The organism is Paraherbaspirillum soli, from assembly GCF_042654985.1.
Taxonomy (GTDB): Bacteria; Pseudomonadota; Gammaproteobacteria; order Burkholderiales; family Burkholderiaceae_D; genus Paraherbaspirillum; species Paraherbaspirillum soli.
Map to the genome: position 1 here is coordinate 115,343 of NZ_JBHSMT010000023.1, position 56,937 is coordinate 172,279.

Here is a 56,937-nt window from a genome sequence, read left to right on the forward strand (position 1 = left end):
CCACATACTGTGCCTTGCGAACCGAGTTGATCGGTAACCCATTCAAATACGGTGCGGTTGTAATAATCCATACCGCGCACCAGGCGCGGATTGATGGTGAAAGGAATATTGTTGTGATTCAGGATTTTTTGTACGCCTTCGAAATGCGCACGCGATTCTTCGCCCAAATAAGAGAGCAATTGCGGAGCCCCGTTGACCATCTCCTGCATCGTCGGATTCTTGGTATCGAGAATGCGTAGCGGATTGGAGTGCAAGCGGCGCTGGGCATCGGCATCCAGCAAATCCTTGTGCTGCTCAAAGTAGGCAATCAATGCTGCCCGATGCTGCATGCGCTCATCCGCATCACCAATCGAGTTCAATTCCAATCTAATGCCCTGCAGGCCAAGATCGTCCCAAAGCCGTTGGCACAACATGATTAATTCCGCATCGATGTCCGGGCCGGTAAAACCGATGGCTTCCGCACCAACCTGGTGAAATTGACGATAACGTCCGCGCTGCGGCCGCTCATGCCGAAACATTGGACCGCTATACCAGAGTCGCTTGGGGCCGTCGTAAGTCAAATTGTGCTCGATCGCCGCACGCACCACGCCGGCAGTGCTTTCCGGCCGCAGCGTCAGGTTGTCGCCATTCATCGAATCGATGAACGAGTACATTTCCTTTTCAACGATATCGGTCACCGCGCCCAGCCCGCGTGCAAACAACGCGGTAGGCTCGACGATCGGCGTACGAATTTTCTGAAAACCGTAGCTCTTCAGTACCGATTCCACCGTATTTTCGAACAACTCCCACAGTGCCGCATCGGCAGGCAGGATATCGTTCATGCCTTTGACACCAACGATTTTTTCGGCTTTCTTGTTTTCTGACATTCTTCTTCGATGCTCGCTCGAGTAATAATTAATCTTTACGGATTTGGCGTGATGCCAAGGCCAGCTGACGCAGTTTCAACGCAAAGTTACAATGCCTGTCGACCGTAATGGCTCTTCACGTATTCCAGCACCACGGCTTGAAATTCTTCTGCAATACGTTCGCCGCGCAGCGTCAGTTTCTTTTCACCGTCAATGAATACTGGTGCGGCGGGCGATTCGCCAGTACCGGGCAGACTGATACCGATGTTGGCATGTTTGGACTCACCGGGACCATTCACAATACATCCCATCACCGCCACGTTCATCCCTTCGACACCGGGATATTCCTTCTTCCAGACCGGCATCTGGTCGCGCAGATAAGTTTGGATCTTATCGGCCAGATCCTGAAACACGGTCGAAGTGGTACGACCGCAGCCAGGGCAGGCAATCACCATTGGCGCAAATTTTCGCAAACCCATGGTTTGCAAAATTTCTTGCCCGACTACCACTTCCTTGGTGCGATCACCGCCTGGCTCCGGCGTCAGCGAAATACGGATGGTATCGCCAATCCCCTCTTGCAACAGCACTGACAATGCCGCCGTCGACGCCACAATCCCTTTGCTGCCCATGCCTGCTTCGGTCAGTCCCAGATGCAGCGGATAGTCGCAGCGACGAGCCAGTTCACGGTACACGGCGATCAAATCCTGGACGCCCGAAACCTTGCACGACAGGATGATGCGGTCAGCAGCCAGCCCTAACTCCTCCGCTTTGCGTGCATTCTCGACAGCGGAGGTAACCAATGCCTCGTACATCACCGCCTGCGCCGGCCAAGGCTGGCTGCGCTGTGCGTTTTCGTCCATGATTCGCGCCAGCAATGCCTGATCCAGGCTGCCCCAATTGACGCCGATCCGAACCGGCTTGTCGTACTTGCAGGCGACTTCGATCATTTGCGCAAACTGGGTATCCCGCTTGGCACCCTGGCCGACATTGCCTGGATTGATACGATATTTCGACAATGCCTTAGCACAATCGGGATAGTCGTTCAGCAACGTATGGCCGTTGTAATGGAAATCCCCAACCAGCGGCACGTCGATTCCCATCTTATCGAGCTGCTCGCGAATCGCAGGTACGGCTGCAGCCGCCTCAGGATTATTCACGGTAATGCGCACCAACTCGGAACCGGCGCGCGCCAGATCCTTGATTTGAATCGCCGTACCAATCGCGTCAGCGGTATCGGTGTTGGTCATCGACTGCACTACAACAGGGGCACCGCCGCCAATCATGATCCGGCGCTCACCATAGCTGATAACGGCGCCGCGACTGGCGTGCCGGACGCTGGAGCCAGAGGCAATCGGAAGATTCATTGGCGGCATGCGGCCATCCTTTCAAAAGATTCCATGCTTATTTCAGATTTAGTCTGGCCACATTAGTCTTGGAGCCGACTTTCAAATCAACTGGTTCGCCGCGCAAGCTGACATCGACACCGGCCAGATTACCGATAGTCAGCGTTACAGGCTGCGTCATATCGAACGATTCCGAACTACCAGCCTTCACCAGACGGGAAATCAGCACGCTGTTATCAGCACGCTTGATTTCAACCCATGAATCTTGCCTAAATTTCAAACTGAGCTGGTTGTCAACCGCAGGCGCAGGGCTAGTTGGTTGCGGCGGTGCTATAGCACTCGCTTCAACCGGCTCCGGGGCCGCAATTGAACTTGCCGCAGTGGAGGGCTCCAAGCTGTCAACCGGATTGCCCGCCGAAGATTCCGCTGTCGCCGAGGCGGACGGCAATTCAAGCTGCGATACCTTGTCCGCAGTTGCGCTGGCTTGCACCACGACTTTTTCGGCCGATGGCGCGAATGCATTTTGCAGCGCGGGCAATACGTTCATCTTCACCGCTACCCCAATTAGCGCTAACAGCAGAGCTCCGGCAACAAGCCATTTATAAGCAAATTTGCTACGCGTCGCCAATGAAAAACGAGACTCGGGGAAAGGCGTGGACAATCTGTTTTGCGTCGCCAATGTATCAGCTTGCGGAGCTGCCGGAGGCGAAATCATCGCCAGCAAGGAGGCGGATTCCAATCCCAGCAATTTGGCGTAAGAACGAATAAAACCGCGTGTCATGACCATGGTTGGCAACGCGGCATAATTATCTGTTTCGATCGCCTCAATTTGGCGCGGAGCCAGCTTTAAATGGCTGGCAACATCCGTAATCGACCAACCGAGCTGCTTTCGCTTGTCAGACAATAGCGCGCCAGGGGATGTATTGGCGTTGCCCTCATTACCGATACGATCAACTGCCACCTGGTCGGTGGCCGCTGCAGGTATCTGTTCCGACTCAGTCATTAAACGCTCCACGTTGATAGGAAGCGTACTCTGTAGATCCGGCAAAGCGACGGCGCAACTGCGTCACCAAACTTGCCTCTGCTGCACTATCACCCAACTTTCGCTCCACTTTGATTGCTATCCATAGCACCTCTGCGCTTTGCACTTCGTTCTTGGTCACGAGTCCGATATAGAAACGCGCCCGCTCGTAGTCGTTGCGCTCATAAGCCAGTTTCGCCAAATTTGCGTTGGTCAAAGGATTGCTGGGATCAAATTGAAACGCTTGTAGAAAATATCGTTCCGCCGCCGTGGAATCTTTCAATTTCATACTACATACACCGGCATTCGCCAGTGCTTTGGCAGGCGACTGGTAACTACGACTTTTCAGCGCAGTATCGAAATAGGTGAGCGACTCTTTTTCGCGGCTGTTCTGGCATAGAAACCAGCCGTAGTTGTTCAAAAAATCCGGGTTATTGGGGGAGAGTCGAAGTGCATGCTGAAAATTATCTTCAGCTAGCCGGACTTCTCCCATGTCCATATAGATCAATGCACGGACGCTATAGGCATCGGCAAAATCCGGATACGCAATCAGAGCTTGCTTGATTTCGTCGAGTCCGACTTCCAGCTGTCGCTGTTCGTAATATCCAATCGCCAGCTGCAAACGAATAGCAGCACGACGTTGCGCCTCGGTCTGGTCTGAGCTGGTAGGCAGCTCGCGCCGGGCACCGACGTCATTATCGATACCAATTGGTTGATTTGGCAGATTTGCGCAGCCAGTCAAAAGTGACAGCACCGCTGCGGTAATCATGACTCCGCTGTCCCATCGGCCCAGCGTCCAAGCTCTTCGAGTCATCATTGAGACACCTCAATAATGCGGCCGAAATTCTTTCCAAACTTTTGTTGATATTCAGTCATTTTTTGCATACGCTCCTGAACTCGCGTCCGATCTTGTACTTCACCTGCCAGTTGGCCGCAAGCGGCATCAATATCATCGCCTCGCGTTTTGCGAATTGTGGTCACAATACCGGCGTCCATCAAGATTTGTGCAAACGCCTTGATGCGCGGATTATTGGATCGTTTCAACCCTGATTCCGGGAATGGATTAAATGGAATCAAGTTAAATTTACAAGGTACTGCGGTACCGCCGCCATGCCCCTGCACAAGAGCAATCAGTTCGCGCGCATGGGCGTCTGTATCATTGACGTCATCCAGCATGCAATACTCAAACGTAATGAAATCACGCGGCGCAAATTCAAGATAGCGCTTGCAAGCAGCCATCAATTCTCGCAGCGGATATTTTTTATTCAACGGCACCAGGCTGTCGCGCAACGCATCATTCGAAGCATGCAGCGAGACCGCCATCGCCACTGCGCAGTCTTGAGACAATTTGTCTATCATCGGCACCACGCCGCTGGTAGACAGGGTAACGCGCCGGCGCGACAAACCGTAGGCATTATCGTCCAGCATCAACTTCAAAGCCGTCACGGTCGGCTCGTAATTCAATAAGGGCTCGCCCATCCCCATCATCACCACGTTCGTGATCTGACGTTCGCCTTTATGGCCGGGCTCAATACCCTTTGATTTACGCAACTCGAACTCAGCCATCCACAGCTGACCGATGATTTCACCCACCGTCAAATTGCGGCTGAAACCTTGCTTGCCGGTTGAGCAAAAGCGGCAATTAACCGCACATCCGGCCTGCGTTGAAATACACAAGGTTCCCCGATTTTCCTCGGGAATAAAGACCGTTTCTACCGCATTGCCCTGGCCGACATCCAGCAACCACTTGCGGGTGCCGTCAGTCGAGATGTGATCGCTGATCACGGCAGGAGCGGCGATCATGGCCCGGGTCGCCAACTTGTCGCGTAATGACTTGGCTAAATCAGTCATTGCATCAAAATCGTGTGCGCCGAATTGATGGATCCAGCGCAGCAATTGCTTCGCGCGAAACGGCTTCTCACCCAACTCCCCGCAGTAAGCGACAAGTTGTGCGGGATCCAGGTCCAGCAGATTGGTGAGAGCAGTCATCGACATTCCTATATGCACCTATCGCTTGGAGCTCACGAGCTACCAAGCGACAAACTAGTTTAATTATGCAATTAAGCCTTCAACGCAGGGAAGAAGTAAGCGATTTCAACTTTCGCTGCTTCCACTGCATCGGAACCATGAACTGCGTTAGCGTCGATAGAATCGGCGAAGTCAGCGCGAATAGTGCCTTTTTCAGCCTTTTTCGGATCGGTGGCGCCCATCAGGTCGCGGTGCTTCAACACTGCGTTTTCGCCTTCCAGCGCTTGCACGATGACCGGACCGGAGATCATGAAATCAACCAGATCCTTGAAGAAAGGACGCTCGCGGTGCACAGCGTAAAAGCCTTCAGCCTGCTCACGGGACAGTTGCATCATCTGTGCAGCGATGATTTTCAGGCCAGCGCCTTCAAAGCGGGTATAAATTTGACCGATTACGTTTTTTGCGACTGCGTCCGGTTTGATAATCGACAGGGTGCGTTCAATTGCCATCTGAAAAACTCCAATAAAAAGAAAGGGTTAAGATAATTAATAATTCAATCAACCTTTGATTTTAGCACGAAACGCCCGCACAGAATGACACATACCCATGCAGCAGGCTCAATAGAGCTACTTTAGAACCACTTTGATTTTTCATGGTCTGAAGAAAGCATTCCAAGCACAGCATGTTATGCTGGCAACAGTTTTACACCCGAGCCATATCCAAGGAGGTCACGATGAGCCAAAATCTGCAACAAACCTATGCGCCATCCAGTTCCGCGCTAAGCAGCCGCAATCGCGTGTTGCGCAACACTTACTGGCTGCTGGCATTATCTATGCTGCCCACCATTGGCGGCGCATGGCTCGGCGTGCAGATGGACTTCAGCTTCTTCCGAAACAGTCCGCTGATTGGGTTTATGGCCTTTATGGCAGTCGCATTCGGATTCTTTTACGCGATCGAACAAACCAAAAACACTGGCTGGGGAGTCCTGATCCTGCTTGGTTTCACCTTCTTCATGGGCCTGATGCTGTCACGCCTGATTGGTCATACCTTGATCGGATACACCAATGGCGCCTCGCTGATCATGATGGCGTTTGGCGGCACTGCAAGTGTCTTTGCCGTCATGGCGAGCATTGCAACGGTAAGCAAACGCGATTTCTCCAACATGGGCAAATGGTTATTTGCTGGCGTTGTCGTACTACTACTCGCATCCCTGGCCAATGTGTTTTTACAAATACCGGCGCTGTATCTGGCAGTCTCGGTCATTGCAATTGCGATTTTCTCTGCCTATATCCTGTATGACGTGCAACAGATTATCAACGGCGGCGAAACAAATTACATCTCAGCGACGCTGCGCCTGTATCTCGACGTCTATAACATCTTCGTCAACTTACTGTCCTTGCTAGGCATCTTTGGCGGCAATCGAAACTAAGCACCGCAACAAAAAAGCCCCTGAAATCAGGGGCTTTTTTGCATCCAACTCAAACATCAGATCAGATCAAACACCGCAATCGATTCCACATGCGCGGTATGGGGGAACATATTCACCACGCCAGCCTGGCTCAAGCGATAGCCGCCGGGAATCAGCATGCCGGCATCGCGCGCCAGCGTTGACGGATTACATGACACATAGACAATCCGTTTTGGCATGAGTGCGCGGTCAATCGCAGCCAACCCCACAATTGCCTCACATACTGCCGCAGCTCCCTCGCGTGGCGGATCGATCAGCATCCGATCAAACTTGCCGAGCGCGACCAAGTCCTCAGAAGTGGCATCGAATAAATTGCGGCAATAAAAAGTGGTTTTGTCAGCCAGTTGATTGACTTTGGCATTCTCGCCGGCACGCTCGATCAATGCCTGACTACCCTCGATGCCGACCACTTGCCGTACTTGGGTCGCAATCGGCAGGGTGAAATTTCCCAATCCGCAAAACAAATCGGCCACACGCTCATCCGGCTGCGCATCCAGCAGTCGCAATGCTCGCGCCACCAGCACGCGATTAATCTGATGATTCACCTGGGTGAAATCAGTCGGCTTGAAAGGCATGCGCACGTTAAATTCCGGCAGCGTGTAATGCAGCTCTTCTTGGGCCGGATAAAACGGATAAGCGGTGTCAGGGCCGCCCGTCTGCAACCACCAATTGACTTGATACTGATCCGCGAACGCCTTCAATTTGACTTCATCGTCAGCGCTTAACGGCGCCATGATGCGCAACACCATCACCGTGACCTTGCCCTGCTCGCCTTCACCGACTGCCAACTCAATCTGGGGCAAGTGCTCGATTATCGTCAGAGATCCAATCAATGCGCGCAAGGGCACCAGCATTGCCGACACATTGGGCGGCAATATGTCGCAGGTTTTCATGTCGGTGATGAAGGACGACTTACGCTCATGAAAACCGACCAGCACCCCGCCCTTTTTTGGCACGTTACGTACTGAAATCCGCGCCCGATAACGATAACCCCAAGTCGGTCCATAAATCGGACGCAACATGGTTTCGGCCTTGACCTTGCCGATGTGCCATAAGTTATCTTCGAGTACGCGCTGCTTGATCGCCACTTGCGCCGCTGGTTCCAGATGTTGCATGGCGCAGCCGCCGCAGATGCCAAAAACCGCACAGCGTGGCTCGACTCGCATTACTGATTCGCGATGCAAGGCGGTCATGGTGGCGGCTTCCCAATTAGCCTTCTTGCGAAAGGATTGGAAGCTGACTCTTTCGCCAGGTAATGCGCCCTCGACAAAGATGACTTTACCCTGGCTGCCGTCTTCATTCTGCAAATGGCCGATGCCGCGCGCATCCATGTCGAGCGACTTAATTTCGATAGTGTCTTGTTGCATAGGAACGAAAATGCGGTGATATGCCGCTGATGATGAGCGACAAAGAAAAATAAGAATGACTGAGAATATGAACTGCGCAGGATTATAGCGTCATGAGGCGCTCAAGAGCCGTTATGCGGCATAACAGCTCTAGAGGAAGGCATCCTTGCCAACTCCCTTGGAACCCAGCAGGCGCTTGAGCTTGAGTAGTGCTTCCTGCTGAATCTGGCGTACCCGCTCACGAGTAACGCCTATTTCGGCAGCCAGTTCTTCCAGCGTGGACGGATCGTCGTTGTCCAGGCCGAAGCGGCGCATGATCACGTTCCGCTGTTTATCAGTCAGTTTCTCCAGCCAGACACGCACCAGGATCGACATTTCCTGTTGCTCGGCACGGGAATCGGGATTTTCCTCCGACGCGCTCGGCAACAAGTCCATCAGACTGGCTAACGGATCCTGGTCCAACGGCGCATCGAGCGATGTCGCATGCTCTGACAGCGCCAGCACATCCTGTACATCTTCGACCGGCCGGCCCACCAAGTGCGCGATGTCTTCCGCGGTCGCGTCTTTTCCGTCGTGATGCTGCGCTTCCAGATGGTACTTGGCGCGCAGGATCTGGTTCAGTTCGCGCACCATGTGCACCGGCAGCCTGACGGTACGCGCCTGGTTCATGATTGCGCGCTCGATGCTTTGACGAATCCACCAGGTGGCGTAAGTAGAAAAACGGAAACCGCGCTCTGGCTCGAATTTATCAATCGCGCGCATCAGGCCGAGATTGCCCTCCTCGATCAGATCGAGCAAGGCCACGCCGCGGTTGATATAGTGTTTTGCAATGGAGACGACCAGGCGCAGATTGTGCTCGATCATTTTCTGCCGAGCCTCGAAATTCCCTTGCTTTGCCAAAGTCGCGAAATTGACCTCTTCCGCTACAGACAATAGCGGCCGGGTTCCGATCTGGTTCAGATAGTGCTGCGTGGTGTCGGTAGAAAGCTCGGCAGCCAATACCTTTTTCAGCTCATCGACGCCATCGATCACCACCACCACGCCATCAACAATGACCTCATCGTCCGCATCAGCGTCAGACTCAGCGACGACGGTATCTACATCGTCATCATCGTGAACATCATCAGACAACCTCTCCGATGCCGTGTCATTTTGATCATCTGTATGATCTATCGTCCGTTTGGTCATTTATCGATTGGGTAAAAATTTGGATGGATCGACAGGTTTGCCTTGTTGGCGGATTTCGAAGTGCAGCTTGACTGCATCACTGTCCGAATTCCCCATTTCGGCAATCTTCTGGCCCTTGTTAACCGTCTGCCCTTCTTTCACCAAGATGGTCTTATTATGCGCGTATGCAGACAGCAGGTTGCTAGTATGTTTGACGATGACTAAATTACCATAGCCGCGAATGCCACTGCCTGCATACATCACCTTGCCGCTGGCGGCAGCAACTACAGTTTGCCCACTCTTGCCGGAAATATCGATACCCTTTTTGCCTTGGTCGAAACTGCCGACTTGCTTGCCTTCAGCCGGCCACATCCAGACCACACGTTCTTCGTCGCCAGCTGCCGCTGCCGGTGTCGTCGCCGGCGCAACTAGCGGCGTCACCACCTTGTCATTGGCTTTCGGCGTTTCTACCGTCGGCCCAGAATCCGGCTTTTGCAATTCCGCCAGAGCGCTCTCGGAATAAGGCCGTTTGTCGCCGCGCGGAGCGACCTTATTGCCGCCGTTGCTGCTACTGCTGCCATTGCCGGAAGACGGCGCAGAAGTCAGCGGCCTTACCTCGACGCCGGAATTGACCGCGATATTGCCGACCTGCGCACCGTTCGCAGAACTTCCATCAGGAGGCTGCACCCGCAGTACCTGGTCCACCTTGATGTCATTGGCATTCTCCAGCTTGTTCCAAACAACGATGTCGCGATAGCTTTGCCCAAACTCCAGTGCGATCCGGTATAAGGTATCGCCTTTTTTTACGGTGTAATAACCGCGCCCTTCCGCTGCCCGCGGCGCGTCGGACGTGACACCGGTTGTTGCGGTGCCGGTGCCGCCTGGTCGCCGTTCGACAACTGGAGCAGGACTACGCGGAGTGGTACACGCGGCAAGTGTGCCGACCATTATTCCCAAGACTATAAAGCGAGTTTTCTTCATTCTCATTACATTTAGTATGTGCGACGCTGTCGCTGATTATTTGTCAATTCGTTTCGCCAAATTCAGCGTTAAGCACTATTTAGGCCGTCCCTGCACGCAACGGCACAAAACGACAATCCTCCAGTGTGGTGCTGGTCCAATCAAATTCACCTACCCGCTGAATGAGTTGCAGTACTTGATGATGAGAACCCACTGGTGCCACCAAGCGACCGCCAATCGTCATTTGGTCCAATAATGCCTGCGGCACTTCAAGGCCGGCTGCAGCCAGAATGATACCGTCGAAAGGCGCAACTTGTGGGAGTCCAAGCATACCATCTCCGTACTGCAAGCGAATATTAGCGATACGCAGCGGCCGCAAGTTGTTTTTTGCAAGTTCATGCAATGCTTTGATGCGCTCTATCGAATACACCTCTTTTGCCAGCAAAGACAGCACCGCCGCCTGATACCCGCAACCGGTGCCGATCTCCAGCACGCGATTCAATACGCCGCCCTGTTGATTGTCGCGCAGGAGTGCGATCATGTGCGCAACGATAAACGGCTGTGAAATAGTCTGATGATGACCGATCGGCAAGGCCGCATCAATGTAAGCCTGGCTCGCCAGCGCCGGCTCCACGAACAAATGACGCGGAACCGCCGCCATCGCCGCCAGCACTTTGGCATCGCGCACACCCAGCATCGCAATCCGGTCCACCATTGCCTTGCGCACCGCATCGGAAATCATGGATGAGCGTTCGACAGCCTTGGCTGCCGGCTCGAAATGCGATGATGCCGATGCTCCGGCAGTCGTTTTCGATGGAGTGATGGGGCGGGAATTTTCCAATGCCGCGTTGCGGGTTGCTGTTTGCGGCGTCGCGACACTACGCGTCGCGCGACCGTTGCTTGATTTCTTATCGACCACCGACGACAACGGCAACGGGAAGCGCTTGGACTTGTCCGTCATGATAAATCTTTCCTCAGTCCGGATAGTTGAACGGCATGCGTCAAGTCGATCTGCAGCGGCGTGATCGACACATGACCATTTGCGGTTGCATGAAAATCCGTGCCCTCGCCGGCGTCACGCGCGGCGCCGGGCGGCCCGACCCAGTAGATATCGCGGCCATGCGGGTCCTTGGTTTTAATCACCGACTCCGACACATGCCGCTTGCCGAGGCGGGTCGCCAGCGTCGGCTTCAACTGCGCGTACGGCAAATTGGGGATATTCACGTTCAGTAAATAAGGCCGCGGCAAATGATCAAAACGGCGCTCGACAATTTCTCGCGCCACCCTGGCCGCCGAGTCCAGTTCGTCCCAACCCTTATTCAACTGTGAAAATGCAATTGCAGGAATACCGAACAAAAAACCTTCGGTAGCCGCCGCCACCGTACCGGAATACAAGGTGTCGTCGCCCATGTTCTGGCCTTGGTTAATCCCGGACACGATCAGATCCGGCCGAAAATCAAGCAAGCCGGTCAAGGCCACATGCACGCAATCGGTGGGCGTGCCATTAATAAAATAAAAGCCGTTCTCCGCACGCTGAACCGATAGCGGGCGATCCAATGTCAGCGAATTGGAAGAACCGGATCGATTGCTGTCGGGCGCCACCACCACGATTTCGGCAATTGGCATCAATGCATTTGCCAGCGCGATGATGCCCGGCGCCAGGTATCCATCGTCGTTACTGATCAGAATTTTCATATTCGAATTTTACCCGATGCAATGTTACCGATTTGTGAAGATTTTGGATTTGTTGCTAGTAGCCAACCGCCATTAGAATGCCTGATACGCAACATTATGCTGCAACGCCGCAAAAAATTTCCAATGATTAAGAAGAAAGAGGTATTGTTAGCGCTAGCGGGGTTCTTGCGATGAGCCAAACGCCTCATGAACTTAGCTCGATTGATGTCACTGCCTGCATTAACTGGATGCGCCACCGCCGCTGTGCCTTTCCTGTCCACGGTGCGCCTTCATTTTCTCACCTATCGCCAGACCAATCAGGAGCACCATGAAATCTTACCAAGCCCGAACAGCCGTCGCCAATAGCCATGCAAACCCGTTGACGCTCTGGAGCGACCTGATCTTCAAAACCGGAGAAATGATGACCGCGTCAGCTCAGGTGATCGGTCATCGCACCGCCCTGATCGCCATGGCCGGCCTCGCTCCCAGCCAGCGCGACCAGCTCGAATTCACGTTGATGGGGCAAGAAAAAATTGAAGCCGCCTCCGAGTCCGCTCACGCAGTGGCGATTCGCATGATGGCTTTGCAGCAAGAACTTGCCACGCTGGTCATCCGCCAAATGCTGTGCAACACTGCCAGCCTGCTGTCGGTCGCCAGCAGCAGCACCCTGCGCCAATCGGGGCGCCGGCAAAACAAGCTGGCGCGCGACACCATCGCCAATTCCGCGCAAGCCGTATCGCAACTCAACGCCTCCCTGGCCGACATCGCCGAGACCGGACTCATACCGATCCATGCGCGCGCAACCGCGAATGCGGAGCGATTAAACAAGCTGTAACGTCAAGCAGACGATCGCATGGCTGCCGACCATGCCGCTGGCGTTTCGCCAGCCAAGCTGGTCAAGCCGATCGAAGCCAGCGGATCAAGACTGCACAAGGAGATGGCGAATTCCGGATGCGGCAACTTTCTGACATGCCAGTCTGGGCCGGACGCCAATTTGACGCCTCCTGCGACCAGTTCGGGCATTGCAGAACTGTTATCGGTATTCGACATTAATTTGTACAAGGCTTCCTTGCCGCTCCACAAATCATAAAATGCCGCAATCCGCGCAGCACCGGCATGACTGGACAGCCAGCTGTTTTCCGCAGCGGAAAAAGCGGCAAGACCAAGGCCGTCGAGATCCCGGCTACCGTCCAGCGCTTCGATATCCAGGCCCAGCGGCGTATCGGCGCTGATCGCGCATGCCACCCAGCCGCGGCTGTGCGACAAGCTGAACCACGGATGGCATGCAGTTGTCCCCGGCAGCACCAGCAGCGGCGCATTATTGCTGCGCTCCACCACCCCCACTTCATCCGGCGCAATCGCCGTCAATCCGGCAACCGCGAACCGCAATAGAACCCGGCCGACCAGGTACTCGCGCTGCCGCACCGGCCGCACAAAGCGCTGGTAACGCCGCACTTCTTCCTGGCTCAGATAAGCCAGAAAAGACGGCAGGCAATGGTCAGGCAGATCATTGCCGTTGACCAGCCAAATGACGGCGGATCGCATAGGCAGACTTACAGCCGCTTGAAAATGAGCGAGGTATTGATCCCGCCAAACGCAAAATTATTCGACATGAAATATTCGCATTGCAAGGTCCTGCCTTGATCGACGATGTAATCGAGGTCGGCGCAGCGCGGGTCCGGCTGGCTCAGATTAATGGTCGGCGCAAACCAGTCGGAACGCATCATCTCGATCCCGACCCATGCCTCCAGCGCACCACAAGCACCTAGCGTGTGACCGGTATAACTCTTGAGCGAGCTGATCGGCGTCTGCCGGCCGAACACGCTGGCGGTGGCATGCGACTCGGCGATGTCGCCCTGCTCGGTGCCGGTGCCGTGGGCGTTGATGTAGCCGATTGCCGATGGCGGCAAGGCGGCATCGGCCAAGGCCAGATCCATCGCGATTTTCATCGTGTCCGCATTCGGATGCGTGACGTGGCAACCGTCGCTATTGGTGCCGAAACCGACGATCTCGGCATACATTTTGGCGCCGCGTGCCTGTGCATGTTCGAGATCTTCCAGGATCAAAGTCCCGGCCCCTTCGCCGATCACCAAACCGTCGCGGCCGCTATCGAACGGACTTGGCGTCAACGCCGGAGCATCATTACGCACGCTGGTGGCGAACAGCGTGTCGAATACCGCCGCTTCGGTCGCGCACAATTCCTCGGCGCCGCCGGCGATCATCACGGTTTGACGGCCGCTGCGAATCGCCTCGTAAGCGTAGCCGATGCCCTGGCTGCCGGAGGTGCAGGCGCTGGAAGTGGTAATCACCCTTCCGGTGATGCCGAAAAACACGCCGATATTGACCGGCGAAGTGTGCGCCATCATCTTGATATACGTGGTGGCGTTGATGCCTCGGGTGCTGCGTTCTTCCATCATTTTGCCGAAGTCGCCGATCGCCTTCGGGGTTCCGGCCGATGAGCCGTAGGCGATGCCGCAATTGCCGCTTTTCAGCACCGGATCGTCGATCAGGCCGGCGTCGATCAAGGCCAGTTCGCTGGCACGGGTTGCCATCAACGCCACCCGCCCCATGCTGCGCGTGGTCTTGCGGTTATAACGCTCCGACAACGTAAACGCCGCCGCGGGCGCGCCCAGTTGCGTGTTCAAGCCTTCGTAATCGGCCCACTCGTGCATCCGCACCACCGCATTGCGATAGCTCCCGAGGTGCGCGCGAATGCTGTCCCAATCATTGCCGATCGGACTGATGCCGGCCATGCCGGTCACGACCACTCTGCGCGTCATGCCATGCCTCCATTGACCGAAATCACCTGGCGCGTGATATACGCCGCATCAGCGCCCATCAGGAAAGCCACCGTGGCCGCCACCTCCTCCGGCTTGCCGACCCGGCGCGCAGGAATCAGCTTGAGCGCTTCTTCCAGCGGCACGTCGTCGATCATGTCGGTTTCGATCAAGCCGGGCGCCACGCAGTTAACCGTGATATTCCGTTTGGCCAGTTCGATCGCCAGCGCCTTGGTGGCGCCGATGATGCCGGCCTTGGCGGCGCTGTAATTGACCTGGCCGCGATTGCCGATCAGGCCCGAGACCGAGGCCAGGGTCACGATGCGCCCCGCCGCGCGGCGCTGCACCAGCGGCATGATCAAGGGATTGAGCACATTGTAAAAACCGTCCAGGTTGGTCTTCAATACCAGGTCCCAATCCTCGCCCGACATCGCCGGGAACGCGTTATCGCGCGCCACGCCGGCATTGCAGACCACGCCGTAATAGCAACCGTGCTGCGCGATATCCGCCAGCAGGATTTCTGCGCAGGCCTCGCGCTCGCCGATATCGAATTGCAAGACCCGTGCTTGCCGGCCCATCTCGCGGATGGTCTGCGCCACCTCGTCAGCCGCCGCCCGCTGGCGATGGCAATGCAGGACCAGGTCGTAACCGTCGCGCGCCAGCCGCAACGCAATGGCCTTGCCGATCCCGCGGCTGGAGCCGGTGACCAGCACCGTCTTTTCAATGTTATTCAGTCCCAACGTCATTCAGCACTTCCTTCAAGAAAAACCGTCACATCGGCCGGTTGAAACACGGTAATGGTGGCGCTCGCCAGTTGCGTCTGGCCGTCGGCGATATGACACTCAAACGATCCAATCCCGTTGTCGGCCTGCAGTACCCGTTGCACATGCACTTGCAGCACGCTCCCCGGCGCGAAATAAGAACAGCGCGCATCGTAGCGTCGGGTACCCAGCAGGAACCCCACCTTTACCGCGTCGCCGCGCAGCTGCGCGGCATGTCCAGCATAAGCCGCGATCGCCTGCGCCATGTACTCGACACCGACCCAGGCGCCGACCCCAAACTCGCCGCAGAACAGGCTATCCTGTCGAATCGTGACCTCCGCACACAAGCTTTCCGGCCCCACCGCGAGCAAGCGGTCCAGCAACACCATGACGCCGGAATGCGGCAGCAGGCCGCGAATTGCGGGCAATTCGTCTGGCAGCCGCTCGTCCATCCGTTTATTGGAATGCAAGGCCATCATTCACGCCCCAGTATCAAGGTCGCGTTGGCGCCGCCAAACGCAAATGAATTGCTCAAGGCCCAGCGCACCGGATGGCCGAGCCGGGCGCCGGCCGGCAACAGATTGAGCGCCGGCAGCGCGGAGTCGACCACGCCATCCCATAGATGCGGCGGCAGGCAGCCGGCGCGATTGTCGTCCTGCATCGCCAGCCAGCACAGCCCCGCCTCGACCGCGCCCGCCGCACCCAGAGTGTGTCCGGTGAAAGGCTTGGTGGAACTGACCGCAACCTGATTGCCGAACTGGCTGGCAATGACGGCGCTTTCCATCGCGTCGTTTTGCACGGTGGCGGTGCCATGCAGATTGATATAGTCGATTTGGGACGCAGCGATACCGGCGCGCGATAAAGCCTGCTCAATCGCGATCCGGGCGCCGCCGCCTGCCGGGTCCGGGGCCGAGATGTGATAGCCGTCGCAGGATTCGCCCCAGCCGCGCAAGGCCACCGTGGCCGGTTCGGCGCTCATCAAAAACAGGGCCGCGCCCTCGCCGATATTGATGCCGTTGCGATTGGCGCTGAACGGATTGCAGCGTGCAGCGCTGACCGACTCCAGCGCGCCGAAACCGGCCACGGTAAACGCGCACAAAGAGTCGACGCCGCCGGTCAGCACGACATCGCACACGCCCATCCGGATCAGCCTGGCGGCACTCGCCATGGCCTTGGCGCTGGAGGCGCAAGCGCTGGATTGCACATAGGCCGGCCCGGTAATGCCCAGCACGCTGGCCAGCATGGATGCCGGCGAACCCATTTCCTGCTGCGCATAAGTGAACTGCGATGGAAATTTTCCGTCGGCGGCGCGCTGCCTGCACGCAGCTTCGGTCTCGGCGATACCGGAAGTGCTGGTGCCGAGCACGATGGCAATCCGATCCGCGCCATAACGCTCGATGGCGGCATCGACCGCCGGCCGAATCGCTGCCAGCGCCGCCAAGGCCAGCTGATTATTGCGGCTGCGATGGATCAGCGGCAGCGCTTCGACGCTCGGCAAGACCGTGTCGACGCAACCCAAAGACAACTGCCGGCCGCTCGAATAACGCTCCGTCAGCGCGACCCCGCTGTGGCCGTCGAACAGACGGCCGGCGATCTCGGCGTGGTTATCGCCGAGCGCGCAAATCATGCCGAGTTGATTGAGATAAAGCATATTTACGGTGCGGAAGTGGTCGCAGAAGTCGGTGAGCCGCTGGCATCGTTCACCGATTCAATCGTCAAGCGGTAGTGATAACGCAGATTGTCCAGCTCGACCTTGCCGCCCCAGCGCGAGGCGCTGCTGTAGTTGATCACCATTACCGGCGCATCGTCCAGCAGCAAGGTGCGACGCAAGCCTTGCTGTTCGATTTTCCAGCCGGCCGGCAAGGCTTGCCGAATCGCTTCCAGCGGCCACAGTGTCAGTTGCGTATCCTCCAGCACATCCTCCGCCCGTACCTGGGACGGCAACATCGGATGGCGCCAGGACTGCAAGGTCTGGCCATCGAATTGCAAGGTCAGCACCCGTTGGCCGAAAGCCAGCCCGACCATGGTGAATTGCTTGGCGTCGATTTCCAGCGCGGCATCGAGCTGATCGGTGCGGCCGTTGCGTTCCACGGTCAAATGCTGTTGCAGGCTGATGTTGGCGCCCAAGGTGGCCGGCGCCAGTTTCAAGCCCAGCCGGGCCGCCGGCGGCGCCGCCGGTGTGCCGGCGCAAGCTGCCAGCAGCATCGCGCACAATGCGGCAAACAGCCGGCGTTGAACGATTGCAGTTACGCGCATACTTCCTCCAGTGCCTTCAGGCGGCGCTTGCTTTCGCGCACATAGGGATTGCTTTCATCCCATGCATAACCGGCCAGGATCGCGGCAATCATGCGCTTGATTTCCGGCTGCTGCTGTTCATGGAAGATGACTTTCTGGAAGCCGCCGGCGTACCACGACTCGACAAAGGTGCGGAAAGTATCGACGCCTTTCTTCAACGGCACCGCGTACTCATGCTCCCAGTCCACGGCTATCCCGGCGAAATGCCGTTGCAGGACCGCGGCAGCCATGCTGGCGGACTTCATCGCAATCGTGACCCCCGACGAAAATACCGGATCCAGGAATTCGCCGGCATTGCCGAGCAAGGCATAGCCTTTGCCCCACAAGGACTTGACGTTGGCCGAGTAGCCGACAATCTGCCGTGCAGGCGTATCCCAGCGCGCATGCTGCAGCAGCTGGCGCAGCGAAGGATCCTGCATCACCAAGGCTTGCAGGCGTTCGCTCTCGCTGCCTTGGTATTTTTCCAGGAAAGAGGTTTCCGCCACCACCCCGATCGAACAACGGCCGGCGGCAAACGGAATCAGCCAGTACCAGACATCGCAATGCTCAGGATGGACCGTGACCCGAATCTTGTTGCGGTCGAAATCGGGGGCGGCGATCCCATCTTCGATGTGGGTGAAAATCGCGCCCCGCACCGGGAAGTTGGATGGCGTTTCCAGCTGCAGCAGGCGCGGCAATACCCGGCCAAAACCGCTGGCGTCCAGAATGAATCCCGCTTCCACCACATAGTCCGAACCATCCGCATGGCGCACCGTGGCTCGCGGCTTGACGCCGTCCAGATCGACCGCGCTCACGCTGTGCTGAAAGCGCACCTCGGCGCCCTGGCGCGCCGCCTCGGTCGCCAATAGCTGATCGAAGCGCGCGCGCTGGACTTGATAAGTCGTGCCCCAGCCGGCCGAATGCTTATCGCGAAAATCGAAGTCGGTATAGCGCTCGCCGCGCACGAACGCGGCGCCATTCTTGAACTGGAAACCAGCTTCCACCACGGTCTGCAGCATGCCCGCCTGTTGCAGATATTCCATGCTCTGCGGCAGCAGGCTTTCGCCTATGCTGAAGCGCGGGAACAGCTCGCGTTCCAGCACCAGCACCTGCCGCCCCTGTTGCCGCAGCAAAGCCGCCGCCACCGATCCAGCCGGACCGGCGCCGATCACCAATACATCGCACTGCTCAACTCTTGCGTTCATCTTTTCGTTCCCTGTAAATCCTGACTAAAACAAGGAGCGATCAACCAAACGATCGCTATCCCAATCAACATCGTCAATCCAAACGCATGCAGCGGCGGCGTACCGGACAGCGCCAGCAGCCCGAACGACAGCAAGGCGCTGAGCGCCGACAAGCCTACCGTCAACCAGGCGAAACGATCGCGCCGGTCGCTTTGCTCCTGCAAGAAAATACCGTAATCGACACCCAGCCCGAGAATCAGCATCAAGGCCAGCACATGGAACAATTGCAGCGGCTGTCCGATCAGCCCGAGCACCGCTAAGGTGGCGCTGCTGGCCAACGCGGGCGGCGCCACCACGCGCCACGCGGCGCTGCGATAACGGGCACATAGCAACAGGTAGATCGCCGCATACGCGCCCAGCAAGACCCAGCCCATATATTGCCGATAGTGACCCAGCACCGACGATATCTCGCTAACCTTGTCGACCCACTGCACGCCGTCCAGTCCGGCTGCGGCCTGCTTCAATAACGGCAGGTCGGCGTAATTATTCACGCCACGCAGCGCCACGATGCTGGCGTAGGTGCTGCCGTGCGCAGCTGCCACCTGGCCCAACCACAGATGGCGCGACGGCTCGCTCGCCGCGGTCTTCAGGAAATCGGCCGGGGTCAGCGCCGCGTCCACGGTGGAAGCACGCTCGCGCATTTTCCGCACCCAGTTGTCATCCTCGCCAAGCTGGGCCGCCAGCATTTTCAGCGGACCTTCCGCGCCCAACAGCGCCTGCGTCACCAGGGCACGGTTCGCGGCCTGACTGCGCGCCGACGGTGTCCAGTTGGACATCGCCTGATAGCCGCTGATGACGTGTTTGGCGACCAGCGGTTCCAGCCGCTGCTGCAACGCTTCTTCGCGCTGCAATACCAGCTCCGCCGTATCGCCGCGCACCAGGTAAAACTGCACCGGGGTCGGCGCATCGAGCAATTTCCCGAGCTTGATCTGATCGTCCAGCAAAGCCTTCGGCGGCGTCTGCAGCGAGCGGATATCGTCGTTCACCTGCAGCCGCAGCATGCCGGCGATCACCAATGCGCCAAACAGGATTGCCGCTCCCAAGGTCGCGCGATTCATGCGCAGCAAGGGCCAGTGACGGCGGCTGGCGCCGTACCAATCGGCAAACCGCGAGTGCTTCAAGGTCGCCGGTCCCAGCAGCGCCGGAAACCAGAAAATCACGGTCAGCCACGCAAACAGCAAACCCAGCACCGAAAATATCGCCATCTGCCGCAAGCCGGGAAACGGTGTCAGCGCCAAGCCGATATAACCGATCACGGCGGCGGTCAAGGTCAGCAATAAACCGGGCAGCAGACGGCGCAGCAATTGCCGCGATGTCAGCGACGGGTCTGCTCCCAGCCGGCTGCACAAGAAATAAATGCCGTAGTCCTGCGCCACGCCGATCAGGCTGGCGCCGAACACCAGGGTCAGCAAATGCACCCGGCCGAAGATCAGCCAGCACACTGAAAATGCGCCGAGACAGCCGATCCCTATCGACAACATGATCAATGCGATCGGCCGCAATGAACCGAAGCTCAACCACATCAGCAGCACGATGCCGAGCAGCGAACCGACGCCGATGGTCGACATTTCACGGCTGGCCTGGGCGCTGGCGGCGCCGGCATGCAACACCACCCCGGCGCTGATCAGCTCGACGCTGGGCACGGCCTGCTTGGCAGCCTGCCCGGCTTGCGTCAGCAGCGGCAGCACCGCCTGCTGGGTCGCCATCGAAAACACCGGCTGCCGCAAGGTCATCAACAGCATTGCATACGAGCGACCGTTGGCCTCGACGAACAAATGACCGTCGCGCGGCCGCACCGGGGTTTCCCGCGCCCGGGCCTGGACCCAACCGCTGAACAAGCCAAACGGGTCGTCTTGCCATGCCCCCAATTTAGGCCCGGAAAACGGGCTGTACAGTTGTTGCAAAGCGGTGTCGACCCAATACTTGGGCGGCTGTTCGCGCAAGGCTTTTTGCTGCTCCGGGGTCAACAGATTTGATTTCAAGCGCTGCGATGGCGCCAGCCAGTCGCGCTGGCTTTGCTCGGACATTTGCGCACCGATTTGCAGCAGGTCGGAATGCTGCGCCATGACCCCGCTGTACGCATCGGCGGCTTGCCGGGCATGTTGCCAGTCATCGGCGCCGACCAGCACGATCAAGCGTTGCTGGGCGGAGTCGACCATGTGCGTGAACGCCTGCTGCAACACCGGATCGCGCTGCTCGACCGGCAGCAAGGCCAGGATGTCGGTATCCGGCACCACGCCCTTGCCCAGCCACAGATAGGCGTTGTGCGCCAACAGCAGGCCAACCGCCAGCGCCCAGATCAGCGCCAGGCGTTTGGGCCAATTGTTGAACCACTTATTCAAGCAAGGCCCCTTCTTCGGCGCTCATCGCGCCGGCGCCGCTCTGCAACGCGGAGAAGCTGATCTCGGTCTTGTCGCCGCTGGCCTCGCTGATGGTCACGCTTTTGACGTAAGCGCCGCCGGTCAATGCCAGCGTCCCGATCGCCTTGGCCAGCGCCGGCTCGCGCGCGGTCAGCGCCACTTTCCAGCTATTGCCCTGGACGCTGCCATCCAGTTCGAACAAGGTTTGCAATTGGCTCAGATCGCCGGCCAGCAATGAAAACAACACGCTGTTGATCATCCGCACCACCGGTTCCTGCTTGGAATCCATCCGCATCGCCACCTTGTCGCCCTGCATTTGCACGATTTCATCGCGCTTCAGGCGCAAGGTATTGGGGAATGGCTGCAAGGTGCTCCACAGCACGCCCTTGCCTTTCACTACACAAAAACGGCCGTTGGATTGCAACGGTTTCTTGATCCCGACCAGCTGCTTGCTTTGATCGAAGCGACCGCACAGTACCGGCGGTTTGGCCAGCATCGCCTGGATTTTTTCGACCGGGGCGGCGGCTTGCGAGGACAGAGAGAAGAAGGCGAAAAGACTGGCTGCAAATAAGCGTTTCATTCTGTGGCGATTCCTAATTTTTGAAATAACACGGGCGGCGAGGCGAAGCACATTTCGCGCGTCGCCATGTGAACCGCGACTTGGGTCGTGCTGCCGCGGGTCAAACGCTGGCCGCTGGCGCTGTCGACTACCAGGTAGTCGATCTTGAGCCGGTTTTCCCATTCGACGATGCTGGCGCTGACGGTGATGCGTTGGCCGAATTTGGCCGGGTGGGCGTAGCGCAGGTGCAGGTCGATCACCGGCCAGGCGTAACCGGAAGCCTGCATCTCCTCATAGTTGTAGTCGATAGAATCGAACAGCGCGCAACGCGCCACTTCCAGGTATTTGACGTAATTGCCGTGCCAGACGATCTCCATCGGATCGAGATCGTAAAACTGCACCTGCAGCTCGACTTGCGCCGACCAGCGGCTGGGTGATTTTTTATTCATACAGTTGCCAATGTTTGACGCGAATCCGATCCAGCAGCAAACGCAGATCAGGCTCCAGCATGCGGTCTTCCTGGACCACCGCGATATCCGCAGCCAGCGCGTCCATCATCGCTTGCAACTGCTGCTGCGGCTGAGCCGCTGGGTCCACCTTGCAACGCAGCCAGACGCCCTGCCGCACGCTGATCAACAACGCCGCCACCACTTGCTCGGTCAGTTGCAGCACGCGCAGACAATCGCGGGCGGCAATCGTGCCCATGCTGACCTTGTCCTGGTTGTGGCATTCAGTGGAACGGGAAAACACCGATGCCGGCATGGTCAATTTCAGCGCTTCGGCAGTCCAGGCCGAGGCGCTGATTTGCAAGGCTTTCAGACCGTGGTTGATGCTGGCGCGCGGCCCTTCGACTCCCGACAGATTGGCCGGCAAGCCGTGGTTGTAACGGCTGTCGACCAGCAAGGCCATCTGCCGGTCCAGCAAGTCGGCGACATTGGCCACCGCGTTTTTCATGCTATCCATGGCGAAGGCGATATGGCCGCCGTAGAAATGGCCGCCATGCAGCACGCGCTCATTTTCGGCATCGATAATCGGGTTGTCGTTGGCGCTGTTCAATTCGTTTTCGATCGACTGCCGCATCCACGGCAAGGCATCGGCCAGCACCCCGATCACATGCGGCGCGCAGCGGATCGAGTAGCGGTCCTGCAAGCGCTTCTCATTGCGCGGCGCATCGTGCGCAGGCAAATCCGTACGCAACCAGGCCGCCACCTGCTGCTGGCCCGCGTGCGGTTTGACGGAAAACAAGGTGGCGTCGAAGTGGTGCGCATTGCCGTCCAGCGCAAAGCTGGACAGCGCCGTGATCCTGGTCGCGATCCGCATCAGGTATTCAGCGCGGTCATAGGCCAGACAGGCCAGCGCAGTCATCGCGGCGGTGCCGTTCATGATCGCCAAACCTTCTTTCGGCCGCAGCCGCAACGGCGTGATGCCGGCGTCTGCCAACGCTTGCGCGGCCGGCACTTTGACGCCATCGCGCCAGACTTCGCGCTCGCCGCACAGCACCGCGGCCAGATAAGACAACGGTGTCAAATCGCCGCTGGCGCCGACCGATCCTTCCGATGGAATCAAGGGCAGCAAATCGGCTTGCAACAATCGTGCGATTTGCTCCAGCAAGCCGACGCTGACGCCGGAATAACCCTTGCTCAGCGACGCCAGACGCACCGCCATGATGGCGCGGGTCTGCGCCGGACTGAACAATTCGCCCAGGCCGCAACCGTGATAGGTGTACAGATGGTGCGGCAAGTCCGGCACCAGTTCCATCGGCACATTGACCGTGCAGGAATCGCCGTAACCGGTGGTGACGCCGTAGATGGTGCCGTCCTCGCGCAGCAGGCGACCCAGAAAATCGGCGCCGCGCGTGATCGCGGCCCGGAACGCGGGCGCGTCCGACAGCGCGACCTGGGCCGAGGCGGTGGCGATATCGACGACATCTTCAATCGTCAAGCGGCCCTGGTCGAAGGTGACGGTACGGAGAGGGTTTTTCAGGTCAGCGGGGTGCATCGTCATATCCAGATAAACGCCAGAAATCATAAAAATTGAACCATTGCAGCGGCGCCCGCAGGCAGAAATGTTCCAGCCGCGCGGCGTAAGCAGCGGCCAGTTCATCCAATACCTGATCGCGATTCTTGCGCGGCAAACGAATGGATTCTTGAAACAGCTCGAAATGGCATTCGGAACGAGCACCGACAGTCAGCGAGAACATCAGGTAAACCGGACACTGCATCACGCTCGCCAGCACATAAGGACCGACCGGGAACGGTGCCCGCTCACCTAAAAAGTCGGCATGTGCCACCCGTGGATTGGGCGAGACCGGGATGCGGTCGCCGGCGATGGCGACGAACTCGCCGCGCGCCACTTTTTCCGCCAACAGCATGGCCGTGACGGCGTTCATCTCGGTCACTTGCATCAGGTTCAGCTGGCTATGCGGATCGAGTTGCGCCAGCAGCCGGTTAAACGCCTGGGCGTGTTTGGTATGCACCAGCACCGTGATGCGCAAGCCGCTGCACTGCCTTGACAGCACCCGGCACAATTCGAGATTGCCGAGGTGGGCGCAGATCAGCAGCCCGCCGCGTTGCGCCTGGATATTCTCCAGCATGTGTTCCTGACCGCTATGGATCACATCCTGGGTCTTGAACAAGCCGCCCCACAACAGCATTTTGTCGAGGATGCTTTCGGCAAAGGAGGCGAAATGCTGGAACACGCCGAGCAGGCCGGAGCGAATCCGGTGCGAGTTATCGGCATGGATGAAGGCGCTCAGCCGGCGCAAATAGCCGCTCGAAGCCTGCCGTGCGCTGGGCTGGCTGATCAGATACCAGCCCAGCACCGGGTATAGGGCCAGCCGGAACGGCCAGCGTCCTGCGATCCGGTACAACCAGAACAACAGCCGCATGCCGGCCACGAAGCTGGCTTCGTTGATCTGCGCCCAATGCCGATGTGGTGCACTCATCGCACACTCCGGCGGCCGAAGATTTTGCGCGCCAACAAGCTCGGCGCGCGCCACAGCATGCCGAAGAACAAGACCGTGTGCATGCGTGAAATCAGCACGTTGTCGAGCACCGCGCGGAAATGCGAAACGCCGTCGCTCGGATAGCCGACCCGGGTCGGCAGGTTGACGATCTGCATGCCGTCCCAATGCAGGCGCACCAGCACTTCGGTATCGAAATCCATGCGCCGCCCCAATTCCTTGCGCTGCATCAGCGCCATCAATGGCGGCAACGGATAGACCCGGAAACCGCACATCGAATCCTTGATATCCAGCGACAGCGTGTTGATCCAGACCCAGACGTGGGTCAGGTAGCGCGCATAGAAACGCAGCGGCGGCACGCTCTCGTCATACTGCGGACAGCCGGTAATCAAGGCCTGCGGCCGGGAGGCGGCCTGTTGCAGGAAACGGGGAATGTCGTCGGTGCAATGCTGGCCGTCGGCGTCGATCTGCAAGGCATGCGTATAACCCGCTGCGGCGGCATGCCGCATGCCGGTCAGCACCGCCCCACCCTTGCCCTGGTTGACGGCATGCCGCAGCACGATGACCTGTGCCGGCATCGCTGCGGCTAGCGCATCCAGCACCGCCGCGCATTCGTCCGAACTGGCGTCGTCGACCAGCACGCAGGGCAGTTGGTGAGCCAGCACTGCCGCCACCACCGCGCCGACTGCGTGTTCGTGGTTGTAGACCGGGATCACCGCACAAGGGGTAAATGCGGGGTTAAATGCCGCTTTGAATTCTGGCTTAAGCATCCGCAGCTCCAAACATGACGCGGCCGCTGGCGTGTTGACCGGCAGCCGATGCGAGCCGGAATGTCAGCCAGGATTTTGCTACATCGTGCTGCAATTCCAGTTGCACCACCATGCCGGGCTGGATCACGCGCTGGAATTTGAGCGCATGCATGCCCAGGAATCGCGGCGGCAACGCAAAATAGGCGCGGCCATAAGCAATCGCCCAGTCGGTCTGCACCACGCCTGGCAAAATCGGCGCGCCGTCAAAATGGCCGTTGAAATACAGTAGCTCGGGCGGCACGCTCAATTCCAGCACAACGCATGCTTGATCCTGTTCCAGCAAGCGGGTGTTGGGCTTGGTGATCGGCGTCGCCGCCGGCACCGGATTTGGGTCCAGCAAGGCGAGCAAATCGGCGTGCGTGGTCTTGCCTTGCGCATTCAGCGGCAGCGCTTCCAGGTAACGCCAGCTGCGCGGCAGCGCAATCCGCTCCACCGCATGCGCCATGCTTTCGCGCAGCAGCCGGTTCAGGGCCAGCTTGCCGTCTTCCGCCAGTATCTTGCGACCGGCTGCGGACGGCACCACGAAGGCGGCGATCCTCTGCCGTTGCGTTTGATGCCCATCCAGCATCAGCACCCGCGCCTCCGCCACCTGCGGAGCGGCTTTCAATTGGCGCTCGATCGCATCCAGCGAAATACGTTTTTCCTCGACTTTGACAATCCGATCGGCCCGCCCCTTTAACAAGAAGCGCTGCTGATCGACCGCCTGCGCCTGATCCGCCAGCGCGAACCAGTCGGCGTCCGGCAGGTGCGGCGAACGGATTTCGAGCACGCCGGCGTCAGCCGCAACCCGCCACGCAATCGACGGCATCGCTTGCCAGCTTTCATCGGTCCCGGCCTGCCGCTGACGCCAGGCGACGCCGCCGGTTTCGGAGCTGCCATACACTTCGATCGGCACCTGCCCCAACAAGCGCCCTGCTTGCTGCGCTACCTCAGTCGGCAGCGGGCCGCCGGATGAAAATACGGCGCGCAGCAAAGCTGGCGGGAATGACTCGGGAATCCGCTTCAGATGGGCCGGGCTGGAAATCAATACGGCAGGACGCGCATCCAGTTGCGGCAGCAATTCCTCCATGAATGCCAGGTGCCGCGCATGCATCGCGCGGCCTGCGGTCAACGGCCACAACACCTTGAACAGCAAGCCGTAAATATGCTGGTGCGAAACGGTGGCCACGATCTTGGCCGCGCCGATCCGCTCGCCGAACAGCTGTTCCAGCGTCGCGACTTCGGTCGCCAATTGCGACAGGCGCTTGGGCACCGCTTGCGGCTGGCCGGTGCTGCCGGAGGTATAAATCACCAGACCGGGAAAGTCCGGCGTCAGCGTTTTGAACTGATGTACTGCAGGGTATGCGCCGCTGCCCGCGGCCGCCATCGTCAGCGGCGCGTACTCTGCCGGAAATTCGCCCAGATAGCCGTCCACCTCGGCCCGCAAATTGGCGCAGGTCGCAGGCAGCACATCGCCAGGCAAATAGATTGTTTTATCCGCTTGCCAGGCACCGAACAAGGCGCACGCAAAATCCGCGCTATCGCTCAAGTGCAAGGCAAAACGTGATCCCGGCTGCTGCGACAACAAGCGCCGCCAAGCATCGGCCTGAGCCAGAAAGTAAGAGAAGTCGAGCGCCCGGCCGTCGCGCCAGGCAAACGGCCGCGCCTGATCGGCATGCGATGCCGCACTCAACAAGGTCAACATATTGCGGGGATCAGCCATGTTGCGGCTCCGCAGCTGCTTGACGATGGCGCCGCTTGACCAGGATTCTGACCGCGTATTCGCCGGCAAACAGCAGCCCCATCGCGACATAAGCGATCACGCCGGTGTACAACGACCACACTGCGGGCGAGGCCCAGCAAGCAGTCGCCAGCGCCAGCAGGCCGTTGATCAAAAAGAAGCCGCACCAGACTTGCGTCACGCGCCGGGTATAGGCGATGGCGTAGTCCGGCAAGGATGGATCGGTCAGTCGCGCCAGCCGTTCAATCGCCGATGGCGGTGCATACAGGCTATAGCCGAACACGGCCAGCATGCCGGCATTCACCAGCACCGGGTACAGCTTCAACGGCAGCATGGCATTGTTCCAGATCGCGACGGCGGCCAGCAGCAAGGCGCCGGCCAGCCACCAGCGGCTGGTCTTATTCAGTTTGAGGGTCGGCAAACGGGTGGCCGCCGCTAGCACCAGCAACAAGGCCAGCAGACGCGGTTCGACCCGCCCGTGACCCAGCCAGATCGCGAGCGGATAAAACAAGGTGACCAGGACCGTCAGGACAGTAGGTAGCAGACGCTTTATTTTGCATCCTCCGCCAGCAATGCGACCAGCGCATCGACCACGTCCTGCACCGTGCGCACCGCTTTGAACACATCGGGCTGCAAACGCTTGCCGGTCAGCTGCTTGAGCTTCACCACCAAATCGACGGCATCGATGCTATCGATATCGAGATCGGTATACAGGTTGGCTTGCGGCGTGATGTCGGTGCGGTCGATCTCGAACATTTCATGCAACACATCCACTAACCACAGATAAATTTCTTGCTTGCTCATTGAGGCCGTCAAAGTCATCTCAGTCTCACTTCTTTCTGTTGGCGGCAATCATCGCGGCCAGCGCGCGTACCGAGGCAAAATGTTGACGCGTCTCCGCCGAGTCCGCGGACAATGAGATGCCGTAACGCTTCTGGATCGCCACGCCCAGTTCCAGCGCATCGATCGAGTCCAGCCCCAGGCCTTCGACAAACAATGGCGCATCGGTGACGATGTCGGCGGGGGTAATGTCTTCCAATTGCAGGACATCGATGATGACCTGCTTCACTTCTTCTTCAAGCTGCTGCATCGGGTTGACCTTCTTTCCTAAAATAATCTTGTAAATGGGCGGTTAAATGCCTTGCCGCCAAGGCCTCGCCATCGGCTCTCGCCAGGAAGGCCTGCACTTCGATATCCTCTTTGACTTCGATACTGAAGCGCGCCGCGACCGGCGGCACCTGCCACCATTTGCCGCCCTTGCCCAGGGTCGGCGGCGAGCAGCGGATCAGCACCGGCGTCACGTTGGACCGGCTGCGCACCGCAATATTGGCGGCGCCGCGCTTGAGACTGACCACGCCGTCGGCCGGGGTACGCGTGCCTTCCGGGAACACGATCAGATTGCCGCCCTGCTGCAAGGAAGCAACGCAATCCTCGACCAGCCCGGTGCCATGGTCGTTGCTGATGTAGCCGGCGGCGCGCACCGGCCCGCCCGTAAACGGGTTTTGCCACAGCCGGCTCTTGACGATGCAATCGGCGCGTTTGACGAAAGCCATCAGGAACACCGTGTCGATCAGGGTCGGATGATTGGCCAGGATCAACAGCCCCTGCCGCTCCAGTCGCTCCAGCCCGCGGATTTCGTAGTGCAACACGCCGAGGCCGCGCATCAATCCAACGAAAGCGCGAAACGCCAGACGGATCACATGGCGCGCGATCAGCACGCGCCGCCGACGCTCCCAAACCATCAGATTAAGCAAGGGAAAGACCGAGATGCGCAATAGCAGACCGCCAACGCCAAACACAAAAAAACTGAAGCCTGTCGCCAGGATTCGCCAATAACGGCCCAAGCGCTTAAGCATGGTGCTGCCAATGCCAGCGGCGGTGCTCGACCACCCGGACCAATTCGGGATCGTTCCTCAGTTGAAAAGCCAATACTTCCAGCCCCGCCGGTTGCCGCGGCACCGCAGCCGGATCGCCGTCGCAGCGCTCCCATGTCAGCGAGATCGCTCCCGCTTGCGGCGGATTCCCTGCCGGCACCATTAGCCAGGCCCAGGCAAAAGGCTGATCGTCGCAATCCTGGTACTCCTGGAACACCTCGGGTAAAAGACCGTCGTAGACCACCAGCAAGACCTCCGGCGCGCCATCCGCCAGCAAGCCGCAGGCTTCAATCACCGCATGCTCGACACCGCTATGACTTGCCGACAAAGCGGCATGGCTGACCTGATCGCGGCGCGCAATCGACAGCAAACCGGCGGCCGCATTGTGGACCGACAAGCTGAAGGAGGTTGGGGATAACGGCGATTCCTGGACCAGATCCGACAATAACTCGACCGAGCGCGCGCACTCGCCGTGGCGCGAACAAAATACGGTCGGCACACCGCTGCGGCCATCCAGGCAACGATAAGCGACTTCCAGCGCCATCTTGCCTATGAAACCGGCGCGACGGCGCAACATGGCCGGCATGGCGGCGACCTTGGGCTCGGCGCTGCCGACGATGGCGAACGGACTGTGCGCCCACGCCTGCCAGGCAGCCTCCGTTTCCAGCCCCGGCGCCCATGCCGCATGCGATGCGATTGAAAACCTTACCCCTCTGAAACTCATTTCACCATTCTCCAACATCCCTTGAATCGATTTCATGACGATCAGCAAACAATTCAGGGAGTTGAGCCGACTGTTCTCTTAACATTCGCGCGGCATTATAAGCTATATGACCATGCAAAATACCGCCTCGCGCGACTATAAGTGCCTCTGCCCCGTATTTAAAATAGAACACTAAATCCTTGCCGGGCGATTTACCAAGCTGCCTTACAACTCCTAACGCCCAATTAGTTTCCAGGCGGAACCTTACAGTAGAATTCGGCCTTGCAATTCCACAAGGAAAGTGCAAAACCTATCCATTTCAACAAAAAAGTAGTCACATTGGCAAACAAAACAATTCTGGTGACTGGCGCTGCCGGTTACATAGGCTCGCATATCTGCGTTGAATTACTGGCGGCAAAGTATTGCGTCATTGCCATCGACAACCTGGCCAATGGCTCCAGCGCAGCAATCAGGCGGGCGCAACAGTGCGGCCAGGGCGAAATCCGGTTTTACCCTATGGACATACGCGATCGCCCGGCATTGGATAGCCTGCTGCAAACGCATCCGGTTGATGCGGCGATTCATTGCGCCGGACTCAAAATCATGAGCGAATCGGTGACGCAGCCGCTGCGCTACTTCGAGAACAACGTCTCCGGCAGCGCTACCTTGCTGCAAGCCCTGGAAAGAAGCGGCGTCAGGAACTTCGTTTTCAGCTCGTCCGCCGCGGTCTATGGCGCGCCAGCCAGCGTGCCGATTCCCGAGTCGGCGCCCGTGTCGGCAAACAATCCCTACAGCCGCTCCAAATTGACGGTGGAACAGTTATTGGCCGACTTGCACGATGCCGATCCGCGCTGGGCGATTGGGGTGTTGCGCTACTTCAACCCAGCCGGCGCGCACCCAAGCGGACTGCTTGGCGACTCGCCGCGCGGCATGGCAAGCAATCTGATGCCCGCGATGGCAAGGGTGGCGCTGGGGCAGCAGCCTATGCTGTCGATCTTCGGCGACGATTATCCGACCATTGATGGCACCGGCGTGCGCGATTACATTCACGTGGCGGATGTCGCCAGCGCCCATGTCGCCGCGCTGGATCACTTGTTTGGCGCCGGAAGCGGCTTCACGCTCAATCTCGGCACCGGCCGCGGCTATAGCGTGCTTGAAATGATCAAAACGTTCGAGCTGGCCTGCGCCCGCACTATCCCTTACCGGATCGAGCCGCGCCGCAGCAGCGATAGCGCAGCCTGCTATGCGGATCCGGCGCAGGCGCTGGCACTGCTGGGTTGGCAAGCGCGCAAGGGCTTGGCCGACATGTGCGCCGATCACTGGCGCTGGCATACACAAAATCCCGATGGTTACGCTGAGTGAGGCTTGAGGCCTGTCACCCCTGCCGACGCGGATAGCCCTCGGCGGTGATGCGCACCCACACCACGTTTCTTTCTTCTTCGCTCATGGAAACCCAATGCGCGACTTCGTAGACCGTGCGGCCGCAGCCGCGGCAGACATCGTCGAACGTGGTGGAACAGACTGCGACACAGGGGGTGTCCGGGCGTGGCGGGGGCGACTCTGACATGCTTACCTTTGAAGGGGGAATAGCGATGGCGAATGCGAGCAGCATTGCCGTGAAGTCTGCCATTCTATAACAGCCGCCGGCACGGGACGATTACCGCCGGTGCCGGCGACGCAGTTTTCGGCGCTGCGGTTACATCAAGCGCTGCGAAGCAATATACAATCCTGACTTAACAAATTTAGCCATTTTGTGAAATTCGACATTGCGGACTGCTGTGCAGAAACCGCTAAATGGTCTGAATAAATGGCCTGAATCTTAGAAAGAAAATAAGTCATGGAGCAGAAGGCGCCACGTCGTACCCGCGAAAAAATCATGGCCTTGTCGCTGCGGCTCTTCAATGAGTTCGGCGAACCCAATATCACCACCACCATCATCGCCGACGAGATGAAAATCTCGCCGGGCAACCTGTATTACCACTTCCGCAACAAGGACGACATCGTCAATTCGATTTTCGTCACGTTCGAGGAAGAAATCAGCCGCATGCTGGCTTTGCCGCAGGGGCAGCGGCCGACCATGCAGGACGTCTGGCACTATCTGCACCTGATGTTCCAGTTGATCTGGCGTTATCGCTTTTTCTACCGCGACCTGAACGACCTGCTATCGCGCAACCGTACGCTGGAACTGCACTTCAAGGAAATCTTCGGCCACAAGATAACGGTCGTCAAAGAACTGTGTCAGGGCTTGCACGAAGATAAGGCCTTGCAGGCCAGCCCGGCTGAAATCGACGCGCTGTCGACCAATATGGTGGTGGTCGCCAGCTATTGGCTGTCGTATCAATACGTGCTGAATCCGCGCCAATACACCGAACAGGCAGTGGTCGAACATGCGCTGGCAAGCGGCTGCTATCAGGTGTTGTCGCTGATGCACCCATATCTGCGCGGCGAGACCTTGTCGCATTTCGAGCAATTATCGGCAAAGTATTTACAGAAAAGCGAATGAAATCCCTTTGCATCTATTGCGGTTCGTCGCCGGGCGCTTCGCCGGTGTACGCGCAAGCCGCGCGCGCACTTGCGCAAGCGATGGTCGACGACAATATCGCGCTGGTCTATGGCGGCGGCAACGTCGGCCTGATGGGCATCATCGCCGATGAAGTGTTGCGGCTGGGCGGTCAAGTGACCGGCGTTATTCCCCAGGCGCTACTGGAAAAAGAACTCGGCCATGCCGGCCTGACGCGCCTGCATATCGTCAAGGACATGCACGAGCGCAAGGCGATGATGGCGGACTTGTCGGATGGCTTTATCGCGATGCCGGGCGGCATAGGAACGCTGGAAGAATTGTTTGAGGTGTTTACCTGGGCTCAGTTGGGCTTTCACCAGAAGCCGATTGGCTTGCTCAATGTCGACGGCTTTTATGACGGCTTGATTCAATTCATTCAGCACATGGTGTCGCAGCGCTTCCTGAAAGACGAGCAAGCCGGCTTGCTGATGCATGAACCGCAGGCTGAGGAATTGCTGCAAAGGTTCAGGTCGTTCGTACCGAGTCAGGTACCGAAATGGCTGGATAGGGATACGATTTAGCTCACCGAAGCAGGCAAAGGGAGCATCGCTCCCTATTTTTATTTATGCGACCGGCTACGCCGGATCAAGCATCCAGTGCCTGCTTGAAATCAGCCAGCAAATCCGCCGTATCCTCGATCCCGACCGAGACCCGGATCAATGAATCCGCAATGCCCATCGCCGCGCGGCGTTCGGCGCCCATTTCGTAAAAAATGGTATGCGCGACCGGAATCACCAAGGTCCGGGTATCGCCCAGATTGCTGGTGGAAATCGCCAGTTTCAAGCGGTTCAGATAATCGAAACAGTCGGTACCCGGTTTCAATTCAAAACTGAACAGGTAGCTGTAAGCGCGGAACAACTCCGTCGCCAGCGCATGCTGCGGATGGGATTTCAACCCAGGGTAGTAAACGGCGGCAATCCGCGGATCGGCCTCCAGCATTTGCGCCAGCGCGAGTGCGTTGCTGCTGCTGCGCTCCATGCGCAGCGCCATGGTCTCGGCGCCGATCGCGATATGATGCGCGGCTTCCGGCCCGAGCGCCGCGCCAAAATCGCGCAGACTTTTGGCGCGCACCTGCGCCATGCCCCATTGCACCTGCGGAAAACGCTTGTAGGTGTCGATGATGTTGGGAAAACGGCTCCAGTCGTACAAGCCGGTATCGGTCAGCGCGCCGCCCAAGGCATCGCCATGACCGCCGATCGACTTGGTCAGTGAATTGATCACCAGACCGGCGCCGACCGACTTCGGCCGGAACAAGTAAGGGGACGTCATCGTGTTATCGACCACGAACAAAATGCCACGCTCGCGGCACAGTTCTCCGATCCGTTTCAGGTCGGCGATCTGGGTCCGTGGATTGGCGATGGTTTCGACGAACACGAGACGAGTCGCGGGTGTCAGCGCCGCTTCCACCTGGGCGACATCGGTGGCGTCGACCATAGCCACCTGGGTGCCTTGAGCGGTGACGGTTTGCCACAAGCTATTGGTGTTGCCGAACAAAAAAGCCGACGACACCACGTGATCGCCTTCGCGCAACAAGCCCTGCACCAGCGCACCGATGGCGGCCATGCCGGTGGCGAAGCAAATGGTGGCGTAACCATCTTCCATCTTGGTGATTTGATCTTCCAGCGCCGATACCGTCGGATTGCCCTGGCGGCCATAACGGTATCCAGGCTGTTTGCCCTGGAATACCTCCGCCAGCTGGCGTGCATCGCTGTAGGCAAACGTGACCGAGGTGTGAACCGGTTTATGCAGCGAACCGTGCTCTATCGTTTTTTGACGGTCACTGTGCAGGATGGTGGTGGTGAAGCCGTATTTGTCGGTCATTTTCTTGATTACTTCGGAGTTTTTCCTAATCGGTTGGCAGGGCGAATAATTCGGCATGCTGCGGTGACCTTTAAATTCTTCCCCGAATATTTTTCGTTGCAATTTACCCGTCTTATCTGATCAGTTGGGGACAGAGTAATTCGCCGCAGGATCAGACCAGGCGGCTCGTAAACTCTGTCCCGCAATTGTTTTAATCGACTTGCGTCAGACTGAGATTCAACTGCGAACGCACAGCATCGTCGCTTTCAGGCTTCGGATTATTGCGTGCGAACTCGATGCGGTCGAGGTAGTCGCGCGAAATGTCGCCGGTGATGTAATTGCCGTCGAAACAGGATGCTTCGAAATTTTTCAGCATCGGATTGACATCCGAAATCGAGCGTTTCAGCGCGTCGATGTCCTGGTACACCAAGGCGTCGGCAGTAATTTCACGGCACACTTCTTCATCGGTACGGCCGTAGGCGATCAGCTCGCCACGGGTCGGCATGTCGATGCCGTAGACGTTCGGGAATTTCACCGGCGGCGCGGCCGATGCAAAGATCACGCGCTTGGCGCCGGAGTCGCGCGCCATCTGCACGATCTCGCGGCTGGTGGTGCCGCGCACGATCGAATCGTCGACCAGCAGCACGGTCTTGCCCTTGAACTCGGAGCCGATCGCGTTCAATTTCTGGCGTACCGATTTCTTGCGGATCGCTTGCCCGGGCATCAGGAAGGTGCGGCCGATGTAGCGGTTCTTGATGAAGCCTTCGCGATATTCGAGATTCAGCTTAAGCGCCAGTTGAATCGCGGCAGGACGCGAGGAGTCCGGGATCGGCATCACGACGTCGATATCGCCGTGGGAAAATTCGCGCTTGATCTTGTCGGCCAGGTACTCGCCCATTTTCAGGCGCGTCGCGTACACCGAGGCGCCGTCGATGATCGAATCCGGGCGGGCCAGATACACGAACTCGAACGCGCATGGATTCAGGCTCGGGTTCTCGGCGCATTGGCGGTTATACAGCTTGCCGTCAATGTCGATGAAGATCGCTTCGCCCGGCATCACATCGCGCAGGAAGCGGAAGCCCAGGCCTTCGAGCGCGACCGATTCGCTAGCGATGACGTATTCGGTGCCTTTGTCGGTTTCATTGGCGCCTATGCACAGCGGCCGAATCCCGAACGGGTCGCGGAATGCCAGTAGGCCATGGCCGGCAATCTGCGCCACCACCGCATACGATCCGCGTACCCGCTTGTGGACCATGGCGACCGCCTTGAACAAGGCATCGGGATCGAGCGAATAGCCGATCGTGGCTTGCTGAACTTCATGCGCCAGCACGTTCAGCAGGACTTCCGTGTCGGAGTCGGTGTTGATGTGCCGGCGATCGTTCTTGAACATCTCGATCTTGAGCTGTTCGGCGTTGGTGAGGTTGCCGTTGTGCGCCAGGATGATGCCGAACGGGGCATTGACGTAAAACGGTTGCGCCTCTTCCGCGCTGGCGGTGCCGGCGGTTGGATAGCGCACTTGGCCGATACCGTAATTGCCGGGTAACGAGCGCATGTTGCGGGTCCGGAAAACGTCGCGCACCAAGCCGTTGGCCTTGTGCATGAAAAATCCGTTGCCGTGGTTGGTTGCGATGCCCGCTGCGTCCTGGCCGCGATGTTGCAACAGCAACAAGGCGTCATAGATCAGTTGATTGGCGGGGTTTTGGGATGCGATGCCGACTATGCCACACATGGTGGACTCCTAAACAAAAAACAATTTAAAGACGTCCTACTATTCAAACAAATCAAAACTGCACTCGGCGCGCAAATTCGCCGGGCAAAAACGGTTTGACGCTGCGCGCCGCGGCTTCCGCCTGCGGGCTCAGCATGGCATCGCGCCAGAAAGGCTGCTGCGGGATGGCGGTTGTGCCGCACACCAATACCACCGCCAGCACGATCACCACGCCACGCGCCAGGCCGAACAAGCCGCCGAGACCGCGATCCGCAAGCCCAAGGCCGGTCGCCTTGACCAAGGCATCGACTGTCATGCTCAGCAACATCATCAATAATCGTACGCCGACAAATAGGGCCAGGCAGGCGACGATCAGCCGCGTCACATTGCCCGGAATGACCTCGGGCAGCAACTTCGCCAGACTTTCACCATAGGCGTTAGCCACCAGCAGCGCAACGACCCAGCTCGCCAATGACAGGATTTCCTTGAGCAAGCCGCGCAAAATGCCGATCAGGATCGAGCAGAGCAGCACGAACAACACCAGGTAATCGAAAATTGTCACTGTGCCTCTGGGTCTATCGCAGTGTCTTTACTTGCACCGAACACGGTCCGCATCAACCCGGCACCAAGCTGCCGTTCAGGCCCAGCTTGGCGAGTTTGACACGCACTTTCTCTGCCTCTTCCTTATTGCTGAACGGGCCGACACGGATACGAATGCGCTCGCCGGACTGGGTCGGGATTTTTTGCGTATAGGAGTGAATCCCGGCTTCTTTCAGCTTGCCCTGCAATTCATTCACTTTATCTTGCGATGCCAATGCGGCGACCTGCAGCACGAATTTGGCGGGCTTTTTGTCGCTTGCGGCCGGAGCGTCGGCGCGCCCGTCCAGAATCGCCAATGCGCGTGCCGCGTCTTCATGCCTATCGGCGGTACTAGGGTTTGGTTTGGATTCCGGCCTGGACTCTGGCTTCGGGTCTGATTTTGGCTTTGGTTCCGGCTTGGGTTTGGCCTCCGCCTTGGGCATGCCATCAATCGGTGCGACTGCTTTTGGGGCTGAAGGAGCGACTGCTGTGCTGGTTGCGGCCGCCGGTTTCGGCGGTTGCGGAATCATCGGCGCCACTGCGGTACTGGCTGGCTCGACGATTTCCTCTTGCTGATCGAGGCTGTTGGCATTGCTGACCGGCGTAGGCGCGCTCGATACGGCAGATGCTGCACTTTCTGCCGGTTTGTCGCGGGAAGGGATTTGAATCGCGATATCGTCGGCCAGCGGCTTCTGTTCGGAGTCCAGGATCATCGGCAGCACGATGACAACCGCCAGCACCAGGGCCACCGCGCCGACCAGGCGGCGCCGGGCGCGCTTCTTCTCCGGCAACACTGGATCTACTGCTTCATTGGGATGCTTGCCCGCCTTGCCTTTGCCTCGGCTGCGGCCAACCGGGGCTTCCTCATCGAAACGCGCATCGGATCGGGAATCGGATCGGGAATGATACGCCCCCTGTTCGGAGCTGGTTTGCTGCTTGTTTTTACGAAGAAAAGAGAACAAACCCATGCGATATATTTTGAAAGGTTGACGAGATTTCAGTGAAATTCGCTCGAAAATCGTCAGTGAAATCCAGACTTCCTGGCTTCCATCACGCCAGCAACCGTCAGGAACGATCCGAAAACCACAATTCTATCATTCTCACCCGCCCGGCTTAAGGCATTTGCATATGCTTGCGCTGGAGTAGCAAAAGTCTGGATGCTGGCCTCGGCGTCGGCCCCATCCTCCGCCTTGACCCCGGCCGCCAATAAGCGCTCCTGCAGCTGCTCGCCGCTGGCGGCACGCGGCAGCGGCAACGCGGTCAGGCACCAGTGATCGACGCGGGTCTTGATTTGACTGACGATGCCTTCGATATCCTTGTCCAGCATGGCGCCGAAGACGGCGTAGGTGTATGGATGGAAACCCATATTGTCCAGATTTTGCGCCAGCGTCGCTGCCGCGTGCGGATTATGCGCGACATCCAGGATCACCAGCGGTTGTCCCGGCAATACCTGGAACCGCCCGGGCAAGTCCATCATGACGAAACCGCTGCGCACTTCCTGCGCGCTGACCGGCAATTGGGTGCGCAACGATTCCAGCGCAGCCAGCGCCGCCGATGCATTCAGCAGTTGGTTGGCGCCGCGCAGGCTGGGGTAGCCCAAGGCATTGCGGCGTTGGCCGCGGCCGCCGTAATTCCATTGTTGCTTGTCGCCGGTGTAGTTGAAATCCCGACCCAGCAGCCACAGATCGGCGCCGATCGCGTTGGCATGCTCGATCAACGATTGCGGCGGCACCGGATCGCTGCAAATGGCGGTTTTCCCGGCCCGGAAAATCCCGGCCTTTTCGAAACCGATCTTCTCGCGGGTATCGCCCAAATAGTCGGTGTGGTCGATATCGACGCTGGTGACGATGGAAACATCGGCATCGACGATATTGACCGCATCCAGCCGCCCGCCCAGACCGACTTCCAGGATCACCACATCGAGCTGGGCTGCCGCCAGCAGATGCATGATGGCCAGCGTTGTAAATTCAAAATAGGTCAGCGAAATATCGCCGCGCTGCGCTTCCACCGCCTCAAAACTGGCGATCAGCGCCGCATCCGACGCGGACGTGCCGCCAATCCGGGCGCGCTCATTGAAGTCGAGAAAATGCGGCTTGATGTACAACCCGACCTTATAGCCGGCCCGCAACAGGATGGATTCCAGCATCGCGCAGGTTGAGCCCTTGCCGTTGGTGCCGGCCACCATGATGACCGGACAGGCAAACTGCAGCTGGAGCCGGTCCTTGACTTGCCGCACCCGGTCCAGGCCCATGTCGATGGTTTTGAAATGGCGTGATTCGAGTAGTGCAAGCCAGTCGGCAAGAGTTACCGGAGCGGTCGGCGTATTTGACATTTCAGAGCCCAACGAAAAAGCCCGAACCGTCAACAGTTCGGGCCATAAAAACGACAATCAGCATCAAGCGATGGATTCGGCCGGCTGGTTTTGCAGCAACGCCAGCAAACGCGCAATTTCTTCGCGCATCTTGCGACGGTCGACGATCATGTCGACGGCGCCTTTGGTGACCAGGAATTCAGCGCGCTGGAAACCTTCCGGCAGCTTTTCGCGCACGGTATTTTCGATCACGCGCGGACCGGCAAAACCGATCAGTGCTTTTGGCTCGGCGATCACCACGTCACCCATGAACGCAAAAGAAGCCGAAACGCCGCCCATGGTGGGATCGGTCAGAACGCTGATAAACGGCAATTTCTTCTCCGACAACTTGGTCAGCATGGAAGTCGTTTTCGCCATTTGCATCAAGGACAGCAAGCCTTCCTGCATCCGCGCACCGCCGGTGGCAGTGATGCAAATGAAAGGTACTTTCTGTTCCAGCGCGACTTGCGCGCCGCGCACGAAACGTTCGCCGACGACCGAACCCATCGAGCCACCCATGAATTCGAATTCGAAACAGGCGACCACCACCGGCAAGCTCATGATCGAACCGCCCAGTACCACCAGGGCGTCGGTTTCGCCGGTTGCATCCATTGCAGCCTTCAGCCGGTCAGGATATTTTTTGCTGTCTTTGAACTTGAGGGTATCGATCGGCAATGCTTCCTGGCCGATTTCAAAACGACCGCCGGTATCCAGCAACGCGTCGAGGCGTTCGCGCGCGCGGATACGCAGATGATGGCTGCATTTTGGGCAGACATGAATGTTTGATTCCAGATCGGTGCGGTACAGCACGGCTTCGCAAGATGGGCATTTGACCCATAATCCTTCTGGGATTGACTTGCGGGTCGACGTGTCACTGCGCTGAATACGTGGGGGGAGTAACTTTTCTAGCCAGCTCATGGAGCGACCTCCTTCAGATTTTTTTCCTGCCGAATTGTACCTTTAACCCCGGAATGGCGGTAGTTGGCAAACAGTCACCTAATTACAGCGAAAACTCACTCATCCAGCGCCTTGCGAATCCCGCTGACAAAAGCCTGCACCGCAGCCACCGCCTGCTCGCGCGGCGTATTTTCCAGCTCCTGAATAATCCGGCTGCCGATCACCACCGCGTCCGACACCTGGGCCACGGCCTTGGCGGTAGCGGCGTCGCGGATGCCGAAACCGACCCCTATTGGCAATTTGACATGCTGACGTATCGCCGCAATGCGCGCCGCCACTTCGGCGGTGTCGATATTGGCAGCGCCGGTCACGCCCTTGAGCGAGACGTAGTAAGTGAAGCCGCTACCGACTTTCGCCACCTGCGCAATCCGCTCGTCGGTCGAGGTCGGCGCCAGCAAAAAGATCGGATCCATGCCGTTGGCTTGCATTTTTTGCGCGAATTCTTCGCACTCTTCCGGCGGGTAATCGACCACGATGGCGCCATCAACACCGGCTTCTTTAGCGGCGGCAATGAAGGCATCCACCCCCATCCGCTCCAGCGGATTGGCATAGCCCATCAGGACCACCGGCGTGTTTGCATTGGTTTGACGGAACGTGCGGACATAACCCAGCACGTCATGCAGGCTGACGCCGAACTTCAACGCGCGCTCGCAGGCGCGCTGGATTACCGGTCCCTCGGCCATCGGATCGGAAAACGGCACCCCCAACTCGAGGATGTCGGCGCCGCCGGCCACCAGCGCATGCATCAGCGGTACCGTCAATTCCGGTGCAGGATCGCCTGCCGTGATGAAGGGGATCAAGCCTTTTTTGTTGTTTGCGGCTAGTGCCGATAGTGTTTTTTGAACTCTGGACATGATGTATTCGGATTATTTGTTCTTTTCAGCCCGTAGCGCATGTGGACCATGCACTACGGGGACGGCGGCTAAAGGGTGCTCTAAGTGGCTATTCGGCTTAACTCAAGCCAGCTTCAGCCGCTCGGCGACCGTATGCATGTCCTTGTCGCCGCGGCCGGACAAATTGGCCAGAATGATTTTATCTTTGGGTAAAGTCGCTGCCAGTTTGGCGGCGTATGCCAATGCATGGCTCGATTCCAGCGCCGGGATGATCCCCTCAATCCGGCAACAGGTATGAAACGCGGCCAGCGCCTCGTCGTCGGTGATGGTTTCGTAAGTCGCCCGCCCCGCATCTTTCAGCCAGGAATGCTCGGGGCCGACGCCGGGATAGTCAAGACCGGCGGAGATCGAATGGGTCTCGATGATCTGGCCGTTTTCATCCTGCAGCAGATAAGTCCGATTGCCATGCAAAACGCCGGGCGAGCCGAGCGTCAGCGATGCCGCATGCTTGCCGCTGGCGAGCCCCTCCCCTGCGGCTTCTACACCGACCAGATTGACCTCCTGGTAATCGATATACGGGTAGAAAATACCCATCGCATTGGAGCCGCCGCCAACGCAGGCGACCACGTGATCCGGCTGCCGGCCTGCCATCTCCGGCATCTGCGTCAGACATTCGTTGCCGATCACCGATTGGAAATCGCGCACCATCACCGGATACGGATGCGGGCCGGCGACGGTACCGATGATGTAGAAAGTGTTTTCAACATTGGTCACCCAGTCGCGCATGGCTTCGTTCAATGCATCTTTCAGCGTCTTCGAGCCCGATTCGACCGGCACCACCTTGGCGCCCAGCAGATTCATCCGATAGACGTTTTGCTTTTGCCGCTGGACGTCCTCGCTGCCCATGTAGACCACGCATTCGAGACCAAAGCGCGCGCAAATGGTGGCGGTGGCGACACCGTGCATGCCGGCGCCGGTTTCGGCGATGACTCTCGGCTTGCCCATCCGCTTGGCCAATAAAGCCTGGCCGATGACGTTATTGATTTTGTGCGCGCCGGTGTGGTTCAGGTCTTCGCGCTTGAAGTAAATCTGGGCGCCGCCTACCTGCTCGGACCAGCGTTTGGCATGATAAATCGGGCTGGGACGACCGACATAGTGTTTCAGTTCGCTATGGAACTCAGCCAGGAATTGCGGTTCGTGTTGATATTTGGCGTAGGCTTGCTGCAGTTCGCTCAATGCCAGCGTCAGCGTTTCTGACACGAAGCTGCCGCCGTAGATGCCGAAATGCCCGGTGGCGTCCGGCAGATCGTAATGCGCAGCTTGAGCTTGTTGAATGATTGGGCTGGCAGTCTGCTGGTGCTCGGCATTCTGCTCGATCGGATTGAATGTTTTCATGGAATTTTTCTCTGCAATGTGTGCTGACGGCGCGATGCCGTGTACTGCCAATTTACGTCAGCTGAAACTAGCGTCGGCCTGACGTACTGCGTCAATGAAGGCGCGTATTTTGACAGCGTCCTTGATACCCTTGTCTTGTTCGACACCGCTGCTGATATCGACTGCGAAGGGACGTACACGCTGTACCGCGTCAGTCACATTGTGCGTGCTCAAGCCACCACTTAAAACGACCTGAGGCGCGAGTTCTTTTGGGATGAGAGACCAATCAAATACCTTTCCGCTACCGCCATAATTTTCGACCAGCGTATCCAGCAACAAACCGGCAAACAGCCGGCTGCCGGAGCGATATGCCAACTCGCATTCTAGCAAATCAGCGGCAACAGTTGCAGCGCCAATTCGCATCGCACGGATAAACGGCCGATTTACCTGGTTGGCAATGGCGGCGCACTGCTCTACGTTTTCATCGCCATGAAATTGCAACAAGGACAGCGGCAGCTGTGCGACGACTTCACTGACCTGCTCCGGACTGGCGTTGACAAACAAGCCCACGGTGGTGACAAAAGGCGGCACTGCGGCCATCAGGCGAGCGGCTTGCTGCGGGGCGAGGTAGCGCGGGCTGTTCGGATAAAACACAAAACCAATCGCGTCTGCGCCGGCCGTAACCGCGGCCTGTACATCCTGCTCGCGGGTCAAACCGCAAATCTTGATTCGGGTACGGTGGGTCATTTGGACTATTTAAGCTGATCTGAATGTTCGCAATATACCACTGGCTAGGCATTCCAAAATCGCACCAAAATCCGACACGGGCCTATATCCAGGGCAATATCGCAACCTGCTGCTGCGGCAAATTCCACTTTGAATCGTAGCCTACTTGCGCCAGGTATAAGCCGTCAGGCATGAAGGTCGGCGCGGAGAGGCTGCGGTCGCGCTGCTGCAGCAACTCAGCGATCCATTCAGGCGGCCTCTTGCCGATACCGGCGTAAATCAGCGAACCCATGATGTTGCGCACCATGTGGTGCAAAAAAGCATTTGCCTGCAGGCTGAACACGATCAAATCGCCGCGTTGTTCGATGCGGATTTGGTCCATGGTCCGTACCGGCGATCGCGCCTGGCACTCGACAGCACGGAAAGCGGAAAAGTCATGGGTACCAATCAGATGCGCCGCGGCCTCGCGCATCAGTTCCACGTCCAGCGGACGGAAACACCACCCGACCTTCCCCTCCAACAGCGGGGAACGCACCGGATGGTTGTACAACAGGTAATGGTAAGTCCGTGTCGTAGCGCTAAACCGAGCGTGGAATTGATCGTCGGAAGTGGTCCCTTGATCCGCCTGCGGCGTCTCGCAAGCCCAGCGCACGGCGATCGACGGCGGCAGGAATGCATTCAATCCGCGCACCCAGGAAGACGTATCCCGCGCCAGCTCGGTATCGAAATGCACCACCTGCTCCAGTGCATGCACGCCAGAATCCGTGCGGCCGGCGCAGGTGGTCGCAATCATGGCTTGCGTAAATTTTTGCAACGCGGCCTCCAGCCGGTCCTGCACGGTTTTACCGTTAGGCTGGGTCTGCCATCCTTGCCAAGGGGCGCCGTCATACTGCACCCCGAGAACGATTCGCTTCAATACAACTCCAGTGCCAAAAAGACAGGCGGTAATAGCACCTGCAAAAAAACTCGTCAAGAAATGCAAACGGGCGCCAGCATCTCGCCGCGCCCGTTCAAAGCAAACACCAGCTATTTAATATTGCTTGTTACAGCTTAGCCAGCAATGTCTTGGCAGCATCGACCTGCTCGGCACTACCGCCCTTCAACACTTCTTCCAGCAACTCACGGGCGCCTTCTTTGTCGCCAATTTCCTTGTAAGCGACGGCCAGGTCAAGCTTGGTCGCCATTTCTGGATTGCCGGTCGCTGCAGGCGTGGCTACTTCCGCTGCAACATGACTGACAGAAGCAGCCACCGGTGCTGCGGCGTGCCCCGGAACTGCACTGTCCAGATCCAGACTCATGTCTGGCAGGCTGAATTCGAGCGGCGTTGCCGTTACTGCCGCTTCCTGGACATGTGATGTCGGCGCAGGCGCGTTGACTACCGGTTTAACATCGGCCGGAATATCAATATGCGCAACCGACGGCTCATATTTCGATGGCTGGCCGCCAGCAGGCGGGAACTCGATACCACCCAGGTCCAGCGGTTCGATTGCCGGCGCACTTTGCGCGACAGCCTTTGCCGGCGCTGCGCTGGCAGCGGCTACCGCAGCGGCAGGCGCTTTCTTCTCCAGCTCAAAATCGAGCGCATCCATCATGGATCTGGCGGCATCGTGGGATGGCGACAGCAATACGGTGTCCTGATTGGCGGAAGCTTCGCTACCTAGCACTTCCAGATCGAAATCCATATCGTTCGCATGCGCCTGGTCAGCCGCAGCCTTGGCTTGCTGTCCCAACTCGCCACCTGTCAGAGGCGCCAGCAATTGCACTGGCTCTGCCGCTTTTTCCACCACCACTGGAGCTGCTTGCGGCTGAGTCGGGGCGGTCAGCGAATTGAAGTCGAGGCCGTCCATAGTCTGGGTCGGCGCTGTAATCGCGTTGGCTTTGGCGATCACTTGGTCCTGCAATTTGCCACTGCCATACAAAGGATTGGCTGGATCCACAGTGACTCCGAGTGCAGCAGCCTGCTGCCAGTCGTCGCCCTCGCCGCCCGTCAAGCTATACAGCTCGCTCGCCAGGATTTCAAACGAACGAGGATCTTTGCGATTGGCGTAAATTTCCAGCAACTTGACGCGAATGGCATTGCGTTGCGGTTGGCTGCGCAGCGCCTCTTTCAAAATTTCTTCGGCCTGGGCATCGCGACCATAAGCGATATAGACATCGGCCTCGGCAACCGGATCGACGTTGGTGTCGAGGTGGCTGACCGACGGCACGAAATTCGAATTGAAAATACTGTTTTTGGTATCGACGCTTTGTCCGCCAGTCGATCCAAACAGCGAATTCCCTTTCAGCCCGGTACTGGTCGGCACGCCGCTACTGTCCATGAATGCCTGTTGCAGCTTTTTATTGCGACGATAGCGATAGATGCCAAGGCCGGCCAATATCGCCGCCAGCACGCCGCCGATTGGCAGCAGGAATGGGTTGTCGGTCACACTCGCCAGGAAGCCAGGTTCAGCAGCTGGCGGCGTAACGACCGCAGGCTTGGCCTCAGGAGCCGGAGCAGGAGTCACTGCCGGCGCGGCGGCAACTGCTGGAGCTGGAGCTGGAGCCGGTGCCGGCTCTGCCGCAGCGCTCGCGTCCGGGGTGGACGCCGCGGCTACAGCAGGAGCTGCGGCAGCGACATCGGCTACTGCAGCGGCAGCCGGAGTTGCCACTGGCGTTGCCGCTGGAACTGGAGCTGGAGCCGGAGCGGCTTGAGCGGTTGGAGCTGAAGGCGCCGGAGTCGCTGCAGGCGCTTTTGCTGCGGCATCAGGCGTTGCAGGCTTCACATTGCTGGCTTGATTCTGCAGCTCTGCCAGATTTTTATTTTTCACTTCGAGAGTTTTTTGCAGGTCGCTGACATTCTTCTCCAGCACCTTGACTCGCGCCGCAGCCTCGGCCGCTGCCTTTTCGCGCGCAATCTTTTCTTCGGTCGCTGCGGTATTAGCCGCGCCACCAGCTGCTCCGGCGCCAGCGCCGCGGGACAGCTTCAATTTATCCTTCGATTCGCTCGCCGGCGTGGATTGCTCTTCCACTTTGGCAGTAATTTTGCCGCCGCCGCTTTGCTTGGACTCGCTCGCCTGATTCGGTTCCGCAGCCGCGACTTGACCCGCGAGGTTATTGCGGTAGCTCTTGAAATCCCGGGCCTGAGCCAACACGACCTTTTTCGCTTCCGACGGGGTCACATTGCGCACCGCATCTGCGCCTGGAATCGACAAAATCTGACCGCTGCGCAAGCGATTCATATTCTTGCCGGCGAACGCGTTTTGATTGTTCCGATACAGGGCCACCAGCATTTGATCCAGCGATACGCCGGCTGGCAGGTTTTCGCTGGCGATACGTTCCAGCGTGTCGCCCTTCTTGACGTGATAGTCGGCGCCTGCTGGCTGCGACGTTTTTTGTGCCTGTGCCGCCTTAAAGTCGGCGTCTGCCTGCTGCGATGCCTTCAACGCCATCTTCTCTTCGTCGCTCATCGGCTTGGTTGCACCGGCAGTATTGCTCGCTACCGCTTTCGCAGCGGCTGCACGTGTAGCGGCCGACATTGTCGAACGTTCCGCGGTCGAAGCTGGAGCTGAACGGTCAACACTTGGCGCTGCTGTCGCTGCGGCTGCGCGCGCAGGTGCGGCAATTTGCGCTGGCTGAGCCGAGCGGTGACCAGCTGGATCGAGCAGCACGGTGTATTCACGCAACAATTGCGAACTGGTTCCGCCGAGTTCCATCAGCATGTCGACGAACGGTTCGTTGACCGGCTGCGTCGATGTCACGCGAACAAATCTACGGCCATTACGCTGCTCGATTGAAAACTGCAAGGACATCAAAACCGGGTTGAATTCTATATTGGCTCGCTGATAACTTTCGTGGTTAGCCAGCTTGGCGACCAGTGCCCCTGCTTCATCTGGAGTCACTGAGGTCAGCTCAATTTCCGCGCGTAACGGTTGCCCCAGCGAAGAAAGCACGGTTAATTTACCCAATCCGGCTGCATCCGCGTTGGAAATCAGCATCAATGCGGAAATGACAGCCACATTCAGCGTCTTTAGGCCGGTGGAAATAAATTTATTCGAAGAATTCGGGTGCATGTTGTGTGGCATGAAAGACATTCCGTTGGCGTATATTGAAAAACGAATCTTGCTGGAAGCAAATACTGTATACAGTTTTTTTAAAAATCAAGAATAATTTTGATACTCAGGTGTAACAATGTTTGACGGATATGTTAAACCCGCTAAGACTTTCATTGACGAAAATCTTAGCGGGCAACGTTGCAAACCAGAAACGATACCACAACTATTGGCGTAAATCAGATATCTAGCACAATACGCAACATTCTGCGCAGTGGTTCCGCGGCGCCCCACAAAAGTTGGTCGCCGACGGTAAATGCCGACAAATAATCGCCACCCATTTGCAATTTTCGCAAGCGACCGACAGGAATTGTCAGGCTGCCGGTGACTGCCGCCGGGGTCAGGTCGCGCATCGATGCTTCACGATTGTTCGGCACCACCTTCACCCATTGATTATTACTGGCGATGATGTCGCTGATTTCATCCAGCGGCACATCTTTTTTCAGCTTGATGGTCAATGCCTGCGAATGGCAGCGCATGGCGCCGATCCGAATGCATAATCCATCCACTGGAATGGCCTTGCGATCGCTGCTGAAGCCTGCGCCACGACCAAGAATCTTGTTGGTTTCTGCGCTGCCCTTCCATTCTTCCTTGGACATGCCGTCGCCCAGATCCTTGTCGATCCACGGGATCAGGTTGCCGCCCAGCGGCACGCCGAACTGCTTGACTTCATCAGGCGCCATCGCCAGCTGCTTGCCCAATACCTTGCGATCGATTTCGAGAATTGCCGATTTCGGATCATCCAGCAGTGTCTTGACTTCCGCATTGATCGAGCCGAATTGCGTCAGCAATTCGCGCATGTGCTGGGCACCCCCGCCCGATGCCGCTTGATAGGTCATCGAGGTAATCCATTCGATCAGATCCTGCTGGAACAGGCCGCCCAGGCCCATCATCATGCAGGACACGGTGCAGTTGCCGCCGATGTAGTTTTTGACGCCGCGCTGCAAGCCGTCCTTGATCACATCGAGGTTGACCGGATCGAGGACGATGATCGCATCATCTTTCATCCGCAACGTCGATGCGGCATCAATCCAATAACCGTTCCAGCCTTCGGCACGCAGCTTCGGGAAGATCTCGCTGGTGTAGTCGCCGCCCTGGCAGGTAATAATGATGTCGCATTTTTTCAACGCCCCAATGTCATTGGCGTCTTTTAATGTCGTTTCATTTTTCGCCAATGCCGGTGCTTTACCGCCGGCATTTGAAGTTGAAAAAAATACCGGTTCAATATGGGCAAAATCGCCCTCTTCCTGCATCCGCTGCATCAGGACCGAACCCACCATGCCACGCCAACCGACTAAACCAACCAGTTTCATTATCGTTCCCTCAAACATACACGGGAAAAGCCCCGCAACTTCATACTCTCGGCAGTACCGCTCGCCAAATCGCTTTAAGCCAATGCCTTGACTACCGCATCGCCCATCTCTTTGGTGCCAATTTTTGTCGTGCCTGCCTCATAGATATCAGCAGTACGCAAACCTTGTGCCAGCACCTTTTTGACAGCTCGCTCAACCCGGTCAGCCTGCTCCGCTTTGTTCAGCGAGAAGCGCAGCATCATTGCAACCGACAAAATGGTCGCCAGCGGATTGGCAATGCCCTTGCCCGCGATATCCGGCGCCGAACCGTGCGACGGCTCGTACAAACCCTTGTTGTTGGCATCCAGCGAAGCCGAAGGCAGCATGCCGATCGAACCGGTCAGCATCGCCGCAGCGTCGGACAAAATGTCGCCGAACATATTGCCGGTCACGATCACGTCGAATTTCTTCGGTGCGCGCACCAGCTGCATTGCCGCATTGTCAACATACATGTGATCGAGTGCGACATCCGGATATTCCCGGTGGACGTCGGTAACGATATCTTTCCAAAATTGGAAAGTTTCCAGCACGTTGGCCTTGTCGACGCTGGTCAGGCGCTTGTCGCGCTTTTGCGCGGCCTGAAACGCCACATGGGCGATACGGCGGATTTCCGACTCGGCGTAGCGCATGGTGTCAAAGCCTTCGCGCTCGCCCTTGAAAGCGCCGTCCGGCGCAATGCGCACGCCGCGCGGCTGCCCAAAATAAATATCGCCGGTCAATTCGCGGATGATCAGGATGTCCAGTCCGGACACCACTTCCGGCTTCAGGGTCGATGCGCCCGCCAGTTCTGGATATAAGATTGCCGGCCGCAAATTGGCAAACAGGCCGAGATTCTTGCGCAGTCCCAGGATCGCCTGCTCCGGCCGCAAGGCTCGCTCCAGCGTGTCGTACTTCCAGTCGCCGACGGCGCCGAACAAAATGGCATCGGCTTCCTGCGCCAGCTTTAGCGTGCCATCCGGCAGCGGATGACCGTGGGCGACGTAACCGGCGCCGCCCACCGGCGCGCTTTCCAGCTCAAATTTCTCGTCGAGCGCATTCAGGACGTTGACCGCTTGTTCAACGATTTCGGGACCAATGCCATCGCCTGGCAAGATTGCAATTTTCATTTTTTCCTGGAATTTTCTTGGGAATTCGGTTGCTCAAAAAAACGCTGACGGCGGCGCTCGGGAGCAGAATCAATACAATTCAAATCGTATTGCCCAGCCACGGTTGCGCAGCCAAATGACGCTCTTCAAAATCGCGAATCTTGTCGGCCTGGCGCAGGGTCAGTCCGATATCGTCAAGACCGTTCAGCAGGCAGTATTTGCGGAATTCGCCGACTTCGAATGGATAGCTGAGGCTGCCGTTGGCGGCGGCGACCAACTGTTTTTCAAGGTCGATGACCAGACGGAAGCCCGGGACAGCCTTGACTTCGTCGAATAGACGATCGATCTGCGCTTCCGGCAGGACGATGGGCAGCAAGCCGTTCTTGAAGCAATTATTGAAAAAGATATCGGCAAAGCTCGGCGCGATCACGGCGCGGAAACCATATTGATCAAGCGCCCACGGCGCGTGTTCGCGCGACGAGCCGCAACCGAAATTTTTGCGGGTCAACAGAATCGAAGCACCTTGATAACGCGCTTGATTCAAGACGAAATCAGGGTTCAGCGGACGACGGGAATTATCCATGCCTGGCTCGCCATGATCCAGATAACGCCACTCGTCGAACAAATTCGGACCGAAACCGGTGCGCTGAATCGACTTCAGGAATTGCTTCGGAATGATGGCATCGGTATCGACGTTAGCGCGATCCAGCGGCGCCACCAAACCATCCAAAACAGTAAATTTATTCATGACTTTTGTATTCCATTATCGGATTGCGTGCATGCGCTCTATCATTTGCCCTGCATTTTTTCGCCGACGTGCTCGATGTCCTTGCCAAAACCGTGAACGGTATTGCAGGCCACCAGCGTGGATCCAACGGCAATCAACAGAAAGAGTGTGACAATTTTTTTCATCATTTTGAGCTCTCTTACAGGGAACGGACATCAACGAAATGACCTGCGATACCGGCCGCCGCAGCCATTGCCGGACTCACCAGATGGGTCCGGCCGCCGGCACCCTGGCGGCCTTCGAAATTACGGTTGGAGGTTGAGGCGCAACGTTCGCCCGGCTCCAGCCGATCGGCATTCATTGCCAGGCACATGGAACAGCCCGGCTCGCGCCATTCGAATCCGGCATCCTTGAAAATCTTGTCCAGCCCTTCGCTTTCGGCCTGCTCCTTGACCAGCCCGGAACCCGGCACCACCATCGCCAGCTTGACGTTGGACGCGCGGAATTTGCCGCGCACCACGGCTGCTGCCGCGCGCAAATCCTCGATCCGGGAATTGGTGCAGGAGCCGATAAACACTTTATCGATCAGGATATCTTGCATCGCAGTATTCGGCTTCAACGCCATGTAGGCCAGCGCCTTTTCCATGCCGTCCCGCTTGGTGGCGTCTTTTTCCTGATCAGGATCCGGCACTCGGCCGTCGATCGCCACCACCATTTCAGGCGATGTGCCCCAGGTCACTTGCGGTTTGATTTCAGTGGCATCCAGCGTCACCACCAGGTCGAACTTGGCGCCCTGATCGGAATGCAAAGTGCGCCAGTAATCTACTGCAAGGTCCCAATGTGGCCCTGACGGAGAGAACGGACGGCCTTTGACGTAATCGATGGTGGTGTCATCGACCGCAATCATGCCGGCCCGCGCACCGGCTTCAATCGCCATGTTGCAGACTGTCATGCGGCCTTCCATCGACAATGCGCGGATGGTCGAACCGGCGAATTCGATCGCGTAGCCGGTACCGCCTGCGGTGCCGATCTTGCCGATGATCGCCAGCACGATGTCTTTGGCCGTGATGCCGTTCGGAATCTCGCCGTCGACTTGCACCAGCATGGATTTGGATTTTTTGGCCAGCAGGGTCTGAGTGGCCAGCACGTGCTCGACTTCGGAAGTGCCGATGCCGTGCGCCAGACAGCCGAACGCGCCGTGGGTCGAGGTGTGCGAATCGCCGCACACCACGGTCATGCCGGGCAAGGTAGCGCCCTGCTCCGGCCCGATCACATGGACGATGCCCTGACGGTGGTCGCTCATGCTGAAATAGGTCAGCCCATAAGCCTTGGCATTGGCGTCCAGCGTCTCGACTTGCAGACGCGAGGTCTGGTCGGCGATGCCGTTGGCGCGATCGGTGGTCGGCACGTTGTGGTCGGCCACCATCAGATTGGCCGGAACCCGCCACGGCTGGCGGCCTGCCAGGCGCAGCCCCTCGAAAGCCTGGGGGCTGGTCACTTCATGCAACAGATGACGATCGATATATAGAATCGCCGTGCCATCCTCTTCGGTATGGACGACGTGAGATTCCCAGAGTTTGTCGTAGAGCGTTTTTAGCATGATCGATTCGCGTTCGAGGCCGCGCAAAACAGTGAATTTAGCTCTTGATTATGCCATAGATGCGGACGCCAAACCCTTTTGCTTGCAGCGAATGCGATGGCAAAACAGCAAGTGCCACCATCATTTCAACCAGCTTTGTTGCTCTCGAGTCAAGCTATTGCCCCCTCCCTAAAAACCGTAGCGAGCGGCCCAAGGTCTGGGGAAGAAGCGCAGCCGTACGGAGGTACGGCGACGAATATGTCACCCCTGCAGCCCAGAGATTGGCGAGTTTGCCAAACCCTGCAGTAGGTTTTTAGAGGTGCCCTATTGTCACGGTCGCCCAAAGCGCAAAGCCGTGAGTTTCCCGGTCGCCAGGGCGGTCCCGAACAGGACGATCAGGCAACCCGCCAGCATGGTCGGCGTCACTTCCTCCTTCAGGAAAATCGCGCCCCAGATCATGCCGAAGATAGGAATCAGAAACGTCACCGAAGCGGTATAGGCGGAACCGGCGCTTTCCAGCAAGCGGTAGAAAATGGCGTAGGCGATACCGGTGCAGAGCACCCCCAAGCCGAGCACCGCGTACCAGGCGGTCGATGAAATCGGCACCGCGGGCCAATACAGCAGCGCCAGCGGCAGCAGTACCACGGTGGCAAAAAACTGGCTGCCGAAGGCGACCACGAACGGCGGCACGCCGGCCAGCCGCTGTTTCGAATAATTGATGGCGATGCCGTAGAACAGCGTGGCCAGCAGCACCGCAGCAATCGCCAGCCAGACACTGGGCAGGCCCTCGCCGATCTTGTTCCACACCAGCGTCAACACCCCCACCATGCCGACCAGCAAGCCGATCACCTGGGTGCGCGCCATTGGGGTCCTCAACCACAAGAAGGCAATCAGCGCCGTCCACAGCGGCATGGTCGCGTTCAGGATCGCATCGAAGCCGGCGCTCAGGTAGAGCGTCGAGTACGCGAACAGGCAAAAAGGCAGCGCCGAATTGACAATCCCGAGCAACAGCAGCGGCCCGGCATTCTTGCGCAGATGATCGCGGGAGGCGGCCGAGCGCAGCACCGGCAGCAATACCACCGCTGCTATGCCTACCCGCAAGGCGATCAGCGGCACCGGGCCAAACTCCGGCGTGCCGACGCGCATGAAAAGAAAGGATGCGCCCCAGATGGCGGCGAGAATCAAAAGTTCGACGATATTCATTGTTGGCTTTGCGTTCGGATTGAAGTGGACAGCGATGGTACTGCTGGATTTGGCAAAACGCACATCGCACCCGGATTGTAAGCGGACTAAAACAAACGGTCTGGTCAAATTCGGACATGGATGCACATGCCGCAGATTTTTGCAATCGAGCATCATCCCAGAAAAACAGCAGCGAAGAAATGTCCGCCAAAAAATATATGACGCGAGATCGAGCGCATCGATTCCGGTTACCGCTCGATGATGGCTTTCGCCAACTGAACGCCGGGCGCGACGGGACGCCATCTCAGCTTATGCACGGTTGAGCTTGCCTCGTCATCGACCGATAGTTACCGGCCTTATTTCCGCCCCTTATTTCCCATCATTAATAGCTTGTCAAATTTGACGTAAATACAATAACCGCCCACCCCTCCTTGGCGGTTTTTACCATTCTGTCGCAGCCGTTGCCGATTTTGGAAAACTAGCCAAATCCGCCATCGCCGCTGTCCGAACCTGACAGGGTTTTGTCATTAACACCTTGATCAGCACTCCTATTATCAGATCAACGCAAACGCACTTCTTCGACAGCATCGGTGTTGATCAACACAAAGACCCACACGCCGATCACGCTGCCAGCTGTCGAAAAAAGACATTTTCGTTTTGAGGCTGCTAGCCATTCGCAATTCCTGTTGCCGCATTTGAAGCTCGTTTTCATCAGACGAACTTGCGCGACTCAGTGCGTTGCAAACATGACTGCTGCCTATGGCAACTCTTGTCTATAGATCGGGGCGTATAGGCGAGACACACAGGTGAATAAGCCCCAAAACCTCAGGAGAAACAAAGATGAAAAAGCAAATTCTTGCCGCATCCATCACTGCATTGTTCGCAGTCTCGGCATTCGCATGGTCAGGCTCAACTACCACCACAACCACCACCATTACCCCCACCATCACTTCTGCCGCATCTGCCAATTCAACTGGCGGGCTCGGCGGCAACGGCGGGGCTGCAAGTTCCGGTGCTGCCACTGGTGGAGCATCGACCGGCGGCACTGCAACCGGCGGCGCTGCAACCCAAACCAACACCGCCGGCGTGGCTAACACTGGCGGCAACTGGACCGGGCAAGGTGGTGTGACGTCCAGCGGTGGCGCAACCAGCGCCGGCAATACGACTGGCGGCAGCGCAACTGGCGGCGGCAATCCTGCTGTCAGCAGCGGCTCCGCTACTGGTGGCGGCGCCTCTGTCGGAAATCATTCAAAAGTCTCAGGGGGAGTTAGTGGCGGCGACGCCAGTGCCAGCGGCGGCCTTGCTGCTTCCGGCTCGACCAAGGTAGGAGGCACCTACGGCAGCGTCCAGTCCAACAATGGCAATTCACTCGCCAGCGGTGGCTATCAATCGTCCAGCACCGGCAATGCCAATTCTTCGGCTGACTACAACAGCAATACCGCAGGCTGGGCTAAATCAGTCAACATCGGCGGCGACACCTGGACCGGCAAAGCAATTGGCGGCGACGGTGGTGCAGGCGGCGATGCATGGGCCAAAGCTATTGCGAAGTAGGCCACCAAGAGCTACGACTAGCTACGCCTCGGCTACTGATGAGTAGAGAGTGCCGGAGGGAGAGGGAAAGGCGACTTTCCCTCTGGTTTGCAATACCAATATTACGAAGGAGAAACCATGAAACGCCACCTTATAGGTATTCTGGTAGCCTCAATATTCACAGTACCAGCAGTGGCCCACGAATCATCCGCACCGGCGCCAGCACCAACCTCGTCATCCAACTCCACCTCGACCTCATCTGGTGGTGCCGGCGGTGCTGGCGGAGCCGCATCGGGTGGTTCGGCAACCGGCGGCACAGCGACCAACACCGTCGCAGGCACCTCAGGTGCGAATGCAACCGGCGGCACCTCAAGAGCAGCCGGCGGCAGCGCCAATGTGACCCTGTCGGTTACCTTGCCTAGCACCGCATCCGGCACATCAGGCACTGGCACCGCAGCCGGCGCAACCACGTCAGCCGTGGGCGATCCCGGCAGCAGCCCGAACAATACCAAGGCGACGGTTGATTACACCGGCAGTTATTCGATCAAGACCACCCCGAATGTCGTGGCGCCATCGTTGACCACCACCTTGTCCGACACTTGCATGGGCTCGGTATCGTTTGGCGTGTCGGTCACCGGTTTTGGTGCGACCGCCGCTTCCACCATGGTGGATCAGGCCTGCGTGCGTCGACTCGATGCCCGGGAGTTTCGCTCAATGGGCATGAATGACGTTGCGCTTGCGCTACTGTGCCAAGGCGAGGCAAATCGCAAGGCCGTCGAGTCCACCGGCCGTTCTTGCCCCGGCATGGAAAAACCGGCGGCAACTGCGCCTTCCACCGACATAGGCCATAGCGGCGCCGGCAGCGTGATAGGACAAAACAGCGCAAGCAGTGTGGGAGCAACCAGCACAAGCAATGTAGTGCAACCACAGGTCAACGATCCAATTATCCGATCCCGGCTTGGCATGGATCCTTTGCCTGATCTTTCCTTGGCTAAAGATCATTAAATTCCAATGCAAGAACAGCAGAAGCAGCAGAGACAATAAAGACAACACGAGGGTCTGCCATGAAGCAAAAGCCAGTCTTGAGCGAGCAGATTGCTGCCGCTCTCAAACAGGAGGAGCTTGGCATGCCATTGGCCGATGTACTGCGTCAGGCAGGGATTAGCGAACGCACCTTCCTCAATTGGAAGAAACAGTACGGCGCCCTTCCCGCTTATCCGAACGCCTTGAAAAACCTGCTGGAAGAAAATGCCAAACTGAAACAAATCGTGGCCGAGCTGACACTGGAAAATTCTCGTCTGCAGGATGCGCTGAACGACCATCGAGGGAGTAATGAATCCTATAATTTCCCCGACTGATTTTTTTCAGCGAACCATGGTGCAGGCGGACTGGCGACAACACGACCGTCCAGCGCCGCACCTGGTGAAAACTCATCTCGGCCGGCTACGCCGTTGCCATCAGAATATGTTCCTGCGTTTGCCCCAGCTAACGCACGCCAATCCCATGTACGCGGATATATAACAATAAAAAACTGGACAATTCTTAGTTTTAGATAAGAATAAGTGTAGGCAATTTATTAATGAAAATTTGCCAACCAGCAATAAGAAGTAAGACATGCTGTAGGGAGAGTCTCATGGATATCGGGTGCTTAAAGACACTTGAAGCGATAGACGACAGCAGCGCGACCAGACATATTGGCATCATCGTTTTCGATGGCGTCGTATTAGCCGACGTCGTTGGCGCAGCAGACGTTTTTGGCATTGGCGACAAACTTATTTCCACCGTATTCCCTGGCACCACGCGCTACGCCGTGTCGGTGCTCTCGATCGCCGGCGGCATGGTCATGTCATCCGCTTCAGTGCAGATCATGACGGCAGCGCTGGCATCGTTCGACGACTGCCGATTCGATACCCTCCTGATCGCCAGCGGCACTGGCAGTTTCGACGCTTACCACGATCCCGAGCTGCTCGCATGGCTGCAGAAAATGCGCGGTAACGTGCGTCGCATCGCCGCCATCTGCACCGGCGTGTTCGTGCTCGGCGCTGCCGGATTCCTGAACAACCGCCGTGCCACCACGCACTGGGCGCTACTGGACAAGCTGGCGCGTGAATTTCCGCAAATCAGGATTGATCGGGAAGCGCAGATCACCGAAGACGATGACATTTTTACGTCATGCGATGTCGGCATGGCAGCCGATCTGGCGCTACGTTTGCTGGAAAGCGATCTCGGCCCATCCGTGGCGCGTCGGGTGGCCGAAAGTATCGTCGTATGTCAGCGCCGCCGGGACACCTCGCCCGCCAGCCACACCACCCATAGGACCCACGCCGCGCCATCCAGCGAACCGGCAAAAACCAATAAAATCCACAAGGCATCCTTATGGTTCGTCGAACATCTGGCCGAACCCATCAGCGCCGCCGATGCCGCAAATTTCGTTTCCATGAGCGAGCGCAATTTCGTGCGTCAGTTCAAGCGCGAGACCGGGCAAACCCCGCACGACTTCCTGCTCAAGCTACGACTGGACGCGGTACGCCAGCAATTGACCGAAACCGATTTGCCGATCGACAAAATAGCCCGGCGTTGCGGCTTATTCAGTGGTGAGCACGTAGCCAAACTGTTCCGCAAACATATGTCCGCTTCTCCGACCGAATATCGCAAGGGCAACCGACTATCGA

At 57.9% G+C, this 56,937-nt stretch carries 57 protein-coding genes (2 of these 57 only partly in view); 9 read left to right on the forward strand and 48 right to left on the reverse strand.

Translation table 11 applies throughout. The features are described from left to right. The 6 genes from hisS to ndk all read right to left on the reverse strand — a co-directional run. A protein-coding gene (gene hisS, locus ACFPM8_RS12690; protein ID WP_378997919.1) for a histidine--tRNA ligase crosses the window boundary here: on the reverse strand, positions 1-866 show its 5' portion. The gene continues 502 nt to the left of window position 1, outside the view; only the first 866 of its 1,368 coding nucleotides appear in the window; its start codon is at positions 864-866; its stop codon lies off the left edge, out of view. Positions 867-952: 86 nt separating this feature from the next. After that, positions 953-2,218: a flavodoxin-dependent (E)-4-hydroxy-3-methylbut-2-enyl-diphosphate synthase gene (gene ispG, locus ACFPM8_RS12695; protein WP_378997920.1), complete on the reverse strand. Its 1,266-nt coding sequence runs from the start codon at positions 2,216-2,218 to the stop codon at positions 953-955. Between the two features lie 28 nt (positions 2,219-2,246). Continuing rightward, positions 2,247-3,191 (reverse strand): helix-turn-helix domain-containing protein, encoded by a 945-nt coding sequence (locus ACFPM8_RS12700; protein WP_378997921.1) that lies wholly within the window; start codon positions 3,189-3,191, stop codon positions 2,247-2,249. Further along, positions 3,184-3,978: a type IV pilus biogenesis/stability protein PilW gene (gene pilW, locus ACFPM8_RS12705; protein WP_378997922.1), complete on the reverse strand. Its 795-nt coding sequence runs from the start codon at positions 3,976-3,978 to the stop codon at positions 3,184-3,186. The genes ACFPM8_RS12700 and pilW overlap by 8 nt, the downstream gene beginning before the upstream one ends. Before the next feature lie 44 nt (positions 3,979-4,022). Further along, positions 4,023-5,198 carry a dual-specificity RNA methyltransferase RlmN gene (gene rlmN / locus ACFPM8_RS12710; RefSeq protein WP_378997923.1) on the reverse strand — a complete coding sequence of 392 codons (1,176 nt, stop codon included), beginning with the start codon at positions 5,196-5,198 and terminating at the stop codon, positions 4,023-4,025. Positions 5,199-5,269: 71 nt separating this feature from the next. Then, the gene (gene ndk, locus ACFPM8_RS12715; protein WP_378997924.1) at positions 5,270-5,686 is read right to left on the reverse strand and encodes a nucleoside-diphosphate kinase; all 417 of its coding nucleotides are present in this window, start codon (positions 5,684-5,686) and stop codon (positions 5,270-5,272) included. 224 nt (positions 5,687-5,910) lie between these two features. On the opposite strand from ndk, the gene ACFPM8_RS12720 reads away from it, so the two are divergent. Beyond that, positions 5,911-6,606 carry a Bax inhibitor-1/YccA family protein gene (locus ACFPM8_RS12720; RefSeq protein WP_378997925.1) on the forward strand — a complete coding sequence of 232 codons (696 nt, stop codon included), beginning with the start codon at positions 5,911-5,913 and terminating at the stop codon, positions 6,604-6,606. 56 nt (positions 6,607-6,662) lie between these two features. On the opposite strand, the gene rlmD is transcribed toward ACFPM8_RS12720, so the two are convergent. From rlmD to surE, 5 genes are all read right to left on the reverse strand, one after another. Next, entirely contained in the window at positions 6,663-8,012 is a 1,350-nt protein-coding gene (rlmD, locus tag ACFPM8_RS12725; protein ID WP_378997926.1) for a 23S rRNA (uracil(1939)-C(5))-methyltransferase RlmD, read from the reverse strand. Positions 8,013-8,141: 129 nt separating this feature from the next. Beyond that, positions 8,142-9,179 carry an RNA polymerase sigma factor RpoS gene (gene rpoS / locus ACFPM8_RS12730; protein WP_378997927.1) on the reverse strand — a complete coding sequence of 346 codons (1,038 nt, stop codon included), beginning with the start codon at positions 9,177-9,179 and terminating at the stop codon, positions 8,142-8,144. Continuing rightward, entirely contained in the window at positions 9,180-10,139 is a 960-nt protein-coding gene (locus ACFPM8_RS12735) for a peptidoglycan DD-metalloendopeptidase family protein (protein WP_378997928.1), read from the reverse strand. Positions 10,140-10,218: 79 nt separating this feature from the next. Continuing rightward, positions 10,219-11,079, reverse strand: coding sequence for a protein-L-isoaspartate(D-aspartate) O-methyltransferase (locus ACFPM8_RS12740; protein WP_378997929.1), 861 nt, complete (start codon positions 11,077-11,079; stop codon positions 10,219-10,221). Then, positions 11,076-11,813: a 5'/3'-nucleotidase SurE gene (gene surE / locus ACFPM8_RS12745; protein WP_378997930.1), complete on the reverse strand. Its 738-nt coding sequence runs from the start codon at positions 11,811-11,813 to the stop codon at positions 11,076-11,078. Before surE ends, ACFPM8_RS12740 begins: the two co-directional genes overlap by 4 nt. 307 nt (positions 11,814-12,120) lie before the next feature. Here surE and ACFPM8_RS12750 point away from each other — a divergent pair, with 307 nt between their 5' ends. After that, positions 12,121-12,627, forward strand: coding sequence for a polyhydroxyalkanoate granule-associated phasin (locus ACFPM8_RS12750; protein ID WP_378997931.1), 507 nt, complete (start codon positions 12,121-12,123; stop codon positions 12,625-12,627). 2 nt (positions 12,628-12,629) lie between these two features. Here the strand turns inward: ACFPM8_RS12750 and ACFPM8_RS12755 are convergent, their stop codons facing one another. The 19 genes from ACFPM8_RS12755 to ACFPM8_RS12845 are packed head-to-tail and all read right to left on the reverse strand — an operon-like array spanning position 12,630 to position 29,856. Then, on the reverse strand, positions 12,630-13,337 hold the full coding sequence (locus ACFPM8_RS12755; protein ID WP_378997932.1) for a 4'-phosphopantetheinyl transferase superfamily protein: 708 nt from the start codon (positions 13,335-13,337) through the stop codon (positions 12,630-12,632). An 8-nt stretch (positions 13,338-13,345) separates the two neighbouring features. After that, positions 13,346-14,572: a beta-ketoacyl-ACP synthase gene (locus ACFPM8_RS12760; RefSeq protein WP_378997933.1), complete on the reverse strand. Its 1,227-nt coding sequence runs from the start codon at positions 14,570-14,572 to the stop codon at positions 13,346-13,348. After that, positions 14,569-15,315, reverse strand: coding sequence for a 3-ketoacyl-ACP reductase FabG2 (locus tag ACFPM8_RS12765; protein WP_378997934.1), 747 nt, complete (start codon positions 15,313-15,315; stop codon positions 14,569-14,571). The genes ACFPM8_RS12760 and ACFPM8_RS12765 overlap by 4 nt, the downstream gene beginning before the upstream one ends. Continuing rightward, entirely contained in the window at positions 15,312-15,809 is a 498-nt protein-coding gene (locus tag ACFPM8_RS12770; RefSeq protein ID WP_378997935.1) for a hotdog family protein, read from the reverse strand. Before ACFPM8_RS12770 ends, ACFPM8_RS12765 begins: the two co-directional genes overlap by 4 nt. Further along, positions 15,806-16,981, reverse strand: coding sequence for a beta-ketoacyl-ACP synthase (locus ACFPM8_RS12775; RefSeq protein WP_378997936.1), 1,176 nt, complete (start codon positions 16,979-16,981; stop codon positions 15,806-15,808). Before ACFPM8_RS12775 ends, ACFPM8_RS12770 begins: the two co-directional genes overlap by 4 nt. Positions 16,982-16,983: 2 nt before the next feature. Further along, positions 16,984-17,586 carry a DUF3261 domain-containing protein gene (locus ACFPM8_RS12780; RefSeq protein ID WP_378997937.1) on the reverse strand — a complete coding sequence of 201 codons (603 nt, stop codon included), beginning with the start codon at positions 17,584-17,586 and terminating at the stop codon, positions 16,984-16,986. Next, a complete protein-coding gene (locus tag ACFPM8_RS12785) occupies positions 17,577-18,809 on the reverse strand; it encodes an NAD(P)/FAD-dependent oxidoreductase (RefSeq protein ID WP_378997938.1) in 1,233 nt (410 codons plus the stop codon). The genes ACFPM8_RS12780 and ACFPM8_RS12785 overlap by 10 nt, the downstream gene beginning before the upstream one ends. After that, positions 18,806-21,190: an MMPL family transporter gene (locus ACFPM8_RS12790; RefSeq protein WP_378997939.1), complete on the reverse strand. Its 2,385-nt coding sequence runs from the start codon at positions 21,188-21,190 to the stop codon at positions 18,806-18,808. The genes ACFPM8_RS12785 and ACFPM8_RS12790 overlap by 4 nt, the downstream gene beginning before the upstream one ends. Continuing rightward, positions 21,183-21,788, reverse strand: a complete 606-nt coding sequence (locus ACFPM8_RS12795) for an outer membrane lipoprotein carrier protein LolA (protein WP_378997940.1) — start codon at positions 21,786-21,788, stop codon at positions 21,183-21,185. The genes ACFPM8_RS12790 and ACFPM8_RS12795 overlap by 8 nt, the downstream gene beginning before the upstream one ends. Next, complete coding sequence (locus ACFPM8_RS12800; RefSeq protein WP_378997941.1) at positions 21,785-22,216, reverse strand: acyl-CoA thioesterase; 432 nt, start codon at positions 22,214-22,216, stop codon at positions 21,785-21,787. The genes ACFPM8_RS12795 and ACFPM8_RS12800 overlap by 4 nt, the downstream gene beginning before the upstream one ends. Then, positions 22,209-23,765 (reverse strand): HAL/PAL/TAL family ammonia-lyase, encoded by a 1,557-nt coding sequence (locus ACFPM8_RS12805; RefSeq protein WP_378997942.1) that lies wholly within the window; start codon positions 23,763-23,765, stop codon positions 22,209-22,211. Before ACFPM8_RS12805 ends, ACFPM8_RS12800 begins: the two co-directional genes overlap by 8 nt. Then, positions 23,752-24,711, reverse strand: coding sequence for an LpxL/LpxP family acyltransferase (locus tag ACFPM8_RS12810; protein WP_378997943.1), 960 nt, complete (start codon positions 24,709-24,711; stop codon positions 23,752-23,754). The genes ACFPM8_RS12805 and ACFPM8_RS12810 overlap by 14 nt, the downstream gene beginning before the upstream one ends. Further along, entirely contained in the window at positions 24,708-25,499 is a 792-nt protein-coding gene (locus ACFPM8_RS12815) for a glycosyltransferase family 2 protein (protein ID WP_378997944.1), read from the reverse strand. The genes ACFPM8_RS12810 and ACFPM8_RS12815 overlap by 4 nt, the downstream gene beginning before the upstream one ends. Then, a complete protein-coding gene (locus ACFPM8_RS12820) occupies positions 25,492-27,240 on the reverse strand; it encodes an ApeI family dehydratase (protein ID WP_378997945.1) in 1,749 nt (582 codons plus the stop codon). Before ACFPM8_RS12820 ends, ACFPM8_RS12815 begins: the two co-directional genes overlap by 8 nt. Continuing rightward, complete coding sequence (locus ACFPM8_RS12825) at positions 27,233-27,769, reverse strand: COG4648 family protein (RefSeq protein WP_378997946.1); 537 nt, start codon at positions 27,767-27,769, stop codon at positions 27,233-27,235. Before ACFPM8_RS12825 ends, ACFPM8_RS12820 begins: the two co-directional genes overlap by 8 nt. A 38-nt stretch (positions 27,770-27,807) precedes the next feature. Then, positions 27,808-28,062, reverse strand: a complete 255-nt coding sequence (locus ACFPM8_RS12830; RefSeq protein WP_378997947.1) for an acyl carrier protein — start codon at positions 28,060-28,062, stop codon at positions 27,808-27,810. Positions 28,063-28,087: 25 nt separating this feature from the next. Next, positions 28,088-28,348, reverse strand: coding sequence for a phosphopantetheine-binding protein (locus ACFPM8_RS12835; protein ID WP_378997948.1), 261 nt, complete (start codon positions 28,346-28,348; stop codon positions 28,088-28,090). Continuing rightward, positions 28,335-29,114: a lysophospholipid acyltransferase family protein gene (locus ACFPM8_RS12840; protein WP_378997949.1), complete on the reverse strand. Its 780-nt coding sequence runs from the start codon at positions 29,112-29,114 to the stop codon at positions 28,335-28,337. The genes ACFPM8_RS12835 and ACFPM8_RS12840 overlap by 14 nt, the downstream gene beginning before the upstream one ends. Further along, entirely contained in the window at positions 29,107-29,856 is a 750-nt protein-coding gene (locus tag ACFPM8_RS12845; protein WP_378997950.1) for a beta-ketoacyl synthase chain length factor, read from the reverse strand. Before ACFPM8_RS12845 ends, ACFPM8_RS12840 begins: the two co-directional genes overlap by 8 nt. A 318-nt stretch (positions 29,857-30,174) precedes the next feature. On the opposite strand from ACFPM8_RS12845, the gene galE reads away from it, so the two are divergent. Further along, complete coding sequence (gene galE, locus ACFPM8_RS12850) at positions 30,175-31,197, forward strand: UDP-glucose 4-epimerase GalE (protein ID WP_378997951.1); 1,023 nt, start codon at positions 30,175-30,177, stop codon at positions 31,195-31,197. A 13-nt stretch (positions 31,198-31,210) separates the two neighbouring features. Here the strand turns inward: galE and ACFPM8_RS12855 are convergent, their stop codons facing one another. Continuing rightward, positions 31,211-31,402, reverse strand: coding sequence for a DUF1289 domain-containing protein (locus ACFPM8_RS12855; protein WP_378997952.1), 192 nt, complete (start codon positions 31,400-31,402; stop codon positions 31,211-31,213). Between the two features lie 270 nt (positions 31,403-31,672). On the opposite strand from ACFPM8_RS12855, the gene ACFPM8_RS12860 reads away from it, so the two are divergent. Further along, positions 31,673-32,338, forward strand: a complete 666-nt coding sequence (locus tag ACFPM8_RS12860) for a TetR/AcrR family transcriptional regulator (protein WP_378997953.1) — start codon at positions 31,673-31,675, stop codon at positions 32,336-32,338. Further along, complete coding sequence (locus ACFPM8_RS12865; protein ID WP_378997954.1) at positions 32,335-32,916, forward strand: LOG family protein; 582 nt, start codon at positions 32,335-32,337, stop codon at positions 32,914-32,916. The genes ACFPM8_RS12860 and ACFPM8_RS12865 overlap by 4 nt, the downstream gene beginning before the upstream one ends. 64 nt (positions 32,917-32,980) lie before the next feature. On the opposite strand, the gene ACFPM8_RS12870 is transcribed toward ACFPM8_RS12865, so the two are convergent. The 17 genes from ACFPM8_RS12870 to ACFPM8_RS12950 form a co-directional block, all read right to left on the reverse strand. Beyond that, the gene (locus ACFPM8_RS12870; protein ID WP_378997955.1) at positions 32,981-34,216 is read right to left on the reverse strand and encodes a cystathionine gamma-synthase family protein; all 1,236 of its coding nucleotides are present in this window, start codon (positions 34,214-34,216) and stop codon (positions 32,981-32,983) included. A gap of 190 nt (positions 34,217-34,406) precedes the next feature. Next, positions 34,407-35,924, reverse strand: a complete 1,518-nt coding sequence (purF, locus tag ACFPM8_RS12875; protein ID WP_378997956.1) for an amidophosphoribosyltransferase — start codon at positions 35,922-35,924, stop codon at positions 34,407-34,409. Positions 35,925-35,976: 52 nt separating this feature from the next. Beyond that, positions 35,977-36,465 carry a CvpA family protein gene (locus ACFPM8_RS12880; RefSeq protein ID WP_378997957.1) on the reverse strand — a complete coding sequence of 163 codons (489 nt, stop codon included), beginning with the start codon at positions 36,463-36,465 and terminating at the stop codon, positions 35,977-35,979. A gap of 52 nt (positions 36,466-36,517) precedes the next feature. Next, positions 36,518-37,450, reverse strand: a complete 933-nt coding sequence (locus ACFPM8_RS12885; protein WP_378997958.1) for an SPOR domain-containing protein — start codon at positions 37,448-37,450, stop codon at positions 36,518-36,520. A 53-nt stretch (positions 37,451-37,503) separates the two neighbouring features. After that, positions 37,504-38,814, reverse strand: coding sequence for a bifunctional tetrahydrofolate synthase/dihydrofolate synthase (gene folC, locus ACFPM8_RS12890; protein WP_378997959.1), 1,311 nt, complete (start codon positions 38,812-38,814; stop codon positions 37,504-37,506). A 63-nt stretch (positions 38,815-38,877) separates the two neighbouring features. After that, on the reverse strand, positions 38,878-39,750 hold the full coding sequence (gene accD / locus ACFPM8_RS12895) for an acetyl-CoA carboxylase, carboxyltransferase subunit beta (RefSeq protein ID WP_378997960.1): 873 nt from the start codon (positions 39,748-39,750) through the stop codon (positions 38,878-38,880). Positions 39,751-39,845: 95 nt separating this feature from the next. Then, complete coding sequence (trpA, locus tag ACFPM8_RS12900; RefSeq protein WP_378997961.1) at positions 39,846-40,643, reverse strand: tryptophan synthase subunit alpha; 798 nt, start codon at positions 40,641-40,643, stop codon at positions 39,846-39,848. Between the two features lie 102 nt (positions 40,644-40,745). After that, positions 40,746-42,017 carry a tryptophan synthase subunit beta gene (gene trpB, locus ACFPM8_RS12905; RefSeq protein WP_378997962.1) on the reverse strand — a complete coding sequence of 424 codons (1,272 nt, stop codon included), beginning with the start codon at positions 42,015-42,017 and terminating at the stop codon, positions 40,746-40,748. 57 nt (positions 42,018-42,074) lie between these two features. Then, positions 42,075-42,743 (reverse strand): phosphoribosylanthranilate isomerase, encoded by a 669-nt coding sequence (locus ACFPM8_RS12910; protein ID WP_378997963.1) that lies wholly within the window; start codon positions 42,741-42,743, stop codon positions 42,075-42,077. Between the two features lie 82 nt (positions 42,744-42,825). Next, positions 42,826-43,638, reverse strand: a complete 813-nt coding sequence (truA, locus tag ACFPM8_RS12915) for a tRNA pseudouridine(38-40) synthase TruA (RefSeq protein ID WP_378997964.1) — start codon at positions 43,636-43,638, stop codon at positions 42,826-42,828. A 127-nt stretch (positions 43,639-43,765) separates the two neighbouring features. Further along, a complete protein-coding gene (locus ACFPM8_RS12920; RefSeq protein ID WP_378997965.1) occupies positions 43,766-46,783 on the reverse strand; it encodes a motility hub landmark protein FimV in 3,018 nt (1,005 codons plus the stop codon). Between the two features lie 206 nt (positions 46,784-46,989). Then, complete coding sequence (gene asd, locus ACFPM8_RS12925; RefSeq protein ID WP_378997966.1) at positions 46,990-48,123, reverse strand: aspartate-semialdehyde dehydrogenase; 1,134 nt, start codon at positions 48,121-48,123, stop codon at positions 46,990-46,992. 74 nt (positions 48,124-48,197) lie between these two features. Beyond that, a complete protein-coding gene (gene leuB, locus ACFPM8_RS12930) occupies positions 48,198-49,268 on the reverse strand; it encodes a 3-isopropylmalate dehydrogenase (protein WP_378997967.1) in 1,071 nt (356 codons plus the stop codon). 79 nt (positions 49,269-49,347) lie between these two features. Continuing rightward, positions 49,348-49,995 (reverse strand): 3-isopropylmalate dehydratase small subunit, encoded by a 648-nt coding sequence (leuD, locus tag ACFPM8_RS12935; RefSeq protein ID WP_378997968.1) that lies wholly within the window; start codon positions 49,993-49,995, stop codon positions 49,348-49,350. A 41-nt stretch (positions 49,996-50,036) separates the two neighbouring features. Continuing rightward, entirely contained in the window at positions 50,037-50,162 is a 126-nt protein-coding gene (locus ACFPM8_RS12940; RefSeq protein ID WP_378997969.1) for an entericidin A/B family lipoprotein, read from the reverse strand. Positions 50,163-50,173: 11 nt separating this feature from the next. Further along, positions 50,174-51,574 (reverse strand): 3-isopropylmalate dehydratase large subunit, encoded by a 1,401-nt coding sequence (gene leuC, locus ACFPM8_RS12945; RefSeq protein ID WP_378997970.1) that lies wholly within the window; start codon positions 51,572-51,574, stop codon positions 50,174-50,176. A gap of 309 nt (positions 51,575-51,883) precedes the next feature. Then, positions 51,884-52,756, reverse strand: a complete 873-nt coding sequence (locus tag ACFPM8_RS12950; RefSeq protein ID WP_378997971.1) for a DMT family transporter — start codon at positions 52,754-52,756, stop codon at positions 51,884-51,886. Between the two features lie 819 nt (positions 52,757-53,575). Between ACFPM8_RS12950 and ACFPM8_RS12955 the strand changes: the two genes are divergently transcribed. From ACFPM8_RS12955 to ACFPM8_RS12970, 4 genes are all read left to right on the forward strand, one after another. Beyond that, on the forward strand, positions 53,576-54,286 hold the full coding sequence (locus ACFPM8_RS12955; RefSeq protein WP_378997972.1) for a hypothetical protein: 711 nt from the start codon (positions 53,576-53,578) through the stop codon (positions 54,284-54,286). A 117-nt stretch (positions 54,287-54,403) separates the two neighbouring features. Further along, positions 54,404-55,270, forward strand: coding sequence for a hypothetical protein (locus tag ACFPM8_RS12960; protein WP_378997973.1), 867 nt, complete (start codon positions 54,404-54,406; stop codon positions 55,268-55,270). A 77-nt stretch (positions 55,271-55,347) separates the two neighbouring features. Further along, a complete protein-coding gene (locus ACFPM8_RS12965; protein WP_378997974.1) occupies positions 55,348-55,623 on the forward strand; it encodes a transposase in 276 nt (91 codons plus the stop codon). Between the two features lie 275 nt (positions 55,624-55,898). After that, on the forward strand, positions 55,899-56,937 hold the 5' portion of the coding sequence (locus ACFPM8_RS12970) for a GlxA family transcriptional regulator (RefSeq protein WP_378997975.1). It continues 23 nt past the right edge of the window; the window shows 1,039 of its 1,062 coding nt (coding positions 1-1,039); its start codon is at positions 55,899-55,901; the stop codon falls past the right edge of the window.

Coding starts and splice junctions, on each gene's coding strand:
- ispG (WP_378997920.1), bottom strand. CDS start 2,218: ATGCCGCCAATGAATCTTCCGATTGCCTCTGGCTCCAGCGTCCGGCAC.
- ACFPM8_RS12700 (WP_378997921.1), bottom strand. CDS start 3,191: ATGACTGAGTCGGAACAGATACCTGCAGCGGCCACCGACCAGGTGGCA.
- pilW (WP_378997922.1), bottom strand. CDS start 3,978: ATGATTACCGCAGCGGTGCTGTCACTTTTGACTGGCTGCGCAAATCTG.
- rlmN (WP_378997923.1), bottom strand. CDS start 5,198: ATGACTGCTCTCACCAATCTGCTGGACCTGGATCCCGCACAACTTGTC.
- ndk (WP_378997924.1), bottom strand. CDS start 5,686: ATGGCAATTGAACGCACCCTGTCGATTATCAAACCGGACGCAGTCGCA.
- ACFPM8_RS12720 (WP_378997925.1), top strand. CDS start 5,911: ATGAGCCAAAATCTGCAACAAACCTATGCGCCATCCAGTTCCGCGCTA.
- rlmD (WP_378997926.1), bottom strand. CDS start 8,012: ATGCAACAAGACACTATCGAAATTAAGTCGCTCGACATGGATGCGCGC.
- rpoS (WP_378997927.1), bottom strand. CDS start 9,179: ATGACCAAACGGACGATAGATCATACAGATGATCAAAATGACACGGCA.
- ACFPM8_RS12735 (WP_378997928.1), bottom strand. CDS start 10,139: ATGAAGAAAACTCGCTTTATAGTCTTGGGAATAATGGTCGGCACACTT.
- ACFPM8_RS12740 (WP_378997929.1), bottom strand. CDS start 11,079: ATGACGGACAAGTCCAAGCGCTTCCCGTTGCCGTTGTCGTCGGTGGTC.
- surE (WP_378997930.1), bottom strand. CDS start 11,813: ATGAAAATTCTGATCAGTAACGACGATGGATACCTGGCGCCGGGCATC.
- ACFPM8_RS12750 (WP_378997931.1), top strand. CDS start 12,121: ATGAAATCTTACCAAGCCCGAACAGCCGTCGCCAATAGCCATGCAAAC.
- ACFPM8_RS12755 (WP_378997932.1), bottom strand. CDS start 13,337: ATGCGATCCGCCGTCATTTGGCTGGTCAACGGCAATGATCTGCCTGAC.
- ACFPM8_RS12760 (WP_378997933.1), bottom strand. CDS start 14,572: ATGACGCGCAGAGTGGTCGTGACCGGCATGGCCGGCATCAGTCCGATC.
- ACFPM8_RS12765 (WP_378997934.1), bottom strand. CDS start 15,315: ATGACGTTGGGACTGAATAACATTGAAAAGACGGTGCTGGTCACCGGC.
- ACFPM8_RS12770 (WP_378997935.1), bottom strand. CDS start 15,809: ATGATGGCCTTGCATTCCAATAAACGGATGGACGAGCGGCTGCCAGAC.
- ACFPM8_RS12775 (WP_378997936.1), bottom strand. CDS start 16,981: ATGCTTTATCTCAATCAACTCGGCATGATTTGCGCGCTCGGCGATAAC.
- ACFPM8_RS12780 (WP_378997937.1), bottom strand. CDS start 17,586: ATGCGCGTAACTGCAATCGTTCAACGCCGGCTGTTTGCCGCATTGTGC.
- ACFPM8_RS12785 (WP_378997938.1), bottom strand. CDS start 18,809: ATGAACGCAAGAGTTGAGCAGTGCGATGTATTGGTGATCGGCGCCGGT.
- ACFPM8_RS12795 (WP_378997940.1), bottom strand. CDS start 21,788: ATGAAACGCTTATTTGCAGCCAGTCTTTTCGCCTTCTTCTCTCTGTCC.
- ACFPM8_RS12800 (WP_378997941.1), bottom strand. CDS start 22,216: ATGAATAAAAAATCACCCAGCCGCTGGTCGGCGCAAGTCGAGCTGCAG.
- ACFPM8_RS12805 (WP_378997942.1), bottom strand. CDS start 23,765: ATGCACCCCGCTGACCTGAAAAACCCTCTCCGTACCGTCACCTTCGAC.
- ACFPM8_RS12810 (WP_378997943.1), bottom strand. CDS start 24,711: ATGAGTGCACCACATCGGCATTGGGCGCAGATCAACGAAGCCAGCTTC.
- ACFPM8_RS12815 (WP_378997944.1), bottom strand. CDS start 25,499: ATGCTTAAGCCAGAATTCAAAGCGGCATTTAACCCCGCATTTACCCCT.
- ACFPM8_RS12820 (WP_378997945.1), bottom strand. CDS start 27,240: ATGGCTGATCCCCGCAATATGTTGACCTTGTTGAGTGCGGCATCGCAT.
- ACFPM8_RS12830 (WP_378997947.1), bottom strand. CDS start 28,062: ATGAGCAAGCAAGAAATTTATCTGTGGTTAGTGGATGTGTTGCATGAA.
- ACFPM8_RS12835 (WP_378997948.1), bottom strand. CDS start 28,348: ATGCAGCAGCTTGAAGAAGAAGTGAAGCAGGTCATCATCGATGTCCTG.
- ACFPM8_RS12840 (WP_378997949.1), bottom strand. CDS start 29,114: ATGCTTAAGCGCTTGGGCCGTTATTGGCGAATCCTGGCGACAGGCTTC.
- ACFPM8_RS12845 (WP_378997950.1), bottom strand. CDS start 29,856: ATGAGTTTCAGAGGGGTAAGGTTTTCAATCGCATCGCATGCGGCATGG.
- ACFPM8_RS12855 (WP_378997952.1), bottom strand. CDS start 31,402: ATGTCAGAGTCGCCCCCGCCACGCCCGGACACCCCCTGTGTCGCAGTC.
- ACFPM8_RS12860 (WP_378997953.1), top strand. CDS start 31,673: ATGGAGCAGAAGGCGCCACGTCGTACCCGCGAAAAAATCATGGCCTTG.
- ACFPM8_RS12865 (WP_378997954.1), top strand. CDS start 32,335: ATGAAATCCCTTTGCATCTATTGCGGTTCGTCGCCGGGCGCTTCGCCG.
- ACFPM8_RS12870 (WP_378997955.1), bottom strand. CDS start 34,216: ATGACCGACAAATACGGCTTCACCACCACCATCCTGCACAGTGACCGT.
- purF (WP_378997956.1), bottom strand. CDS start 35,924: ATGTGTGGCATAGTCGGCATCGCATCCCAAAACCCCGCCAATCAACTG.
- ACFPM8_RS12885 (WP_378997958.1), bottom strand. CDS start 37,450: ATGGGTTTGTTCTCTTTTCTTCGTAAAAACAAGCAGCAAACCAGCTCC.
- folC (WP_378997959.1), bottom strand. CDS start 38,814: ATGTCAAATACGCCGACCGCTCCGGTAACTCTTGCCGACTGGCTTGCA.
- accD (WP_378997960.1), bottom strand. CDS start 39,750: ATGAGCTGGCTAGAAAAGTTACTCCCCCCACGTATTCAGCGCAGTGAC.
- trpA (WP_378997961.1), bottom strand. CDS start 40,643: ATGTCCAGAGTTCAAAAAACACTATCGGCACTAGCCGCAAACAACAAA.
- trpB (WP_378997962.1), bottom strand. CDS start 42,017: ATGAAAACATTCAATCCGATCGAGCAGAATGCCGAGCACCAGCAGACT.
- ACFPM8_RS12910 (WP_378997963.1), bottom strand. CDS start 42,743: ATGACCCACCGTACCCGAATCAAGATTTGCGGTTTGACCCGCGAGCAG.
- ACFPM8_RS12920 (WP_378997965.1), bottom strand. CDS start 46,783: ATGCCACACAACATGCACCCGAATTCTTCGAATAAATTTATTTCCACC.
- asd (WP_378997966.1), bottom strand. CDS start 48,123: ATGAAACTGGTTGGTTTAGTCGGTTGGCGTGGCATGGTGGGTTCGGTC.
- leuB (WP_378997967.1), bottom strand. CDS start 49,268: ATGAAAATTGCAATCTTGCCAGGCGATGGCATTGGTCCCGAAATCGTT.
- leuD (WP_378997968.1), bottom strand. CDS start 49,995: ATGAATAAATTTACTGTTTTGGATGGTTTGGTGGCGCCGCTGGATCGC.
- ACFPM8_RS12940 (WP_378997969.1), bottom strand. CDS start 50,162: ATGATGAAAAAAATTGTCACACTCTTTCTGTTGATTGCCGTTGGATCC.
- leuC (WP_378997970.1), bottom strand. CDS start 51,574: ATGCTAAAAACGCTCTACGACAAACTCTGGGAATCTCACGTCGTCCAT.
- ACFPM8_RS12950 (WP_378997971.1), bottom strand. CDS start 52,756: ATGAATATCGTCGAACTTTTGATTCTCGCCGCCATCTGGGGCGCATCC.
- ACFPM8_RS12955 (WP_378997972.1), top strand. CDS start 53,576: ATGAAAAAGCAAATTCTTGCCGCATCCATCACTGCATTGTTCGCAGTC.
- ACFPM8_RS12960 (WP_378997973.1), top strand. CDS start 54,404: ATGAAACGCCACCTTATAGGTATTCTGGTAGCCTCAATATTCACAGTA.